Here is a 56,958-nt window from a genome sequence, read left to right as displayed (position 1 = left end):
GTCCAGATTGATGCGCATGCGGACCTGCGCGACACGTATCAGGGTGAAAAGCACAGCCATGCCTCGGTCATGCACCTGCTGGCCCAAGAAGGCGTCCGACTGGCCCAATTCGGCGTCCGGGCCTTTTCGACCGAAGAGGCGCAGAGCCGGGTGAAGAACAACGTGTTCCACATTGATGCCGAGGAGCTGGTCACCGGTAACATCCACGCGGTCGATCTGCCCAAGGATTTCCCCGAACTGGTCTATGTCAGCTTTGATGTCGACGGGCTGGACCCTTCGCAAATGCCAGCCACAGGAACACCCGTGCCCGGCGGCTTGGGCTATTATCAGGCGCTGCAACTGGTCGAGCATGCCCTTCGTGGGCGCAAATGCGTGGGGTTCGACGTGGTCGAGCTGGCCCCGGACGGCAATGCCGCCTGGGACTTTACCGCCGCACAGATCGTCTACCGTCTGATGGCCGCCTGCTAACCTTCGGCGGTTTCGTTCAACTCCATATGCCCCTCGCCGCGGCTTAGGACACGGCGCAGCATCGGCTCGAAGAACTCCAACGGTTTGGTCGGGTAATCCGGATCGAACGCCTTTTGGTCGTATTCATGGCAGAAATAGCGGCATTCCTCCCAATAAGGACTGTCGCGGTACTTGTCTCGGGCGTTGCGGTCTCCGCCCAGGTGGTGATTGTAGTAATAGCCCTGGAACACGCAGTGATGTTTGAGGATCCAATGGGTTTTCTGGCTGACATAGGGCTTCATCATCGCCGCTGACAGCTCTCCATGGTTATAGGGAGACAGGATATCGCCGGTGTCGTGGATCAGCGCTGCGACGACCAGCTCTTCTTCCGCCCCATCCTCATAGGCGCGCGTCGCGGCCTGCAGGCTGTGCTGATAGCGGTTCACGGGATAGGGCGTCCAATCCTCGTCCAGCGAACGGATCGCATCCAGTATCCTGTCCGGCAACGCGGCGTTATAGGCCTCTTCGTATTCCATGACGGCGTCCCAATCGGCCTTGGTCGCCTCTTCAAAGCTGGTCCAGGTGGGTTTGTGGGTTTTGTCCAGCATGGTCCGGTCCTTTTGACTGATCATCCAACCGCAGCCTAACGCAGAAAACCTGAGCGAAAAAACGAATTAGCTTGGCCGAAGAACATTGCGCCGAAATGCGCCGTAGCTTCAGGCTTGGGACAATGCCCGCGAGTGTTTTCTTGCGCGCACGCGCAGAAGCGGACGACCTGCAATCAAAAGAAACAGGCACGAGATCAATATGCCCATGACAGCAGGCAAATAGAGCAATAGCCACAATTTCGGGTCTTCGATCACCAACGGAGACACAAAGCCGCGCATACCTTCCAAAAGGACCAGAATTATGAATGCTCCAAAAATCTGTGGCCACAGGCCAAATCTGGAAAAGCTGCCCAACATAAGGGTTGCATAGCCCGCCATCGCGACCGCGATACAAATGGTGATCCACGAAAATCGCTGATGCAGCTCGTCGATCAACGCGCCCTCAGTGAACCCTTCTGCAGCCGCGATCGCAGCCCGGTCGCGCAACAGCTCTGCGGTGGGAATGGCCTCGAGGCTTCGCTCGGCCGCGTTGTCGGTACTCGTCAATTCTGAGATGTCATAGGACGCGTCCTGAAACAGTGTAGACGACAGGGTACGTCCCTGCCTGTCCTGACGCAGGGCAACTCCGTCAACCATCACCAGATGAATGCCCGAGCCGTTATTGACCAGATAAGCTGTTTGGCTGGAATAGCTGACCGGGCTGGTTTTATCCCGCCGGTCCGAAACAAAAACTTCGCGCAAAGTCCCGTCCAGATCAATCCCCCCAATATAGACGGTCACGTCACTTGCAGGATGCAGGAATTCGCCTTCATTCAATAACTGCGCTGTGACGTCACCCGCCACTTCGGCCTGCCGTTTTTCCAGTAAATCGACCGAGGCCGGGCGCAGGAAAACACTGATCGAGGCCATCATCAGACCAGCAACAAGACCGAACAGAACCACAGCGCGAGCCAGCCGCCACGGGCTGGAACCTGTGGCCAGCATCACCGTAAGCTCGCTTTCACGGCTCAGGCGGTTGGTGGCATAGACGGCCGCTGCGAACACGGCCATGGGCATCACCGTACGGATCAGCGTCGGCAAAGTAAGAGCGGTAAATTCAAGAAACACCATGGCCGATTGACCACCGCTGATGACACGGTCAAACAGGCTTACCGAGCGGGTGATCCAGAAAACCCCCACCAGAATCAGAGTGAAAAAGCCGAACAGAATCAGCAGTTGCCGCAGGAAGTATCCATCGAAGCGCGACATGTATCCTCATCCGGCTACCTGAAATTCGTTTGAACAATATGCCAATCCCCTGACCGAGGAAACCGCATAGCCCAAGAATTATAGAAATTGAGCCGTGCGCACTAAAACGGCTATGCCATATCGGAATTGGCACCCCGATCCAGAATGCTTACCTGCCTGGATCAGTCCAGCGTTTCAGACAACGATCTGAGCAGGTGATTGAGTTGATCGCGCTGTTGCAGGGACAAACCCTGAACCAGGCGCTGCTGAGTCTCTATATGATCCGAAACGGCGGCCTCAATCGCTTTGAATCCGTTTTGGGTAAGACGGATCAGGAAGCCCCGGCCATCCTCAGGGTTTTGCACTCTTTCGACCATCCCCGCCTTAACCAGTTGATCGACGCGATTCGTCATTGTGCCGGACGTCACCATTGTAAGCTCCAAAAGCTCGCCAGGTGAAAGACCCTCTGGCTTGCCAGACCTTCGCAACGTGGCAAGGACATCAAAGCTGGCAGCGTTCATGTCATGAAGAGCCCAGGTATGCTCCATCGCCCTTCGCAACTGAACCGCCAACCGCGTCAGTCGACCAACGGTTTCCATCGGCCCCACATCCAGGTCGGGCCGGGCACTGTTCCACTGCGCGATAATTCGCTCCACATGATCCATGAGTTCTGGCTAGCCCAGATTTATCTTGACGTCAAGATTTTACAATATATCTTGACGTCAAGATAAAGGGATTCGCCATGAGATACCAAACCGACATCGCCCTAACTGCTGTTGCCCCTTTGATCTGGGGTAGCACCTATTATGTTACGACCGAATTTTTGCCCGTCGGATATCCGATCACGATGGCCGCGCTGCGTGCGCTGCCTGCCGGACTGCTGCTGCTAGTTTTGTCCCGTCAACTTCCAAGGGGTCATTGGTGGGGCCGCATATTCATTCTGGGCGCGCTCAATTTCACCGTGTTCTGGACCCTGCTTTTCGTCGCGGCTTACAGGCTCCCCGGTGGGGTCGCAGCCACTGTCGGCGCGGTACAACCTCTTATTGTAGTCTTCCTGTCGGCATTTCTGCTGAACACCCCGGTTGGGCTGAGATCGGTCGGCGCAGCGCTGCTGGGGGTGATCGGCGTCGGGTGCCTTGTCCTCGGAACAGCTATCAATCTTGATACGGTTGGCCTGATCGCTGGACTGGGTGGCGCCCTTTCGATGGGGGCAGGAACTGTCCTGACGCGCAAATGGCAACCGCCGGTGCCGCTGCTGACATTTACCGCTTGGCAACTAACCGCCGGCGGGATGTTGCTGGTGCCGCTTGCACTGATATTTGAGCCCGCCTTACCAGCGCTTGAAACAAACAGCCTTCTCGGAATTGGATATCTGAGCGTCATCGGGGCTGCCCTGACCTATATCCTGTGGTTCCGAGGCCTCGCCCGGATCGAACCCTCTGCGGTCTCGGCACTTGGCTTTCTCAGCCCGTTATCCGCCGTAATGATTGGTTGGGTCATACTTGGGCAAAACCTGACCTTTGTGCAGATCACCGGTGTCTGTATCGTACTTCTGGCGGTCTGGCTGGGGCAAATGGGCAAGCGTACCGGCCGTTCGAATGTCACCATCAGAAAGCCCGCCTGAAACTCCTGGCATCGATGTACGAGTTTTGTGCTAAACTGTGTGCTGTGCAACGCCCGGGCAAGAAAGGTATCACGTGTCAAAAAGCCGAGTAAAACCGCGCTATTTTGCCATCGCCCTGCTGCCGGTATGTGTTTTCGCAATCCATAAACTGATCCAGAACCAAATGATCGCCAATGAACTGGACGTTCCAGTGAACTTTGTGTTGAGCGGTAGCTCTTGGCAGGAAGCCGTTGGTCGGTTTCGGTTTCTTGCCGCGTCCTGGTTCTTTTTATCGCTGGCCTTGTTGCCCGTGGCAGTCTTGTTCCGGACCCTGTCACGCCCGATCGAAAAAAACACCCGGATCGCGGCAATCGCGATTGTAGTCGCCATCGTGTTTCTGGCTCTCGTGCCGACCATTCAAAAGCATATGACCGACCAAAGCCCGCAGATTTACCACCAGATCGGCAAAGCCGTTTTTGAAACAGCATTGTCGCAAGGCACCTTACCGGCATGTTCCGGTTCGGAAGATAGCTGGATGTTTGGGAAATGCGGGCAAGCCCCTGTTCTTTCACTGTTCAACCGTATTCTGGACCTGGTGAATGCAATGGCCGGCCTTGCGATCGGGTCGCTGATTGTCGGAATGATATTGTGTCTTGGACGGCATGAATCTCAGGACATCGAAGCAACAGCAGTTGAGCTGGCGCAAAACCTGCGGCATATGCGGCAGCAACTCTACCTGTCCAGTCTGGTGCTGACCTTCGGCATGTTCTTTGCCGCAAGCTGGATGTACTGGCCCTTGCCCATGATCGCTGAATCAGAAAGGGCCGCCTATAGCGCATTGCTCAACGCATCGGCCTTGTTCACCGGCACATATTTTTGCTTGCTAATGCTCAGCTACTTTCTTCCCGTGGCAGTCCTTCTGGACGGAAGAATTTCTAACCTCGCTTTGGCTGCCCGAAATCAGGGCGGCACAGACCAGACATTCGACATTGATGACTGGAGATCGTCGCATAAGCTGACAGAAGGAACAGGTGACATCATCCGCGCCGGCTTCGCCCTGACGGCCCCAATCTTGGCCGCTTTTGCCGGTGGCATATCACCGATTTTGGGTTAGACCGTGATTTGTTGAGCAACCAGAACGCGGTTTATCGCATCGGTCGAATGCTCTGCTGGTCCAAGTTGCAACAGCTAGGCTGCGGAATGGGTCACGCGTGTCCCATTCCGCCCAAGCTGGCACAAACTTCTGGCAATGGAGAGAATGGCAGGGGCAGCAGGGTTCGAACCCGCGACCTACGGTTTTGGAGACCGTCGCTCTACCAACTGAGCTATACCCCTAAGGTGCGCCTCAAATATGCCAGCCGCGCGGCGGACTCAAGAGGCTTTTTCAGATTCCTCCTCAGTTATGCGCACGACAAACAAGTTGCGTATGGCGTTGAGTTCTATAAGACACGGTTTGATCAATATGAGGGTCACCATTCGTGAGTATCCGCAAGAAAATCGCCGATAGCGAGGCCGTCCTGAATTGGACCGCCCGCCGCATCGCGAGCTATATTCGGATGGTTAACCGCAACACCCAATGGCAACGCATCGGCTATGAAGAGCTGGACCAACTGGCCGATCAGGGCGAGCCGGTCATCGTTGTCCTTTGGCATCAGCGACTGGCACAATCGCCCTATTTCTTTCCGTTGGATAAGGGGCGTATCTGCTCGATCACATCTTCGGCACGCGCTGGCAGCATGGTTGGTCGGGTGCAGAAACTCTTCGGCATGGACACCATCGCCATGACCAGCAAAAACGCCAACAACATCGCGGTGTCACGCGAAGTGATCGGCAAGATCAAGCGGGGCATTTCCATCGGTATCGCCGCTGACGGCCCGCGCGGTCCGGAACGGGTGCTGTCGACAGTGCCTCTGGTTTGGGCACGCACCTCGGGCAAGCGGGTCTTCGGTATCACCTTTTCTGCCCGCCACGGCAGCGAGGCCGGTACCTGGGATCGCCTGCTGATGCCGCGCCCTTGGCGCAATCAGGGCGTCTTTTTGTGCCGGGAATGGACCGAAAACGTTCCCCGCAAGGCCAGTGAAGAAGAACTCGAGACCCTGCGGTTAAGCCTTGAGGCGCATATGAACGACATCACTGCCGAAGCAGACAGGATGGTCGGGCGCGAACCCTGGTCACCCAAGGGCTAACCGCCGCGCAGCCTTTGCATCAGATACACTTCGCTGCCTTCGGGGATCGGTTCGGTCAACCCGCTGGCGATCACGCGACCGTTTATTGAGATGGATACCCCAGCATCAATCGGTGCCTGAAGCTGCGGATGTACCCGCGCAAGTTCCCGCAGCAGCTCACCAGTGGTTTTGGCCTCAACCTCGACCACCTGTTGACCCCCGGTCAAAGACCGAAGGCCGGACCACAGGTGGACCTCAACCATTGTCCTTGAGCGCCGCCAAAATGCGTGGCGGTGACATTGGCAGTTGTTTCATCCGCACACCCGCTGCATTCGAAACCGCGTTGGCGATGGCTGCCAGCGGTGGCACGATGCCAGTCTCGCCCACGCCGCGCACACCAAACGGGTGGCCGGGATTGGGCACTTCGACGATCACCGTATCGATCATCGGCAAGTCGCTGGCGACCGGGATACGATAATCGAGGAAGATCGAGTTCTGCAGACGACCATCCTCGCCATAGACATATTCCTCGTTCAGCGCCCAACCGATGCCCTGCGCCGCGCCACCCTGATACTGGCCTTCCACATAGGTCGGGTGGATCGCCTTTCCGGCGTCTTGAATGACCGTATAGCGGGTTATGCTGGTCTTGCCGGTCTCCGGGTCGACCTCGGCATCGACGATATGGGTGCCAAACGACACGCCTGCGCCTTCCGGGGTTGCTTCGAAATGGCCCGAGATCGGACCGCCGGTCGCACCCATATCAGCGGTGATATCGGCCAGCGGCATCGGGTCGAAATCGCCCGCATTGGGGCCCGAGGGCACCGCGCAGCCGTTTTCCCATTTCACCGCATCCACCGGGATGCCCCACTTGGCCGCCGCGCGTTCGCTCAGCTTTTCAACCGCATGCCGGGCCGCCTTGATCGTGGCCAGCCCTGAGGCATAAGTCACGCGCGAGCCGTGCGAAACGTCGTTATAGCCGAGTGTTGCCGTGTCCGCGATGGTGACGCGGATATTCTCGTAGGGAATGCCCAACACCTCGGCTGCCATCAGAGCCATCGACGCGCGCGAACCGCCGATATCGGGCGTGCCGACCATCAGCTGGGCCGAACCATCCTCGGACAGGGCCAGCGACACGGATGTCTCGCCCCCGTGATTGAACCAGAATCCACAGGATATCCCACGCCCCTGCCCTGGTTTCAGTGGCGCAGAATAGTGCGGATGCGCCTTGGCGGCCTCAAGCGTTTCGACCAGACCGATGCGTTCGTAGCGCGGGCCATAGCTGGCCTTCGTACCTTCGTAGGCGGCGTTTTTCAGACGCACATCCACGGGGTCCAGACCCAATTTCTTGCACAGCTCGTCAATCACCGACTCAACAGCAAAGGCTCCCATCGGTGCACCGGGCGCCCGGTAGGCCGCCTGTTTCGGGCGGTTGGCCATGACGTCATAGCCCACCTGCTTGACGTTAGTCAGGTTATAAGGAGCAAAGGCACACATGGCCGTCATATCACCCGGCGCGCCGGGGAAGGCCCCACCCTGCAGGCGGAACACGCCTTGCGCTGCGGTGATCGTGCCGTCTTTCTTCATCCCGATCTTGATATCCATCGACGCGGAGGCAGTCGGACCGGTGGCCCGGAATACCTCGGATCGGGTCATCACCAGCTTGACCGGGCGGTTGGCCTTGCGGCTCAGCGCCAGCGCGACCGGCTCGATGAATACGGTTGTCTTGCCACCAAAGCCGCCGCCAATCTCGGACGCCGTCACCCGCAGTTGCGATGTTTCGATCCCCAGCAAAGCCGCACAGGTTTTCTGCGCGATCCAGTGACCTTGGGTGGTGCACCACAGCTCACCCTTGCCGTCATTTCCCAGCGTCGCCAAACAGGCATGAGGTTCGATATAACCCTGATGGGTTGCCTCGGTGACAAAGCTGTCTTCAACAACCAGATCCGCTTCGGCAAAACCGACCTCGACATCGCCATGCCCGCTTTCGTGATAGCGCACGACGTTCGGGTGCATCCCTTCGGGCACGGAATAATCCGCCGCCCCCTCGCGTATAACCGGAGCGTCCGGGGCCATCGCTTTGTCGACATCGGTCACATGGGGCAGCACCTCATATTCGACCTCAATCAGTTTGAGTGCGTCACGTGCCGACAGCGCCGAAGTTGCCGCAATAGCTGCCACCGCGTGGCCGTCATACAGGGCCTTCTCGCCTGCCATAACGTTTTCCAGCACGTTCCAGAACTCACCTTCAAGACCGGGCTTAAACGGCACCTCAGCGAAATCGTCACGGGTCACAACGGCTTTGACGTCTTTATGCGCTTGGGCCTTGGAGGTGTCGATCTTTACGATCCGCGCATGGGCATGGGGCGAGCGCAGAATAGCCCCGTGCAACATGCCCGGTGCGGTGGCGTCAGCGCCAAATTTCGCGCGCCCCGTGACCTTGTCCAGCCCGTCAGGGCGGTTCGGTCGGGTGCCAACGAAAGTGAATTCAGATTTGCGATCGTCGAGTGCCATTACGAAGCCTCCCGCAGTTCAGCCGCTGTATCCATCACGGCGCGAATGATCTTGTCATACCCGGTGCAGCGGCAGAGATTACCAGCCAACCAATACCGTGTCTCTTCCTCGGTCGGGTTCGGGTTCTTTTCCAGCAACGATTTGGCCGCGACCAGAATACCGGGGGTGCAGATACCGCATTGAAGAGCAGCATATTCAATCATCTTCTTCTGCAGCGGATGCAGAACGTCCCCGTCTGCAATACCTTCGACCGTCTCGATCTGTTTACCCTCTGCTTCGATCCCAAGCATCAGGCAGGAACAAACCAAACGGCCATCGACAGTTACCGAGCAGGCACCGCAATCGCCGGTGCCGCAGCCTTCTTTCGCACCGGTAAGGTTCAGCTTGTCGCGCAGACAGTCCAGCAGGGTCTCGCGTGGGTCACATAGGTATTCGACCGTGTCACCATTGACGGTGGTGGATACGTGGAACTTGCTCATGCTTGCTCTCCCTTGGCGCGGGCATAGGCGATTTTCGCGGCGCGTTTGGCCAGAACCCCGGCCACTTCTGTACGGAATGCGATCGTGCCGCGCTTGTCGTCGATCGGGTTACAGGCAGTAGATGCGGCAGCGGCAAGCGCGTCCAATGCAGCATCGTCAAGGGTGCTGCCCATGATCGCCTTGGCGCAGTCTTCGACAAGTAGAACAGTCGGAGCCACAGCGCCCAGCGACACGCGGACCTCGGTGATGGTATCCCCGTCCAGACGGAGATTCACACCTACGCCAACCACCGCAATATCCATCTCGGTCCTTGGGATGAACCGCAGATAGGCATCACCTCCGTTTTCGCCGCGTGCAGGAATATTGACCGCCGAGATCAGTTCACCCTTGGCCAAGGACGTTCTGCCCGGGCCGGTCGGAATATCTTCGACGGCAACCTCACGTGTGCCACTTGGTCCGGTGACTGTCACGGTCACGCCCGCTGCCACCATGGCTGGCACCGAATCCGCCGCAGGCGAGCCATTGCACAGGTTGCCAGTCAGCGTCGCCCGCCCCTGCACCTGAGTCGATCCGATCAAATCCATCGCTTCGACCACGCCGGGCCAGTCGAGGCCCAACCCAGGATGTTCGCTCATTTCCGCACCCGTCGCCGCCACACCCAGCGTCCAGCTGCCGTCAGCATTGCGGGTGATATCGCTTACGCCATTGATTTTCTTGATGTCTATCAATGTATCAGGCGTCACCAATTCCGAGCGCAACTGCACCAAAACATCGGTGCCACCGGCAAGAAACCGTGTAACGCCTTTTGCATTTTCTGCCAGAGCCGACGCCTCGGCAAAGCTGGCAGGGCTGTGATAATCCATGATTTTACCTCGCGCCTGTTGGTCAGGATCCACTGGGGTTCGCAGGGACGTTAATGCAGCAACACACTGGCGTCCATGGCAAGAACGACCTATTTTTCGATCCCGAAATGACGTTTCCAGACCTCGGATCAGAGGTCGATCTCGACCACCCCGTCCGGGTCCGCAGCACGGCTTTGGCACAGGATGATTGCGCCTTCGCGCTGCTTGTTCGACAGCACGAAATCCCTATGCTCGATTTCACCCGAAATCACACCGCATTTACAGACGCCGCAAATTCCGTCCGAACATTTCACATCGACCTGAATTCCGGCTTCGTTCAGCACCTGCGCCGCGTGTTTGTCGGCGGGAACCTGCAGCTCTCGCCCCGATTTGGCCAGTTTCAGCGTGAAAGAATGGTTCTCATATTCGGGCTGCTCGGGAACGGAGAAATACTCCAGATGCCGCGCCTCGTCTGGGAACCCCTGACGTTCCGCTGCCTGTATCACGCCTTCCATGTACCGATCCGGGCCGCAGGTATAGACGTGCCAACCTGCCTGATATCCCGACAGGATTGACTGTAAATCAGCGCGCGTACCTTCGTCCGAGAAATGATAGTGCACGTGATCGGCCCAGGGCATTGCGGCCAGATCGTCCAGATACCCCGCCCCGGCGCGGGTACTGGCCGAGTAATGCAGGTCAAAGGGTTTGCCCAGACTGTGCAGGCGGTGGGCAAAGGCGATCATCGGCGTGATGCCGATCCCGCCGCCCATCAGGAATGTCCTGGTGGCGGTCTCATCCAGTTCGAAATGGTTGATGGGTTTCGAGATGAAAACCTTGCGCCCTTCGGTAAAAATCCGGTGCAACAGGGCCGAGCCGCCCCGCCCCTCATCCTCGCGCAAGACACCGATCTGATAGGTCGCTGGGTTCGCCGGATTGCCGGACATTGAATATTGCCGCAGGAACTCTGGCGCGACCAGCACGTCCAGATGGGCGCCTGCGGTCCACTGAGGCAGCGGCGCGCCATCCAGCGTCGCGAACTCATATTTGGTCACATCATCCGTCATCCGGTCGACCATGCTCAGCTCGACCCGCATGACAGGGGCATCACCTGCGATGGAATAGTTGTGAACAACAGACATGTCCCCGGCGGCCTTGCGTGCCTTGTACTCCTCTGCCGTGACCATCGCTTCATAAGCTGCAATCCCGGCTTCGCGGTCCATGGCAAAAGGATAGGGCCAGGGATGCGGGGCCAGATAGGCGGGATAGACCGCCAGCGTCTGATCCTCATATTTCAGGGCAAGGTCCGTCTGCAGGTTGCGCCGGTTCAGCGGATGCTGGGTCGGGCGATACGCGCCGTCGGGCTGCAATTCGATATCCCACCACCATTTCTTGGTGTCGTTCAAGCCACCATTGCCCACCGCATCGTCCAGTTTCGCCAGCGCTGGCGCAGCTTGGGGGAAGTTCATCGCGGCCCAGCGGAAGGGACGTTCCTTGAAGATGCCTTCCAGATTCCATGGGCAGGTCTTCATGCACCGCCCGCACATCGCACCACCCGATGTTGTCACCCGGTAAGTGGCGCATTTCTGGCTGTCGGACTTCCAGATTTCATAGCCGTTGAACATCAGTTTTGGCCCGGCGGTGATCGCCCCCGAGGGGCATTCTCGCGCGCATTTATTGCAGCTTTCACAAAAACTCTGCAGTCCGAAATCTATCGGCTTGTCATGAGCCAGAGGCATATCTGTTGTGACCGCACCGGATTTCAGACGCGGGCCCAGATAGGGGTTCAGGATGACCTCGCCAATCCGGCTGACCTCTCCCAGCCCCGACAACAGCAACAGCGGAGGTTGCAGCACCTCACCATCCATCACCGTATGAGCCTTGGCCTTATACCCAAGGTTGCGGATTTGCTGTGCCATTACCCCGCCCAAAAGCGAGAACCGCAGATAGGCGCGCATGGATTGAGCGACCGCAATCCAGTCGTCACCGCTGGATCCCTCCATCGTCTCATAACCTTGGTCGATGATCATGCTGATGGCTTGATCATGTGGCGGTGTAATCTCTTCTCCGGCGGCATCATGTGAATACCACGCCCATTCGGGGCAGCGGCTGAGGCCCACCGCATCCGCACCAAGGAAATAGCTCGCCGCTTTGATATTGGCGGCGTTCCGGACGGCATCTGTCGGCGGCGCTGTCTGGGCACTGTCCCCATCCTGCAGCAGAACAAAGGCGCCCAGCGCGCGCCGCTGCGCGAAACTGGGGGCCGCCTTGCGCACGTAATGCCCGCCCTTGGCCGCGTCCTGCATGGGTTTTCCCATGTCGCCGAATTGCGCCCGTGCAAACATGTCGGCCCGTTTGGGGACGCGGGCGACGTTTTCTTCATCAATGTAGGTGGTCGGCGTTTCGACGCGCTTGAGCTTTTCGAACGGATGCGCCCCATCCACATAACGGCGCTTAGCATAGGGGTCGCGGTTCAGCGCATTCTTGGCAAAACCCGACCCCAACCACCATGCCGGACCTTGCGTACGAAACCACGGTTGTTGAGCCATCGGACACAGCGGCTTGTCATGCGTGATCTGCAGCTCGGTCGTTACCACGGCCAACCCGAACCGGGTCCCAAGCCACGGGGCAACAAGTTGTCCACCTTCGGCCGAGGCCAATCCCGCGGCGACCGCCAGTTTGCCCAGATCAACATCCGACGACATCGCCGTATGCGCCCGTGCATCAAAGCCAAGCAATCGGATGTAGTTGGCAATCACCACCGCATTCTCGGTTGCCAGCAAACAAGCGCGATGATCCTGCGCATCCACGATCCAATCGGTTCCGGGCTCGGACAGGTCCGGGTCTCGGTTGTGTTCGTACAGAAACACGATTGCATGGCGGTGGCTGTCGATTGGCTTTGGCGCAGCCTCGATACTGTCCTTCAAATCCGCCATGATGACATCAATGCCCGAGGCCAGCGTCTTGGTTTGCCGTGTCCTCAGGGCATCAGCCAGCCGGTCTATATCAGGGTTGCGGAGCGGCTCGGGCAACAGTGCTTCGGGCGGCAGTGGTCCGCACCCAATCATCGACGCATCGTTGAAATAACCAAAGGCTTTCAGATGGTTGGCGCGCGCATTCGGATCTGACGGGATATCGCCCATTGCCGGGTTCACCAACCCGTCGCGGATCGCATCCATCATCGCCTGAAACTCACCCATCGCATTGACGATGCTGTGGGGCTGATCGGGGCGGCGAAAACTAAGATCGCCCATAGGCGGCACCTGTGACAGGTCCGGCATTGTGTCTTGCCGCGCCAACCGCTCTAGCGGGTAGCCGCCCATATGAACTGGCCTGTTCCGGTCTGAAAAGAAACGGATTCCCATAGCGTGCCTCCCCTAGCCCGTCTGACCCTTAATGCCCGGTAGACAGCAAAACCATTCATACTTAATCATAAATAATATGAATAAAAATGATTTTACTGATTTGGACGGCAAAGTCCTGCGGGTCTTTCTGACAATACTCGAGGAAAGCTCGGTCTCGAAAGCAGCGGATCGGCTGGGGGTCACGCAATCGGCAATCAGCCACACGCTGTCCAAACTGCGGCAGGTGCTGGGCGATCCGTTGTTTGTACGTTCAGGTCAGGGCCTGACCCCGACCGAACGTGCCTTGTCCCTGAAGGACCCTATTCAAACGGTGCTGGACGGGATGCGTGCCTTGACTGACGGTCGCCCCTTTGACCCGTTATCCGAACAGATCGACATTCGCATCGCCACAAATGACATGCCACGCGAAGTGATATTCCCAAGGCTGTTGCGCGACACACGCGCCGAGGGTGCACGGCTACGGTTGGAGTTCATCCCATCGGGCGTTCCCGATCCGGGCCTGTTGCGCAGCGACCGGTGTCAGTTGATGGTCACCCCTCTGCCACCGGATGGGCCGGACATTTACCAGAAACGGCTGCTCGAAAGCCCGCTGATGATGTTTTATGATGCCGGCCATTGCACCCCGCCAAACAGTTGGCAGACCTACTGCGAGAGCGACCATATCGAGGTTCGCTTTTCCGATGGCCGCAACGCCCGTGCCGTCATGCGGGGCGTTGATCAAAGCCAGATCAGGGCACCGGTTGTGACCCTGCCCCATTTCAACGCGATACCGGCCTTTGTGCGGGGCAGCTCGTTGATCTCGACCGATACCGCCTTGATGAGACAAGGTCCTCTGGCCGGGTTGGACTGTGCGCATTTGCCCTTCGAATGCACCCCGGTTCCGCTTTACATGGTCTGGCACCAAAGGTCGGCCAATGACCCGGCGCATCGTTGGCTGCGCAGAAGGATCGAAGCCATAGCAGCTGACATCAGCGCGCCTTGATCAAATGGGTCAGTGCAGCACCGGTTTCAAAGTAGGCGTGACGCAGGCGGGTCCAGCGTTCAGTATGTTCCGCCACAGCGGGAACTGGCAGCAACGCCGGATCCCCTGCCAAAAGGCTCTCAGCCGCCATACGGCCAAACACCGTGCCCGGCCCGATACCCCGGCCTGAATAGCCATGGATCGAAACCGCATCCGGTCCGATCCGGGTGATCTTGGGAATGTGGTCCGAGGTCATCGCAATGCGGCCATGCCATCCCTGCTGCAAGGGTTGATCCGCAAGCTGAGGATAAAGCTCTGACAGTTTGCGCTTGATCCATCCGGTGTGCGCGGCGCTGCCCGCATGTTCTAGATTGCCCATTGCGCCGAGGATAAAGCGCCCGTCGTGATCCATTCGGAAAGAGGTCATGATCAGGCCGGTATCCCAACATCCTTCGGTTCCGGGAAGAATACTCGCGCGCAGATTGTCGGACAACGGCGCAGTAGTGAATTGAAAATACGAGACAGGAACATAGGCCGGTGCCGTATCGGGCAGGTTCCGATGATACGCGTTGGTGGCCTGGATCACTGATTTGGCGCGCACCGTGGCCTGCGGGGTTTCCAACAGCCACTGGCCATCGACATGGCGCATCGTCATCACTGGGCTGTGCGTGTGAACGCGTGCCCCGGTTGCGGCAGCCGCGCGGGCCAGACCACGCACATATGCCATCGGCTGGATCGTTCCGGCGCGCGGGTCGAACAGAGCTCCACGAAAGGTGGCGCTGCCCGTGCGCTGGTACGTCTTGTCCGACGACAGCAACTCGACCGGAGCGCCTGCCTGACGCAACTGTGCATGGCGTATTTTCAAATCAGCAAGACCAGAGCCAGAATGCGCACAATGCAACGTGCCCTTGCGCATCGGCTCGCACTCGATCCCATGTGTCTGGATCACGCTGAATACTTCACTTGGGGCCGCCGCAAGGATTTCGATCAGACGCGTTCCGTCCGCATCCCCCAGATGGGCGCAAATGTCAGCAGGGCGCACCCAGAGTCCGGCATTGACCAGCCCCACATTGCGCCCGGATCCCCCATGCCCGATCTCCTGTGCCTCCAAGACACAGACCGTGGCTCCGGCCCGTGCGGCCGTCAAAGCCGCGGAACAGCCAGTATAACCGCCGCCGATCACCGCAAGGTCCACAGACAAATCGCTGGTCAGCGGGGCGCTCTCCACATGCTCGCGGCAGGTGTTTAGCCAAAGGGATTGATCGTAGTCGCTCAATGCGGGCTCCTTGCGGTGTCAAAAACCATTAGGACGCGGGATCAGGTCGTCGCAAGAGCCCTTTGATCCTCACGCCCCATCGCGATCAGGAAAGGCCGCGCCTTTTGCTGCGACTGAAACGCTGCCCGATCGCACATCCCCTGCCACCCGGCCAGAACCAGCGATTGCGCAACGGCACCGCCCAAAGTCGCTCCGGGGCCTGTCACGATGAACAGGTCAGGCGCGAATTCGCGCGCGGCGGTCTGGATTGCGCGGGTGAAGTCATAGGCCGCGGTCACCTGATGTCCCAGGGTGTAATCCCACAGTGCCTGCGTGTCCGTCGCACCCGGCCACCAGATTTTGCCACGCCCGTCGATCAGAGGCCGGTCAGGCTGTTTGAACAGCTCCGCACCAAGTTGCGTGCGCCCTTCCGCAGCCACCGGAGCTTGAAGGTGGGTGTGAAATGCGGCGTGATTTGCCAACCTCATGGGGAACCTGTCTTGCACACTCGGCCACGATGCCTCGAACGCGCGCAAGCCCTCTTCGTTACCCGCTAGAACCAGCATTCCGCCCAAATCAATCGACAATGCCAGCACCTGACCGTCCTGCGCGTTGATCTGCGCCACATCCGCCAGCAATTCAGCCTTACGCTGAGGATCAGCCACCCAGCTATCGTCTGAAAACGGGTATACGAGCTGCCCACCAATTAGGTGGTCTTGCATCAGCGTCCCCATTGTGTTCACCACACGAAAGCCATTCTCGGGCGACACCGCGCCTCCGACGGCGAGGGCGATGTACCAGCCCATCGAGTTGCCGGTGACAGCCACCACTTCAATGTCATCGGCCAGCACCTGAGCATCAGCCAGAGATGCCGCGTAGATCAGAGGTGAGGCCACATCTCCACGCGAATACTTGCTGACCGTGAACCGATCGGCACCGTCCAGCGCCGTGACTGCCGCTTGCCCCGCATTGGCGCGGATGGCGTCAAACCCGCCAATCATCTGCATCCGGTTTGCGTGATGACGGTGCAAATACCCCAGCTCGGCCTTGTTATAGGTGCCCCGACCCGGGCAGATCACGACGGCAGTGCGGGTCATGAGCGGTTTCCAGTCAGATTGAGCGCAGCGGCGACAATATTATCCTTTGACGGCAATGGCGCAGCATATGCAGGCCCGGTCGCGATAAAGCTGTCTTCTGCCACTACCCGGGCGATTGGGGTGCCGGGGCTTTCTTCGACGAAGAAAGTTGTCAGCGCCTCTGACTGGCTTCCAGTCCGGCGGCATTCGTCAACGACCAGAATATGCGCACAGGTTTTGGTGGCCTCGCGCAACGCTTCTGCAGGTAATGGAGCCAACCATCGCATGTCGATAATCCGGGTTCGGATTCCTGCGGCCTCAAGTTCGGGCAAGGCTTGCTGCGACAGGTAGTGGCCGTTGCCATAGGTCACAATCGCCAGATCGGTGCCGTCCCCCTGTACCCCGACCTCGCCCAGGCGGATGCTGCGATCCGGTGAAGGATAGGTCGTCATCCATCCGGCATCTTGTGCCTGATGGAGGTCGCGCATCGGATAAAGCGCAATGGGTTCCAGGAATACCACGACGCGCTGCTCTTCGCGGGCCAGCCTTAAGCCTTCTCGAAGCATCTGCACCGCGTCCGAACCGGTCGAGGGGCAGGCAATGATCACACCCGGAATATCGCGCAGAACGGCCAGAGAGTTGTCGTTGTGGAAATGCCCCCCGAAACCCTTCTGATATCCCAGCCCGGCGATCCGCAGGACCATCGGATTGGTAAATTGCCCGTTCGAGAAAAAGGGCAAGGTCGCGGCCTCGCCCCTGATCTGGTCCTCGGCATTGTGGAGATAGGCCAGAAACTGAATTTCAGGGATCGGGACAAAGCCGTTATGCCCCATACCGATGGCCAGCCCCAGGATGGACTGTTCGTCCAACAGCGTGTCGATCACCCGATCCGGGCCGAACCGCTGTTGCAGCTTTTGGGTCACGCCATAGACGCCACCCTTGCGTCCCACATCTTCGCCCATGCACACGATCTCGGCGTGTTCCAGCATTAGATCGGTCAGTGCCCAGTTGATCAGACGGCTCATCGGCTGGGGATCGTCCATCGCGCGCATGTCGCCGCCAAAGGCGGCTGCACGGGCCTCGGCCCCCGGACCATTGGTGGGTTTGCAGGTGCGTTTCGGCGGGATCAGGCTGGCCATGACCTCGGACGCGGTGGTCAGATGTGGGCGGGTCACGGCCTCTGCCGCGATCCTGTCGGTGCGGGCGCAGGTATCCTGATATATCTTCAGCGCCTGATCCGACGATAGCGCCCCGGCCTGTTCCAACAGCCGCACCGAATGCAGCAGCGGATCATTTGCCTCATCAGCTTCGACTTCGGATTTCGCCATATAGGTCGTCGGGACGTCCGCCCCCGCATGGCCATAAAGCCGAACGGTTCTTAGATGCAGGAAAGCCGGTTTGCGCCGAGTGCGCACGTATTCCGCTGCCTCTTTCGCAACCGCATAGGTTTCGAAAATATCCAAACCGTTGGCCTGAAAATATTTGATCCCCGGCCGGTGCTGCATCGACGCTTGAACCCATCCCTTTGGCGTTCTGACCGAGATACCGATCCCATTATCCTCACAGACGAACAACAGGGGCAAAGGGGTCGACTGTACGCTGGTCCACCCCGCCGTATTGATCGCCCCCTGCGCAGTCGAGTGGTTGGCCGATGCGTCCCCGAAGGAACACATGGCGATCCCGTCCGCAGGCAGCTCACGATGCTCGGGCGGGTGCCGCCGCGCCGCGCCAATCGAATAGGCCGCACCCACGGCTTTGGGCAGATGACTGGCGATGGTCGAGGTCTGCGGCGGGATCATCAGCGCCTTTGAGCCCAGCACCTTATGTCGACCACCCGAGATCGGGTCCTCTTTCGAGCAGGCGAAACTCAGCAACATATCCCAGGCGATTTGCTGGCCCGGCACTTGTTCGGAACGTGCGATCTGAAAGGCGGCATCCCGGTAGTGCAGAAACGCGATATCCGTGGGCCGCAGCGCGTGGGCGACAGCCGCCATGCCTTCGTGGCCGGACGAGCCGATCGTGTAGAACCCCTGCCCCGCCTTCTGCATCGCGCGGCTGGTCCGGTCCAACGCCCGGCTGAGAACCTGCGACCGGTACAGCGACACCGCCTCGGTATTGCTAAGTCCGGGGCGCGGGGCTGCGCCGTCAGGCAGGTGGCCTTGCGCCACACGTGTCAGGAAATTCTCATGAACGATCTGAGCGCGATCCATGGCGGCCCCTCTACTTCAATCTGGCGGTCGCAACAGAAATGCGCCGCAACCCTTCTTGCAGGCTTTCGGTGGCGTAAGCAAAAGAAAGCCGCAGATGGCCCGGCAAACCAAAGGCACGCCCCGGCACCAGTGCCACCCCGACTTCGTCCAGCAGATACCGGCAGAATTCGTGATCGACCGGCATTTCAGCCGGTGTTTTGGGAAAGACATAGAAAGCGCCATCCGGAACGGCACACTCCAGACCCGCGGCATTCAACCCAGCAACCACAAGATCACGGCGCGCCCGCATCGCCTGCAGGCGTTCGCCCAAAAGCGTTTGCGGCCCGGTGATTGCAGCCAGCGCTGCGGCCTGCGCGATGGAACATGCGCCAGATGTAATCTGCCCCTGAACAGCGATCATCGCCTTGATCAGGGGGGACGGCCCGATACCCCAACCGATCCGCCACCCGGTCATCGAATAGGCCTTGGAAACTCCATTTACGGTCAGCACTCTATCCGCCAGATGCGGCACGGCCTGAACAAATGGCGTGAAGGGAACATAGGTCAGGTGTTGGTAAATCTCATCCGAGATCACCCAAACATTGGGATGCCTGTCCAAAACACGACCCAGGGCCTGAATTTCCGATTCAGTATAGACCGCGCCGGTCGGGTTTGCGGGCGTGTTCAGCAAAAGCCAGCGAGTGCGCGGCGTAATTGCGGCCTCAAGCTGTGCTGGGGTCAGCTTGAACCCCTGAGAAACCGGACAGTCCAAGACAACCGGAATACCGCCGGACAGCCTGACCATATCCGCATAGCTGGTCCAGAACGGCGCGGCGGTGATCACCTCATCCCCGGGGTCCAGCGTTGCCATCAGCGCGCCCGACAAAACCTGTTTGGCCCCGGTTGAGACGATCACGTTTTGCGACTGCACACCGGCGTCCTCGGCTATGGCCGCCCGCAAATCTGGCACCCCTGCCGTCGCCGGGTACCGTGTTTGCCCGGCCAGCGCCGCTTGATGGGCCGCTTTGATCACATGTTCAGGGGTCGGAAAATCAGGCTCGCCAGTACTGAGCGCGACCACATCGACACCCTGCGCCTTTAGGCGTGCAGCCTGCTCAGAGATCTGAACAATCTCTGACAACTCAATCCCGCGCAGCCTGTCTGCACGCCTAAAACTATCTGCTGCGATTTCCCTGAACACTGCCAACGTCTCTCTTGACCAAAATATTCATTTGGTATCGGGCTGGCGGGCCCTAAAAGCCAGTGATATTCCATCCGAAAGGTATGAGGAATTATCATATGATCGCTCCCCGTCGTTTTCTGCCGTCTATCCCCTCTCTGCTGGCACTCGAGGCCGTTGACCGCCTTGGCAGTGCTTCGGCGGCAGCGGAAGAGCTTTCGCTGACCCAAAGCGCCATCAGCCGACAGCTCAAGTCGATGGAGGAACAGCTGGGCATCGAACTGATCCAGCGAACCCAGATGCGGCTGCAGCTTACCCCGGCGGCAAAAGAATACGTTCAGGTCGCGCGCAAAAGCTTGCACCAACTGGCGCAGGCCTCCCTAAAACTCAGAGCCAATCCGACCGGAGGATCGCTGAACCTGTCGATCCTGCCGGCGTTTGGGATGCATTGGCTGGCGCCGCGTCTTCAGGACTTTGCTCGCCGACATCCCGAGGTGACCGTCAATCTGAACACCCGGCTTCGCCCCTTCGATTTCGAAACGGAACATTTCGACGCCGCGATTCATTTCGGACGTCGAGATTGGCACGGCGTCAACTACCTGCCGATCATGCGTGAAAACGTTGTACCGGTTTGCGCCCCGGAAATTCTGCCAAAAAACCCGGAACAGATTGACTGGCTAATGAATGCCCCACTGCTGCACCTGGAAACGCGCCCTGACGCCTGGGAGCAATGGTTTGCCGCACAAGGGCTTGTGGCATCAGGGCTTGGCGGCATGTTGTTCGACCAATTCTCGACTATGGGACAAGCCACAATTCATGGGCTTGGGGTGGCGCTGCTGCCCAGCTATCTGGTCGAAGACGACTTGAAAACCGGGCGGCTTGTTCCCGCCTGGAAAGGCCCAGGCGTCAGTCTGGGCGATTTCTTTCTGGTCTGGCCGCAATCCCGGGTGGCATCCGAGCCGCTGAAGTCGTTCTGTTCTTGGCTGCAAGGCCAAGTCGACCAAATCTCGTGACCGGGCCATTCCGACCACCCTAGAAAACTGCGGGGCGGGAGCGTCCCGAACAGGATTATGTGTCCAACGACCGAGCAATGAGTTCCTTCATGATCTCATTTGTCCCGCCATAGATCATCTGAACCCGCGCATCCGCGTAAAGCCGAGCAATCGGATATTCCATCATGAACCCATAGCCACCAAACAGCTGCAGACATTCGTGCATGATCTCATTCTGCACCTCAGACCCCCAGTATTTGGCCATCGACGCGGTCGATGCATCCAAAGTTCCAGCCTCAAGCCGGGCAATACAGTCGTTGACAAAACTGCGCAGCACTTCGGCCTTGGTTTTACACTCGGCAAGCTTGAAGCGGGTATTCTGGAAATCCATTACGCGCTGACCGAAGGCTTTGCGCTCCTGCGTGTATTTCACTGTTTCGGCAATCGCGAAATCAATCGCACCCAGGGCACCGATTGCAATCGTCAGGCGTTCCCAGGGAAGTTGCCGCATCATCTGGTAAAAACCCTGCCCCTCTTCCGCACCAATCAGGTTTGTCATCGGGACCTTGACGTCCTCAAAGAACAGCTCGGCCGTGTCATTGGACTTCATGCCCAGTTTCTTGAGGTTCCGCCCCTTGCGGAACCCATCTGCGCCCTGCGTTTCGACCGCGACCAACGATACCCCTTTCGACCCTTGGGTCTTGTCGGTCTTTGCGGCCACAAGGATCAAGTCCGCAGATTGCCCATTGGTGATAAAGATCTTGGATCCGTTCAGACAGTAGGAGTTACCGTTCTTTTCCGCAGTTGTGCGGATCGACTGCACATCCGAACCGGTTCCGGGCTCTGTCATGGCCAGCGCGCCAACCATCTCGCCCGAGGCGAGTTTCGGCAGCCATTTCAACTTTTGATCTTCGCTGCCATAAGCGGTGATATAGTGGATGACAATCGACTGGATCGCATAGCCCCAACCGGAATCTCCGTGCGAGGTCTGGGCGTACATGGTCAGAGCATCAAATCCCATGCCGCCACCGACACCGCCGTGTTCTTCGGTGATCGCGCCAGCCATCAGTCCCATGTCACCGGCCTTGCGCCAGAACGCACGATCAACAACCCCGTTTTCGGTCCAGCGCTCGATATTGGGCACCAGTTCGTCCTGCATGAAACGGTTCGCCATTTCGGCAAACATCTGGTGCTCTTCGGACACCCAGCTGGATGTAGGGGTAATAAGAGACATTGCGCATCCTCCAAGATCAACTTGCCGCCAGCGTAAGTTGGACCGCCAAGTAATCCAATGCGTTGGATGAAACGCTACGCAACGTCTTTTGGAAGATTTCGCCGGGTCACTGGATCGGTGCGGCCAACGCGTTTTCCAGCAAGACCCGCGCTGCAGCTTTGGCATCTTGCGCGGGATCACAGCTTTTCAACAGAACCGCCGTCACGATTGCCCCTTCTTTCAGCAGAAGAATCTGACATCCCAGGCTTTCAGGGTCGAAGGCACCGGCTTTGCGGGCCAGATCCGTGAAATATTCCAACAACAACCGCTTGTGTTCCGCCGCCTGCACGTGGATCGGGTGCTCTTTCTCCTGGAACTCGGCGCCAGCCTTGATGAACATGCAGCCGCGAAACCCGTCTTCGGCGAACCACTCGCCCAGTGCATCAAAGCTTGAAATCAACTGGTCCGCAGGGGTGTCGGCCAATTCCTCGACACGACGCATGAACCAGTTGCGGAAATTCTCGTCCCGCAAGCGCAAAGCCGCCAGTATCAGATCTTCCTTGGTGCGGAAATGTTTGTACATCGAAGTCTTCGACACACCCGTCTCAGCCACCAGCTTGTCCATGCCGGTCGCATGAAAACCGTCACGATAAAAGACCTTTAGGGCCTTGCGGACCAGCTCATCCCTTTTGTTTGGGCGCATGATTCGCCTCCTATACGTACCGATCTGTACATAATTGTACCCTCCATAATCCGCAAGGGCCACCAATGTTCAGGAAATTCTCTTTATTTTCCACCTGGATAGAGAAAAATTTTAGATATTTTACAGGCGCCCCTTGCAAATAGGTACCGATCAGTACACCTTAACAACATGATGTACCGATCAGTTAACTATGGAGCCGTCATGAAACGCCGTACCAGCCCCTTCAACCGCCAGTACATCCCAATTCTGTTGACCCTTGCGCTGCTCGCTGCATCGCTGACCTGAAGGATCATGACATGAGCCGCCCCCCTCTGCCGCCATTCACTGCTGAGACCGCTACACAAAAGGTCCGCATGGCTGAAAATGCTTGGAACAGCCGCGATCCGGATATCGTGACGCCCGCCTATACCGAGGACAGCCAATGGCGGAATCGGGCCGAGTTTGTCGCGGGCCATGCTGAAATTCACGCGCTTTTGACCCGCAAGTGGAGAAATGAGCAGGAGTACCGGCTGATCAAAGAACTCTGGGCCTATTCGGAAAACCGTATTGCCGTGCGCTATGCCTATGAATGGCGGAACGACAGCGGCCAGTGGTTCCGCTCATATGGTAACGAGAACTGGGAATTCGATAGGGATGGTCGGATGGCCAAACGTCATGCCTCGCTGAACGACCTTCCGATCAGGCAACAGGATCGGGTTTTCCTTTGGCCTCTTGGTCCGCGCCCTGACGACCATCCCGGCCTGTCTGATCTGGGCCTGTAGAAAGGACCTATTATGCCACGTGCTTTTTCCAAACTAACCTTCACGCCTGCCGTTCTCACCCATCAAGAAAGGATGGGATCGGCAAAAACCTATGCGAAATTCCTGGAAAGCGGCCCTGTGCAGGGTCACGAAATCAGAGCCGCCGAAAAAGAGTTCATCGAGGCCCGCGACGGGTTCTACCAATCAACCGTGTCCGAGACCGGCTGGCCATATGTGCAGTATCGTGGCGGACCCGCGGGGTTTTTACGAGTACTTGATGCGCAGACCATCGGGTATGCTGATCTTTCGGGCAACAAACAGTATATCTCGCGCGGGAATTTGGATGGCAATGACCGGGTTGCGCTGATCCTGATGGATTATGCCAACCAGCGACGCCTGAAAATACTTGGGCGTGTCGAAATTGCCGAAGGCGCTGCGGCGGCTGCCAGCCTCTCCCCTGAAGGCACCCAGACCCCGGCCGAACGCGCCGTCATTATCAAGGTCGAAGGTCTGGACTGGAATTGCCCAAGTCACATTACCCCACGATTCACCGAGGCCGAGCTGCGCCCCCACCTGAACGAATTGGGCCAGCAGCTGGCCCAACTTCAGGCAGAAAATGACCGGCTGAAACGGGAACTGGAAAATAAGAAATAAGCCCCAGTGCCAAGCATTCCCCAACTTGTGATTCAAGGACTGACACCATGATAACGTTAACGCTTCACCGAGCCTTCATAGTCCTGTTTGGTTTCGCTCTGTCGATTGCCTTTCTTATGCTGGGGTTTTTCGCATCTCCCGAAGCTGTTCGGACATCCCCGCCCGCGCTTTATAATTCGCTGCTGCTGGAAAAACTGGCCCAAGACTAAGAACCGTACGGCCCTCGAAACAAGAGATTGTGCCTGAATCATGATCTCTGCCCTTGACCTTCCTGTGACTGGAACCCCCATCTAGGGTTGGAAACAGGACAGGATGAGTCGATTGGCCAACTCACATACTATCAGACTGAAGGTCACCGGAATGAGCTGCGCATCCTGCGTAGGCCGCGTGGAATCTGCGTTGCGCAATGTTCCCGGGGTTACCGAGGCTTCGGTCAACTTCCCAACCGAGACTGCACAGGTCACTTATGACGGGCCGATCAGCGACCTGACCGGCGCGCTGGACAAAGCTGGTTATCCGGTGTCAGTGGCAGAAGCCGTTCTGCAGATTGACGGAATGAGTTGTGCTTCTTGCGTCGCAAGGATTGAACGAGCACTCTGCGCAGATCCGGCCGTCATAAGTGCTCGGGTCAACCTGGCCACTGAAACCGCGACCATTCGTTTTGCCGACGGGGCAACTGATCCTGTGAAGCTGGCGCAGCTAAGCACTAAAGCGGGCTATCCGGCGCACCCTTCCAGGATGGCCGAAAGCAACGATGAGAAACCGGGCGAAGCCTCTGCGCTGATCCGCACCACCCTGATCGCTGCGGCGCTGGCTTTGCCCGTGTTTATACTCGAGATGGGCGGGCACATGATCCCAGCCTTTCATCACTGGGTTCAGGCAACAATCGGGATTCAGACCAGCCATATCATCCAGTTTGTCCTGACGTCGGTTCTGCTGATCGGCCCCGGAAGGGTGTTCTATGCCAAGGGTATCCCGGCCTTGCTGCGCGGGACACCTGATATGAATGCGCTGGTCGCGATGGGAACCGGTGCCGCCTATCTGTATTCCGTCCTGGCCACCTTTGCGCCTCAGGTTCTGCCACATGGCAGTGCAAATGTGTATTACGAGGCCGCCTCGGTCATCGTGGTCCTTATCCTGCTGGGTCGCGCGATGGAGGCGCGGGCAAAAGGCCGGACCGGGGCCGCCATTCGCAAACTGGTCGGGCTTCAACCGAAAACAGCCCGGCTAGAACAGGACGGGGGCACGGTCGATCGACCCATATCCGAAATACTGGTTAGCGATGTGCTGCAGATCCGACCCGGAGAGCGCGTCCCAGTCGATGCTCAGGTGTTGGACGGCACCTCATACGTGGATGAGAGCATGATTACCGGCGAACCCGTTCCTATAGGGAAATCGGCCGAAGATCAGGTGATAGGGGGCACGGTCAACGGCACGGGCGCGCTGCGCGTGCGCGCCACGCGTGTTGGGTCCGAAACGGTGCTGGCGCAGGTCATCCAGATGGTTCAGCAAGCTCAGGGTGCCAAGTTGCCGATACAGGGGCTAGTCGACCGGATCACGGCGTGGTTTGTTCCCGTTGTGATTGGCGTTGCCCTACTGACCATTGCGATCTGGCTGATCTTTGGCCCTGCGCCTGCCTTGCCGATGGCGCTGGTCGCAGGGGTTTCGGTTTTGATCATTGCCTGCCCCTGCGCCATGGGGCTGGCGACTCCGACGTCGATCATGGTGGGCACGGGGCGCGCGGCTGAACTGGGCGTGCTGTTCCGCAAAGGCGATGCTTTGCAGCAGTTGCAACAGGCCAAGATCATCGCTTTGGACAAGACCGGGACTCTGACACTGGGGCGCCCTGAACTGGCGAATGTCACGACCATAAATGGGTTTGACCGCGATACCGTTTTACGGCTGGCCGCTGCGGTCGAGGCGCGATCCGAGCATCCGATTGCCACGGCCATCACGCGGGCCGGACCTGCGGACCTGCCCCCTATCGCCGGCTTTGAATCGTTGACTGGGCTGGGCGCCCGCGCGTCTGTCGATGGGCACGATCTGCTGATCGGCTCACCCAGATTAATGGCGCAGAACGGCATTGATCTATCCGCGCTGAGCCAACAGGCCGACCAGCATGCCGCCGAAGGGGCAACCCCCGTATTCGTCGCGATCAACGGTCAGGCTGCGGCACTTCTTACGGTCTCGGATCCGGTCAAACCGGGCACGATCGAAGCTTTGCACAGGCTGCACACTATGGGCCTAACGCTGGCGATGGTCACCGGGGACAACGCCCTGACTGCGCAGGCTTTGGCAGACAAGCTGGGCATCGATCATGTCACAGCCGAGGTCCTGCCGGACGGAAAGCTCGCTACAATCAACGCCCTGCGCGACCAGTTCGGAGAGCTGGCCTTTGTCGGTGACGGGATTAACGACGCCCCGGCATTGGCTGCGGCGGATGTCGGCATCGCTATCGGCACGGGTACAGATGTGGCGATTGAAACGGCGGATGTGGTGCTGATGTCGGGCGATCTGCGCGCGGTTGCCAATGCAGTCGAAATCAGTCGCCGGACCATGAGCAATATCCAACAGAATCTGGGCTGGGCGTTTGGATATAATGTTTTGCTGATCCCTGTCGCCGCCGGGATTCTGTATCCTTTTGGCGGCCCGCTTCTTTCCCCGGTTCTGGCGGCTGGAGCCATGGCTTTGTCCAGCGTCTTTGTCGTCACCAACGCGTTGCGACTTCGCAGGGTTCGCGCCAGCCTGCCCGAGGGATCACATCCGGCGGCTCCACAAATGGTGACGTCATGAATATCGGCGACGTTTCCAACCAAACCGGTCTCCCGGCCAAGACCATCCGCTATTACGAAGATATCGGACTGATCAAACCGCTGCGCGATGATAATGGCTATCGCCGGTTCCGCAGTCAGGATGTGCACAAACTGAACTTTTTGGGCCGGGCCCGCGCATTGGGATTTACGATCGAAGATTGCCGGACCCTGATGGCCTTGTATGAGGATGAAACCCGCGCAAGTGCAGATGTGAAGAAGGTTGCCCGCGCGCATATGGTCCAGATCGAAGCGAAGATCGCCGACCTTAATGCGATGCGCGATACGTTGGGTCATTTAATTGACGCCTGCGCCGGCGACGACAGGCCTGATTGTCCGATCCTGAAGGATTTGGGCGGACAACCCTGACACGGGGTTGCCCTTTGTCTTCAGCTTTGCTTTGTCTCTGCCAAACAATCCGGCTTGCGGCGTCTGACCGGGCCTGGACAGCAGAGAGGTTCACCAAATGGCAAAAGTTGCGTTCCTTGGTTTGGGTGTCATGGGATATCCAATGGCCGGCCACCTGCAGGCTGCAGGTCATGAGGTCACGGTTTTCAACCGAACCACCGCTAAGGCCGAGGCTTGGGTCGCCCAATATGGCGGCTCAATGGCCGCTACCCCGCGCGAGGCGGCTGAGCGAGCCGAGTTTGTCATGGCTTGTGTGGGCAATGATGATGACCTTCGCATGGTCTGCGCCGGCGACGATGGTGCCTTCGGCGCAATGTCAAGCGGCGCGGTTTTCGTCGACCATACGACCGTCTCGGCAAAGGTAACCCGAGAGCTTTATGGCGCGGGCAAAGCCGCAGGGATTGCCTTTGTGGACGCGCCGATTTCGGGCGGTCAGGCCGGGGCTGAAAACGGCGTTCTGTCGATCATGTGCGGGGGGGATCAGGCTGCCTATGACGCGGCCGAGCCCATTATGCAGGTCTATTCCAAAATCTGTCGCCGCATTGGGGACAGTGGCGCCGGTCAGATGACCAAGATGTGCAACCAGATCGCCATTGCCGGACTGGTTCAGGGCCTCAGCGAGGCACTGCATTTTGCCGAAAAAGCCGGGCTGGATGGCCGGGCGGTTGTGGAAGTGATCAGTCAGGGGGCCGCAGGCAGTTGGCAGATGGCGAACCGCTATGAAACCATGTTGGACGATCATTTTGAGCACGGTTTCGCGGTGGACTGGATGCGCAAGGATCTGGGAATTTGCTTGGATACCGCAGATGAAACAGGGGCATCCCTGCCGGTGACGGCTTTGGTTGATCAGTTCTATAAGGATGTACAGAAAATGGGCGGGAATCGGTGGGATACGTCCTCGCTTATTAAACGGTTGCGCGCATTGGGGTAACGGGAAAAGGGGGCTGTCTGCCCCCTCTTGGCCCGCAGGGCCAATTCACTCCCGAAGATATTTTTAGCCAGATGAAAAGGACCCCGGTTTACTGGGACAGGGTTTCAAATGAACGACATCATCGCATTTTGGGCTAATGCTTTGCGGCAAAACTGGGGGCTGGACGCGCGGCTGACCCGATTGGACGGCGAATACGATCTTAATTTTCTGGTCCGGGCAACCAACGGACAGGATTATGTGCTGAAAGTCATGCGCCCCGGATGCGAAGCAGAGCTTGTGGACCTGCAGGTCAAAGCCTTAGAACATATCGCCTCAGAAGCACCGGGGCTGCCATTTCCTACAGTGTTTCCCGATTTGCAGAGGGGCTATCTGCCCCGAATCGAAGATCACGAGGGGGTACCGCGCCTTGTTTGGTTGCTGGAATGCCTGCCTGGGCAATGCTATGCGAAATCGGCACCCAAATCCGAAGAGTTGATCCTAAAGCTGGGTCGCGTTCTGGGTGCTACAGACCGCGCATTAGAGCGGTTCACGCATGAGGGTTTGGCCCGGGGCGATTTCAAATGGAATCTGACGCAGGCAGGGTGGATCGAACAGCATCTGGACACCGTTAGTAGCCCAGCGCGGCAGGCAGTGCTGGCCGAGATATGTTCCGAATTCAATGCGATATCAGACAAGTTGGCAGGCTTGCCCAGTCAGGCGATTCATAATGACGCCAATGACTATAACGTTCTGGTAGAAGCAGAGCCTGGCCAGCGCCCGGGGGTGTCGGGCTTGATTGACCTTGGCGATATGTGTGCCGCGCCACGCGTTTGCGATCTGGCGATTGCCGGGGCCTATATCGTATTGGATCATCCGCAACCCGAACGCGCATTGGCGGCACTGGTGCGCGGCTATCAGGCGGCAAACCCCCTGCGCGCGGACGAAGTCGAACTGATCTGGCCTCTCTTGCGTATGCGACTGGCTGTGTCGGTTGTGAACTCGACCCTGATGGCCCTTGAAAACCCGGATGATCCTTATGTCACCATCAGTCAGGCGCCGGCCTGGCGGTTTCTTGAGGACCAAAGCGTCAATGGCGGATTGATGCCAGCGCGCCTGCGCGTCGCCTGTAGTCTACCGGTCACCGATGGGGCCGAGCGCATCCACGCCTATCTGTCCGCGCATCGCGGTCAATTCGCCGAGATGTTTGGGCAGGGACTAAAAGATGTGCCCATTGGCTCGCTATCGGTCGAAAACTCGGTGTGGCCGCAAAATCCTTTCCACATGCCCCTGGCCGAGGCGGCACGTGTTGGCGAGGAATATGGCACAGACTTCTGGTTGGGATATTACAATGAACCCCGCCTGATTTACGCAGAGCCGGGGTTCCGCAAAGGGCCATGGAAAGCTTCGGACCGACGCACCGTGCATCTGGCGGTGGATGTGTTCGCGCCTGCCGGCACTGTCCTGAATGCCCCGATCAGTGGCCGGGTCGAGGCGGTCGAGAATCGCGACAGTCACCTTGACTATGGCGGGGTGGTGATCCTGCATCACGAAACACCCCAAGGCGATCCGTTCTATACACTCTACGGACATTTGGACCCCGAGGTCTGCGACAGGCTGAACCCGGGCGATCCAGTCGCACAGGGAGCGGCGTTTGCACGGCTTGGGGATGTCACACAGAACGGGGGCTGGGCCCCACATGTACATTTCCAGCTGGCCCTGACTACGAACGGGATGCGGGCCAACTGGCCGGGTGTTGGCGACCCTGACGAGCTTGAACTGTGGCACGCCGTCTGCCCGAATCCGGCGGCTCTGCTGAACCTTCCCGATGACAAGGTGTTCTATCGGCCGACCGATAAACAGGCGATCCTGCAGGGACGGCAGGACCACTTCGGAGGCAACCTGTCCCTGACCTATGACGATCCAGTCATGCTGGTACGCGGTTGGAAGCATCACCTGTTTGACGAATGGGGTCGCCCTTATCTGGATGCGTATAACAATGTACCCCATGTGGGCCACGCCCACCCGCGCATTCAGGCTGTCGCAGCAGATCAGCTCAAGCGGATGAATTCCAACACCCGGTATCTGCATCCGGCCCAGACGGCTTTTGCCGATAAGGTTCTGTCCAAGCTGCCCGATCACCTCGAGGTCTGCTTCTTTGTGAATTCCGGCACCGAAGCCAATGAGCTCGCCCTGCGGCTGGCCCGCGCCCATACCGGCGCCAAAGGGATCGTGACGCCCGATCATGGGTATCACGGCAATACCAACGCCGCCGTGGCAATTTCGGCCTATAAGTTCAACAAACCGGGCGGAGTTGGTCAGGCGGATTGGGTGGAACTGGTTGAGGTCGCGGATGACTACCGAGGGTCTTTCCGGCGCGACGACCCCGATCGCGCCCAGAAGTTTGCAGATCTAGTGGACCCAGCGATTGCAGCCCTACAGGACAAAGGTCAGGGCGTTGCCGGTTTCATTGCCGAGACCTTCCCTTCAGTTGGCGGGCAGATCATACCACCCAAAGGCTATCTGCCCGCGGTTTATGATAAAATCCGCGCCGCTGGTGGTGTCTGCATCGCCGACGAGGTGCAGACAGGTCTGGGGCGTCTGGGCGAATATTATTTCGGCTTTGAGCATCAAGGCGCGCTGCCGGATATCGTGGTCATGGGCAAACCCATTGGCAACGGTCATCCATTGGGCCTTCTGGTTACTACCAAAGAGATCGCCCGCAGCTTTGATAACGGGATCGAGTTCTTTTCGACCTTTGGCGGATCGACCCTGTCCTGCCGCATCGGCAAAGAAGTTCTGGATATCGTCGATGATGAAGGCTTGCAGGACAATGCCCGCCTGATGGGCGACAGGTTGATGACAGGCCTGCGTCAGATCGAGACCGATTTCGGATCTGTCGGTGATGTGCGCGGCATGGGCCTGTTCGTTGGAGTCGAACTGATCAACCCCGATGGCTCTGAAGGCCGTGAGATCTGCCAATATGTCAAAAACCGGATGCGCGACCACCGGATTCTTATTGGCAGCGAAGGCCCAAAGGACAGCATCCTGAAAATTCGCCCGCCGCTGACGATCGAGGCGGAAGATGTGGACATGATCCTGTGGGCATTACGGGATGTGCTGGCAGAAGTTGGTGATTACAGCCCGCCACCCTCATGCGATCATGACCATCACCACGCAGGGTGCGGCTGCTGCTGAGGGCACGGAACCCCGGCGCGCATTCGCCGGGGTTCTGCACCTGCCCTGCTGCTTAGTGCAGCGTGGCAGTGGGGTTCTGATGTCTTGGGGTTGGCATCGGGATCGAGACCGTCATGCGTCGCAAAGCCAGCCCTAATTCCTCAGACAAAGCGGCCAATGCGGGGGCAAAATCGGGACGGACGATCAGGGACGCCATCATCATAGCGTCTTCGCGCGCGCCTTCTGATGCCGCCGCAATCATCTGGGCGAAACAGTTTTCATCCGCGCCAAGGCAGACACAGCCCAACCCATGCCGGATCAGCGGGCGCCGCCCGTGATGGGCACAAAGCGAGCACAGCCGGTCCAGCGTCAACATCGCTGCCCGGCCCTGATCCGTACCCAGGGCGATTTGAAAGTCCTGCGCCGCATCCATACGCGTTTGCATTCCGTCCCCCCAGAGGCGCAGATACATGACCGCACCGGCCTCGACAGGGCTTAGGTCGGACAGACGGCCAACGGTCGCGCCACCCCGGGCTGCAGGCGCGCTCATTTCGTCAAGATCAGTTTGCCCGCGCGCGTGATGCGCAAGGTGTACAGCTGATCGCCCAGCTCGATATGGGCCAGATTGCCCCCTTTGGTCAGATCTTCAGCCTTATGTGCAGGCAGCATTGATACGGCAAAAGACTGGCTGGGATTTGGGTTCTGAACATTCATCAGGATCACTCCGGAAGGTTTCGGGCAATGCGCCTTATCGGTTTACTTTTCAGGTATCTGGCTGGCCCGTTTCTGGGGTTGCTGATGGCTTGAAATATAATCTGATTATTTTAGTCAGGTATGTCAAGCCTCAATATCCCACTCTCGCAACCGGGTTGAATTGCACTGCCTGAACACACCAGTTAGGACTTGCGGTGCAGCTTCAGAGGCAAGGATTTCAATGAGCGCTACAATTATGTTCGATTTGGACGGAACACTGGTCGACAGCCTTCCGGACATCACCGCCGCTGCGAATGCAATGCTGCGGGACACTGGTGTCTCGCCCCTGCCCCAGGACACGATCAAACAATTCGTCGGCAATGGCCTCCCGAAATTGGTAGAACGCATGATGTTTCATTGCGACCTGCCTATGGATCGCCATGCCGAGCTATCGGAACTGACGCTGACCCACTACAACGCAGCCTCCAGCGACAAAACCGTCGTCTACCCCGGCGTGGCCGAAGCGCTTGAACAGCTGCGCCAGATGGGATGTGTTCTGGGTGTTTGTACAAACAAACCCAAAGCACCGGCTGACCATGTTCTGAAGTCGATGGGCCTGACCCATCATTTCGATGCCACCCTGGGTGGTGACAGCCTGGCCACGCGCAAACCAGACCCAGCCCATCTTGAGGCAAGTTTTAGAGCAGTGGCCGCTATAGGTCCGCGCCTGTTCGTGGGTGACAGTGAGGTCGATGCAGAAACCGCTGAACGGGCCCAGGTGCCATTTTTGCTATTCACGGAAGGTTATCGGAAAAGCCCGGTTTCTGAACTGTATCATACCCGTAACTTCGCCGACTGGCACGAAGTGCCTGCGCTTGTAAGTGAGCTTTTGGGGGAATTGGGTTGATGTCCCCCAACTAGTGAGGGGCCGGCCGAGGGGGTAAGTAGCCAGCCCCTCAAGGGGGAAAAGTGGTAGGTCCTTGGAAACTCCTTGGATGATTTGAAGTTAACGAATCGCTCCAATCAAAGATATAGGGGGTTTCCCGTAGCCCTAGATAGGGTATTGAAATTACATAATAAACTATCCGTAAATTCCAGAAATTCGTTGAATATTGTCATTTTCCGTTGGTGACCCGGCCCCAGGACACCGCCAATCGAAAGCTGAACAACGAAAAAGGGCGGGGATGAACACCCCGCCCGACGGTTCAGAACAATTGCTGAATCCGCATGTTCAGATTGCCAGATATTCCTCGCGCAGCTGTGGATTCTCTAACACCTCGCTGGCGGCTCCATCAAACACGATGCTGCCCGTATCCAGAATGATCGCACGGTCCGCCAATTCCAGGGCGCGCACCGCGTTCTGCTCGACAATGATCGTGGTCATACCCTGCTGTTTGACGTGAAGCAGAGTCTTTTCGATCTCATCCACAATCACCGGGGCAAGCCCCTCATAGGGTTCATCCAGAAGCAACACCTTGATGTCCCGTGCCAAAGCCCGCGCAATCGACAGCATCTGCTGCTCTCCGCCAGACAGGGTAATTCCTTCTTGCTTGCGGCGCTCACCCAGCCTTGGGAACAGCTCATAAAGCCGTTCCAGCGACCAGCCGACAGGTGGAGCGATCTGGGCGAGTTGCAGGTTCTCTTCGACCGTCAGACCGGGGATGATACGGCGATCCTCTGGCACAAGGCCAAGGCCTGCGGCGGCGGCCTCATAGCTGGTCATTTTGTGCAGCGGCTTGTGATCCAGCCAGATTTCACCATGACGCACCTCGGGGTCACTGACCCGCGCGATGGATCTGAGCGTCGAGGTCTTGCCAGCACCATTCCGGCCCAGCAGGGCCAGAATTTCACCTTCGTGCACGTTAAAGCTGACGCCCTGCACGATATAGCTTTCGCCATAGTATGAATGCATGTCCCACACCGACAAAAACGCAGGGGCGGTGCTGGCCATATTGGCGTTTTTCGAAAAGTCAGGTTTCTCGTTCATTGCTTTTCCTTACGCGGCCTCACCCAGATAAGCTTCGCGAACCTTGGGATGCCCGCGGATGTTTTCTGGCGTATCTTCGACCAGAGGTGTTCCCTGCGCCAGAACGGTGATGCGCTCGGCCAGGCTGAACACCACATGCATGTCATGTTCAATGATGGCGATGGTAATGTCACGCTCGTCCTTGATCTGTTTGAGCAGGTCGATCGTGTTGTTGGTATCTGCCCGGGCCATCCCGGCGGTGGGTTCGTCCAGCAAAAGCAGGCGCGGGTTCTGGCTGAGGCACATGCCGATCTCAAGTCGTCGCTTGTCCCCGCGTGACAGCGATGCCGCGTGCATCTCGCGTTTGTCAGCCATGTTCATCTCTAACAGCATCGCCTCGGCCTGCTCGACAATCGCCTTTTCACTGGAGATGGTTTCATAGGCGTGCATCCGAAACGCGCCGTCCCGCATCGCAAAGATCGGGATCAACATGTTCTCCATCACAGTCAAATCGCCGAAAATCTCGGGCGTCTGGAACACACGGCTGATACCCATCTGGTTGATCTGATAGGGTTCCAACCCCAGAACAGAATTGTTGTCGAACAAAACAGAACCGGTATCCGGCATCAGCTTTCCCACCAAACAGTTCAGCAAGGTTGACTTGCCCGCACCGTTCGGGCCGATGATCGCGTGGACCGAGTTTTCTTCGACGTTGAGGTTCACATCCGACAGCGCCTTGAGGCCACCGAAGCGTTTGCTGACGTCTTTGACTCGTAGAATTGCCATGGTGCCCCCTTATTCCGCTGGCTCGGTTTTGCCCTTCGGGGCATCATCGGCGCCCGGTTTCTTACGCTTGAACCAACCCATCAGCCGCTGACCACCTTCAACCAGCCCACCCGGCAGATAGATCACCACCAGCATGAACAGGATACCCAGCGTCAAATGCCAACCCTTGCCGATGAACGGATGGATCAGGAACACAACCGCGTCCTCAAGCCCATCGGGCAGGAAAGCGAACCAGCTGTGCAGAACATTGTCGTTGATCTTCGAGAAGATGTTTTCGAAATACTTGATAAAGCCTGCTCCCAGTACCGGCCCGATCAGGGTCCCTGTACCGCCCAGAATTGTCATCAGCACCACCTCGCCCGAGGCAGTCCACTGCATCCGTTCGGCCCCGGCCAGCGGGTCCATGGCGGCCATCAGCCCCCCCGCCAGACCGGCATACATGCCCGAAATCACAAAGGCTGCCAGTGTGTAGGGTTTCGAATTTAGACCGGTATAATTCATCCGCTGCTGGTTGGATTTCACCGCCCGCAGCATCATGCCAAAGGGCGAGCGGAATATGCGGATAGAGAGATAGAACACCGCCATCATGATCACCGCACACAGGTAATAGCCCGCGTTAAAGTCAAAGCTCCAGGCACCCACATCCAACGTATAGGTCGCGCGCATGGGAATGCCGAACAGATGCGGTAGGTTCGGCGCGCTGGCCGATTGCAGGATCTGCGGATCGTCCGCATAGACCTGCAAGCCGGTCTCACCATTTGTCAGGTTGAATTTTGGGTTCGAAAGCACCGAATAGGCCAGAGCAAAGCTCATCTGTGCAAAAGCCAGCGTCAGGATCGAGAAATAGATGCCCGACCGACGCAGGCTGACAAATCCGATCAGCAGCGAAAACACCCCGGCGACAAGAACGCTGAGCGCGATGGCCGGAACGACGTTATAGCTGAGCAGTTTGAACATCCACACTGCGGAATACGACCCCACCCCAAGAAAGGCCGCATGGCCAAAGGACAGGTATCCGGTCAATCCAAACAGAATGTTGAAGCCGATCGCAAAGATCCCAAAGATCACGAACCGCTGCATCAAATCGGGATAGCCCGCGTTGAACTGCGCCATGGCGCTGCCTTCGGGGAACGGGTTCAGGATAAAGGGCGCCAACAGGGTCAGTATGGCGACGATGATCAGCAGGCTGGTATCTCTCTTGTTCAGTCCCAACATGGCTTATTCCTCCATCACGCCTTTGCGCCCCATCAACCCGCGTGGACGGGTCAAAAGCACGATGATGGCGACAAGGTAGATGATGATCTGGTTGATGCCAGGGATCGTGGTCGTGGCCCAGGTGGTCGACGCAAAGCTTTCGAGCACGCCCAGCAGGAACCCGGCCAGAACCGCGCCCGGCAATGAGCCCATCCCCCCCACAACCACAACCACAAAGCTGAGAACCAGAAAGTCCATGCCCATGTGATAATTTGGGGGGTTGAGCGGCCCGTACATCACCCCGGCAAGACCCGCGACCGCGGCCGCAATCCCGAACATGATGGTAAACCGCCTGTCGATATTTATCCCCAGCAGGCCCACCGTTTCACGATCTGCCATGCCAGCCCGCACGACCATGCCAAAGGTTGTGAATTGCAGGAACGAGAACACCGCTCCGATAATGCCAACGGCAAACCCGAAATAGACCAGCCGCCAGATCGGATAGATGATGGCGTTGGGATCGAATCCAACCATGATGCCAAGATCAACAGACCCACTCAGCATATCGGGGGGCGGGGTCTGGATCGGATTGGCACCGAAGAAATATTTGATGATCTCCTGCAGCACGATCGCCAGGCCAAAAGTCACAAGGATCTGATCCGCATGAGGGCGCTTGTAAAAATGTTTGATCAGCCCGCGCTCCATCACGTAGCCGACAAACAACATGATCGGGATCGCGAACAGGACAGCCAGAGGAACGGACCAATCTATGATTGACGCGCCAATCTCGGGGCCGAACCAGGCCTCTATATACGGGGTTTCAACCTTCAGCGGGTTGCCCAGAAAATCTTTCTGACTTTCATCAAGGGTCACGTAGCTCAAGTTAAAGAGTTTTTGCAAAGACACCGCGCAGAACGCACCAATCATGAACAGCGCCCCATGGGCAAAGTTCACAACTCCAAGCGTTCCGAAAATCAGCGTCAGGCCAAGCGCGATCAGCGCATAAGCCGACCCCTTGTCCAACCCGTTCAGAATTTGCAGAAGAATGGCGTCCATAGTCCCCACCTTTGGCCTGTCCAGTGGACTCCCCCATAGGCGGGAGAGCCCGTTTTCTAGGTCAGAGAATTTTCGTCGAAAATTCTCGCGCTTGTGTTACGCGCCCGGATTGCATTTACCCAGTTCGCCACCGGCAAACATCGGGTGCTCGGGATCGTATTCGACCTGCGCGCGTGGGGTGATCTCGACGATCTCCAGCGTGTCATAGGCGTTGGTCGGGTTCTCGTTGCCCCGCACCACCAGCACATCCTTAAAGCACTGATGATCTGCACCACGATACCAGGTCGGCCCGTTGCCCAGACCGTCGAACTCGAAATCTTCCAGCGCTTCGGCGACACCACAGGGGTTGAAGGTACCCGCTCGTTCGCACGCATCTGCATAGAGCAGAACCTGTGCATAGCAGGTCTGAGCCGAATTGGACGGCGGCTTGCCGTATTTCTCACCAAAGGACTTCACAAAGGCCTTGGTGCCTTCGTCTTGCAGCTGCCAGTTCCAGTTCATCGAACCCAGCACGCCCTTGATGTTCTCGCCAGCACCAGCAGCCATCAATTCGGAATACAGCGGCACGACAATCTTAAAGTCTTTGCCGTTGGCCACCTTGTCGAGCAGGCCGAACTGAATCGCATTGGTCAACGAGTTCACCATGTTACCGCCATAGTGGTTCAGAACCAGCACATCCGCGCCCGAGTTCAGAACCGGCGCGATATAGGACGAGAAGTCCGTCGACGCGAGCGGTGTTTTGACCGTGTTGACCGTTTCCCATCCCAGGGCTTCGGTCGAGGCCACAATCGACTCTTCCTGAGTCCAGCCCCAGTTGTAGTCAGCGGTCAGATGATAGGCCCGGCGTTCACTGCCCATTTCGGCAGCAAGAACCGGCGCCAGAGCAGCGCCCGACATGTAAGCATTGAAGAAATGGCGGAAACCGTTCGCCTTCTTGTCCTTACCGGTCGTGTCGTTGGCATGGGTCAGGCCAGCCATGAAGATCACGCCCGCTTCCTGACACAGACCCTGAACTGCGACAGCCACGCCCGAGGACGAGCCGCCGTTGATCATGATCGCACCGTCTTTTTCGATCATCGACTTGGCCGATGCGCGTGCGGCGTCCGATTTGGTCTGGGTGTCGCCGGTTACGAACCCGACCTTTTTACCAAGAATCCCGTTCCCTTTCAGGGCCTTGGACGTAAAGGTGTTCAGGCAACCGCCATCGCCCTCACCATTCAGATGCTCGACTGCAAGCTGCTGTGCCAGCAGTTCATCATTACCCTCTTCTGCATAAGGCCCGGTCTGCGGAACATTGAAACCCAATGTGACAGACGACCCAGAAGGTTCGTTAGTATATGCAGCAGCCGACGATGCGGTAAAAATCGTAGGTAGGGCCAGACCGGTACCGGCAACAGCACCAGACTTCAGCACGCCGCGGCGTGTGACAGATTTATTAGTCATTCATTCCTCCCAGTTCCCTGTTTTACGTCTGTTGGCTCCTCTTCCAGCAAACGATTGCGCAGGTTTACGCACCGCGAGTATGGCGGGGGTTCTGAAAATTTCTCAATAACCTATTCAAAAAGCAGCTATGTTATGTAAACAAATGAACACCTAGGTGCGGATTCTTGTAAATTCTTAAACATCTTATGCTTCTTAAGAATTGAAATTAAAAGGTATTATTTGAAAACATGCCGGTGATCGCCATGCAGGCAGTGCCGCTCTGCTCGGCAAGCAAGAAGTTGTTGCTAAATCTACAAGAAGTTGTTGCTAAATCTAAAGGAGAGCCCGGGCCGTATGATACAGCTCAGATGGTCACCGGGACGAGCTGACTTCCCCTGGAGATCAAGCCGTTTGAACCTGGGTTCTCAAACCCGAAGCATCGTGCAAATCAAGAATTGTGACAAATTGAAAAACGGTTAATCCCTCCACGGCTGCATCGGTGAATACAGGCAACCGCCCGACCAACCGACGACCAAACAAGCGCAATAACCTTACAAAAAAGGCATAAACCACTACGCTTCACCCCGCATTCCGCGAATAGGTCAAAGAAATAGTCCGCGGATTTTGTGCAGTTTGTTTACTGAAACGCGACGAATTGATCGTACATAATTAGGTTAATGATTTTTTAGATGAGTTTTAGACGATTATATAGAACTATAGGAATGTAAAGAATCGGTAGGAGGTTGCGCACTCTTATATTGCAAATGCGCGTTTATGTTTGTTCGAGTACAGGTTGTTATCTATGGTCCGGGGGAATGCTCAGAGCGCTGCGTGGTTGCCAAACGCGCTTCATGCCAGAGCCATCATTAATTTCATTCATTGGAGCCAGGCAGGCGTCGTTCTTGATGCCGCGCTTGAAGGTATCGTCAAAGCATTTGGCGCCGATTGTGCTGTCATCAGCCGTGTGTGGCTGAACAAAGGGGCCCATCGTGTTGCCGCACGGGCTGACACACGGGATCCAAAATTCCAAAGACCATTGTTTCATTCTTTCGCCAACGACGCCCTCGGCCCGTTTCGGAACAAACCAAAACGCGCCTCGGTGTTTAGTCTGCGAGATGACGGGGCAGACCCCAGTGATATCTCCGCAGTTTTGTTAGATTGGATGTCGCACCGCAAGCTGGATGACATTCTGTTCATATGCCTGGACCATAACGGCGGCGAAATCGACTTTCTGGAACTTCATTTCGGGCAGAGTTCCGAACCCGGTTACCGCGAAGCGATTGAACAGGTGGCTCCGCAACTATCCGAGACCTATCAGGCCCGCCGAGCCGGACTGATCACTGAATCATTGTCTCGGCAATCAGTCACCGCACTCAGAAAATCATACAGTGAAGCACCTATTCTCAGCACCGAGAACCCTACGGGCCTGACCCGTGCCGAATGGCGTGTTTGCGTTCTTGTTTCACGCGGGCTGTCGCCTCAGTCCATTGGTGCCGAACTTGAGATCGGACCAGCGACAGTTCGCACGCATCTCAAGCATATCTATTCAAAAACGGCGCTGGACACCTTCCACATGCTGGCCCGGCGCTTGGTATCGGTAGAAGAGCGCGAGGCCCTTTTTGGGAAACCTGGCCAGGCACGTGCCTGATGCCAGAACTGGACTGGCAGTCCTGGCTGACATTGTGGGTATTCACACCGCTGTTCGTAATGATCGCCTGGACGGATTTCACCCAAATGCGCATCCCTAACCTGTACTGCCTGCTGGGCGGTGCAGTCGTGCTTGTGACCGCGCCGTTTCCGGATTGGAACCAACTGCTGCTGCGCCTTCTTGTGGCCGCAGCGTGTTTTGCGATTTGTTTCGGTCTGTTTGCAGCGGGTTGGCTGGGCGGTGGCGACGCCAAGATATTGCCAATCGTATTTGCCGCAATTCCGGTCCCGGTCGTATCGACCTATCTGCTAATACTGGCAGGCTGCATGGCAGCGGGGCTGATCGGAATGTCGCTGTTTCGGCGTCTCGCCCGACAAACTTCCCCGCATATCAAGTCGACCGCCCAGTCGCGCGAATTTCCTCTTGGAATCGCTATCGGATCATCCGGGGTGATCCTTGCAATCTGGTCGGCTACAGCGCTTTGGTTCTGACCATGTCAGCGCCTTAGGGGCCAAACGCATCCATATAGCGGATCACGATCGGGGCCAGGATCAGCCCGGCGATTGCAGGCAGCATAAAACTGGCCATAACCGCCGACATTTGGACAGGCAACTTGTTGGCCTTTTCCTGTGCCCGCACCTCGCGCAGTTCACGCATTTCTTCGGCATAGGTGTTCAAAGCCGCAGCCAGGGGAACGCCAAACCGGGTCGATTGCAGCACAACGCTTACGAATGAGCTCATTTCCTCGATACCTGTTCGACGCGCCATACGCATCAGCGCGGTATCTCGGTCACGCCCTGCCTGAATCTCGGAAAGCGCAATCAGCATCTCTTCGGACATTTCCGGCGCGACAAGCTGCATTTCGACCGCCACTTTCAGTAAGGCCTGATCAAAACCGAGGCCAGCCTCGATACCGATCTGAAGCAGATCCAGCATGTTCGGAAACGCATTTTCCATCAGACGCTTGCGCTCTTTGATCCGGGCGCCCATCCATAACTGCGGTATGAGATACCCGATCCCGCACAATACGCCGACATTCCGGATAATCTCGAACGCGTTCAGGCTGGACGTATATTCCGCGATCCGCGCACCCAAGTTGTTTGCCGGTTGCCAGGACATCAGGAAGAGGAAGGCCAGCGGCAGGAACGTCGCCAGCCCCAAACGGATAAGATAGAAATTCACGATTGCGTTTTTGCTGCGAAATCCGGAACGCGCCAACACCTGCCCAACTTCGAAACGTACACTGGCATCGCTGGGTATCAGGGCCGCACTCAACCCTGTCGGCGCTTCGCCCTCGACTTTTTCAGGAACTGCCCGTGACAAAGCCTGACGTGGTCGGCTTGACACCATGCGCTCTGCGGCTGTGGACCGTTCGCTAAGCGAGGACGAGATACCAAGAAACGCTACGACCGCACCTATCAGCACACAACCCAGAACCAGGATCTGCGTTGATAATTCGCTATCAAAAATCGAACTCAAATACTCCATCGAATACGCCTCTTCAAATCCGGAAATTCACAAGCTTGAACATCACAATCGCGTTCAGGACGATGGTCACTGCGATAACGCTCATGACTGGCACAAAGGCCGGAGAGTCCGCGACATCGCCATAATATGTCGGCGTCATGATGGTCATGAACACGGCAATGCCAACGGGAATGGATGACAGGATATAAGCCGTCATGCGGCCTTCGGCCGAGATGGCCTTGACCTTGCGACGCAATGACATTCGCGCTCGGATCACGCGGGCCAGCGTGCGCAAGATGCCGGCCAGGTCACCACCTGTGCCGTGCTGCATCATCAGCGCAACAGCTAGATACTGGATATCTTCTTCATCGATGCGGTCAGCCATGCTTTTGATCGCAGTCGTCAGTTCTTCGCCATAAGAGACCTGATCAACGACCAGCCCAAACTCAGTTCCAATTGGGTCAGGCATTTCTTCGGCGACACTTTGTAAGGTTGTGTTCAGTGGGTGCCCCACCTTCAATCCACGGGACATCAGGTCCAGCGCATCGGGCAACTGCTTGATCAACGCCGCCTTGCGCTTGCGCAACGTCACCCCCAACGCAACCAGTGGCGCAATCAAGAAAACAAGGGCGCAGGTGGGGACCACTTTCAATGGATCAGCCACCATAGACCCACCAATGGCCGAGATCAGAAAGGCTGCGCCACAACCGGCCAGAAACATTTCGGGAACCATGTTCAGGCCCGAAACCTTCAACGCCAGAGGCAAATCCCCCACCAGCGGGAAACTCCGCAACAGTGGCTTGGCTTCCTGCGGTTTCAACAGGCTGAGGACATCCTCACCCGACTTCCCCTCGGACAGCATCTGAATTCGGCGGTTGATCGCCTCTTCGCGGTTTTCGCCACGCCGCATAAACTGACGCAGCCCTTCAAAAGCAATCAGCGCACCCAGGAAAACCGCAAGCGCCAGAACAAACCTGACATCGAACCCGGCAACTTCCATTTCCGGGCCGATCAGGTTGTTGATGTTCAGATTGGCCAGATATGACCTGATTTTCTCGAACATCCCGGACCTCCTTAGTTGAACTTGACGGTGGACAGGTCGACCCCGGCAGCCGCCAGTGCATCACTGGATTTTGGCCGAATTCCCGTGGGCATGAACCGGCCCAGAACCTTGCCGTCTTCATCCTTGCCTTCGCGCTTGAAAACAAAGATGTCCTGCATGGTGATGATGTCGCCTTCCATTCCAGTCACTTCCGAGATCGAAGTAACCCGGCGCGTCCCGTCTGACAGTCGGTTCAACTGAAGCACAAAGTGGATGGCCGAAGCGATGGTGGCCCGGATCGCCGAATGCGGCAGCTCCATCCCGCCCATCTGTACCATCTGTTCGACCCGAGACAGCGCATCGCGTGGACTGTTGGCATGAACGGTCGTCATCGAACCGTCATGGCCGGTATTCATCGCCTGCAGCATGTCGAAGGCCTCTGATCCGCGCACCTCGCCGACCACAATACGGTCAGGGCGCATCCGCAGCGCGTTGCGGACAAGATCACGCTGGGCCACAGCGCCGGTCCCGTCCAAACCGGCTGGGCGGGTCTCCATGCGGAGAACATGTTCCTGCTGCAGTTGCAGTTCAGCAGCGTCTTCGATGGTCACGACCCGTTCGTTGCCGCCGATATAGGAAGACAGGGCATTCAGCATTGTCGTTTTACCTGATCCGGTTCCTCCGGAAATCAGGACATTCATCTTTGCCTCGACCAGACCGCGCAACAACGCCGCAGCACTGTCATTCAATGCATCGTTCTTAACCAACCGCTCCATCGTCAGCGGTACGCGCGCGAATTTACGGATCGACAAGGCCGGCCCGTCCAGCGCGCAGGGCCGAATGATCGCGTTTACACGGCTGCCATCCTCAAGCCGCGCATCCACCCAGGGTTGGCGTTCATCAATACGACGGCCGACACGACTGACAATCTTGTCGATGATCCGAAGCAAATGACGTTCATCCCGAAAACGCGCCGAGGTTTTTTCCAGAATACCTGAACGTTCGACGAAAATCTGCTTGTGACCGTTCACCAGAATATCGTTGATCGAAGGGTCGGCCAGCAAAGGCTCCAGTGGCCCAAGCCCAAGCACCTCGTGCATCAGTTCTTCGACCAAAAGCTTGATTTCCTCAGACCGCATGGCCCGGCCCTCGGACCGCAACAGATCAGTTGCGTGTTTGCCGATTTCGCCCCGCAATGTGTCTTCTTCGACCTTGTCGATCACAGCCAGATTCAGCTTATCAAGCAACGAGTTGTGCATCCGGGCCTTGAGGTCGATACGGTCCATCTCGCGCTCGCGCTCCATGGCACGGCGTTCGGCGTTCTTGACCTCGATATCAGCAACATTTCCGTTCGGCTGTTTCGTGTCCAACGGCACAACTTTTGGGGATTGGGATGTTGTGCGACCCGTTCTGTCAAATTCACGAAACATTCTGCTTTACCTTTTACTTAACTGATCTTCACATCTTCGGACTTCGATTTACTGTTTGCCCACGCGTGGCGGCAGAGAAACTGTGGTTTCCTGCGCGATGCGGCGGATGGCCCGTGTCAGAGGCGCCCGGTTTGAGACCTCTTGCAGAGGTACGCCCCGATCCACGCATTCACGAACGGTTCGCTCATCCTTGGGGATCCAGTGGGCGAAATCCTGTTCCAACAGCTTTGCCGCTGCGCGGTGGTGCGCGGCCGGGATCAGGGGTTTCTTTTCCAGGCTCGCAACCAGCTGGATTTCCAAGGCCGGGTTTTCGGCGTGATAGAAATCCATCAATTTCCGCGCTGACCGGATCGAAGGCACTGCGACATCCGTTACCAAAAGCAGCCGGTCGGCTTGCGACAACACCGGCGTGATCCACTCGACCAGAGCTCGCGGCAGATCAATAATCACATAATCATGGCTGCGCTTAAGGCTGTCCAAAATGGCCGAGATCTGTTCTTCATTAATGGCACTGAGAGGACCAAAGCGCGACGGTGCAGCCAGAACATCAACCCCACAGGGGGATTTGGTCATGGCCTGTTCCAGAAAGGCGCCATCGGGAATGCTCTCATCCATCGCCATCCGCCACATGGCGTCACTTTCCTCAACATCCATCAGGGCGGCAATAGATCCGAACTGAAAATCCAAATCGACAACCGCGACTTCGTTGGCGGCTTTCTTCTTGAAGAACCCTTCCTTGGCCTGTAGCTCGTTGGCCAGATTGGCAGCGACGATAGACGATCCAACCCCACCACGGGATTTCGCCACGGCGATTACTTTGCCCAGGGTTGCCTGACCGCCCCACACGGCCGGCAACTGCGCCTGACGGCGGGCCCGGATTGCGTCCACCTGCGGCACAATTTCCTCGTCGATCCACTTTCTCGGAAGAACGTCGTCGACACCAAGCTTTTTCAGCTGGCGCGCCTTTTCCAAGGGCAGATCCTCGTGGGCCAACGCAATGATGATCGCATTTGGCATACGGGCATCACAGATTTTCCGTGCGGTTTGCAGTAGGTCCCCGGAATTCTCATCCACATCGAACAGAACAACATCATGCTCTGCAGTCAGCGAGATCGCAGAGCCGTTTACCCCCGCAACGGTGTCCTGACGACCGGTGAACCGGCAGTTCGCCTGCCCCCGCAAAGAGCCTTCGATGGCCGAGTAAATCTGCTCGTCCGGTGAAATCAACAATACTGAAATCTGCTTGGCACTCATTATGTTTCTCCTTACTCACTCGCCCCGGCCGCCAGATCTTCGGCGGGAACCGATGTGCTCATCGCGGGAAGAGAAATACTGTTGGGGGTATTTGACGCAGGTGTTGTGCCGTTCGACGCAAGAGCGGCCAGACCGGCGATTGGCATCATGAAGTTAAAGTTTACGTTAACAAGTTCGGCGGTAACGACCGGCGTATATGGCCCCCCTAAAAATCCAAGGCGCGCGTCATGCGAATATCCGATCTGTACGTTGGCGGCAGTCGTTCCCGGTGGCAGCAACATGCGGATATCATTCCAGACACGTGCGCCGTAATCCGTCGCGGTATTCAAAGGGCAGGGCGCAGGCAGGGCAGGCACGGCACAGACATTGCCACTGCGGCAGAGCACCCCAAATTTCGTACTTGTAGGAGCGCCGCTTGCCAGCGTGTGCTCGGTCGGCAACGCACCGCAAAGCGGAGGCCCAAGAGTTGCCAGCCTGGATGCTTTTTGCATCGCCTTCTGCGCCATGGTTGTCGACCAGAACAACCGGCCATAATCCACAATGCCGAACATCAGCAACAGGAACAGTGGAATGACCATCCCCAATTCGACCAGGGCGGCGCCACGCTCCTGACGCCGGAAGGTCCGCAGGATATGCGACACCCGGGTCATACGCCGAACACCCGGCTCTGATCCGAAATCACCGTGTCAAGCGTGCTAACAGCCCCGCCGAACAGGCCCAGAACATTGCCTAGGATAAAATCAATCTGGATTTTCGCGGTCACTTCGACCACTGAGGTCGGGTCAATACGATAGCTGCCAGACCGCGAGATGCAGGTCGGGGTTACATCCACCAGCGTTGTTCCGACCGGCAAATGCGCCCCACCGCCCAGTCGGTTGGCGACAATATCTGTGGCCATTGCATCATAGCTTGCGACGCCTCCCGCGCTGCATAGATCCAGCGGTGCGATGCGAGCGATCATGCGCGACGCATCCCGTACGCCGGCAGATGTCGCCTGATGTATCCAGGTGATCCGGCTGCCCTCGATGATCACAACAAAGAACAGCAAGATAACCGGCAGAACCATGGCGAACTCGACCATCGGCGCGCCAGACTCGCAGCGCCGAAAGCGTGAGAGGAAGCGACCCAGCGGCTTCATCGGTACAGCCTCACAACATCGCGGAAAATGCCATCAACGGCACTGCCGCCAACTCCGCCGCCAACCTGTTTGACCACCTCGACGAAGATGTCGAAATCCGAGCCTGTGGATTCTTCAAGCGGCTGAAACAGAAAGACTTTTACGAACTCCTTCACCGGCACATCGGTGGCCCGCCCGGAAACCGGGTTCGCGGTGCAGTCAATCGCTGCGGCGATAAATGTCCGGCGGTCGGGGTCGGTGCTGGGCTGGCTTGAACATTGGGCGCGGCCGGTCTCGTCCCGTCCGGTGACGATATCGCCTGACCCGGCCCGGCTGACCTCGTCCAGATATACCTGATACCGGGTGTTTCCTGTCGGTGCACCCTGCGCATGCGGTGTCAGCGTACCGTCCGGTCCAACGCCATAATTCATAAGGTTGTAAGCTGCTTGCCCTGACGTCCAGTTGCCATCGCCAAAACGGCTGCCATTGCAAAGACCACTCACCGGGTCAAAGCAATCATCCGGCGGCATTGGAATAGTATTGGTCGACAGGGTCGGATTGTTGTTCAAACATCCCCCACCAGTATGGTCCCAGCCCGAGATCACATTTGGGCCCGGTGCATAGTCTGGATCGTTCTTCAGTTGGTTCATGGTCGCCTGGAACATATCGAACCGCGAATTGTAGATCGCGCTGCCAATCCCGTTCCGCTGACCGGGTTCGGTGTCGACACCGCGCTGAGACACGCATTTGGTCAGGTTCCCATTCGCAGCAATGAGGCAGATATACAGCTTTGAACCAGTCAGACCGGCGCATGGCCCGTTTGGATTGATCCCGATATCCGTTGGATCCAGAAATCCGAAATTCCCCGGCCCCCAGGCCGAGTTGTTGCCGCCAGTACGCAATTTGATGGAAGCGCCGATATTGGCGCTGGAGGTCCAGCCCGACGGGATGCAGAACATCAACGGCGTTACGTCACAGGCATATGCTGAATACCCAGCGATCGAGACTGAATTCACCTCTCCGGACGGGCTGGCGACGCCCAGCAAGCTGGCCAGCGATCGGCCAAAAGGCAGGAAAACAGTCCGTGGTGTCGCGGTCACCTCGACCAAGACAGCACGCGCCGGGTCTGTCGTCACAAAGGGCGTAACCGAGTCGTTATCGTCTGGGTCTGCCCCCGGAGTAGGCAATCCGGTCAGAAAACGAAGCGAAAAATCCGCAGAAGTTCCAAGGCTTTGGCTGCCATCAGCGAAAAACTGTTCGTCGTCGATCATGCCGGATGCCGCAGCTGTTGCACGTGTAATGGCGTCAGCATTGCCATCCAGCTCTCCTGCGGCGGCAAGCGCCACGTGGTCGGTATAGGCTTGCATGTCAGTTTGGGTAGAGGCGATACGCCCCAGATCAAAAGTCAGTGCAGCCATTCCGATCATGACGACCATGAACATGCCGACAAAAACCAGAATTGTGCCGTCTTCTTTGTCCCTGATTTTGCGTAGCGAAGTCATATCAACCTCCCTCGAAAGACCAACCTGACCTCAGTTCACCGGCTCAGTTGTTGCACTGGTGTTCCCAAAGACCTGAATTTCCTGAACGTCGGTTGCCCCACGGCGAACTTTCACAATCGGCCTGGGCGTGCCCTCTTCTAGCGGTGATTTTTCAAGGAGGATGTCGCTGAGGCGAACCGCTTCCAGCGGCTTATCCTCTTCTGTTTGCAGAGACCGCAGAGACAGGCTGAGCTGCCCAGCCTTCTGCGCCAGAGCCAACTTCTGACCTTCATCCGGGGTGACCTCGATCGTAACCGTGCGGGCAATGCCGGGTTGGTCAAGCTCTTCATCCGCGGTTTGGTCCACGCCGATGACCCGGATATTCTGCAGGATCGTCACTGCACGCAGTGTATCATTGGTGCCGCGGGTCAGAACAATGTCGACAAAGTCGCCAGGCGTAACAAATCCGCCTACCCCTGTCTGCGCGTCGACATTGATCGCCATCGCGCGGTTATTCTCGCCAATCGTCTGAACGATTGTCACTTTTTCACCAAAATCGGAAACTTTCGAGGTCAAAAGAATTTCACCCTGCGCCAAAGCGCGCTTGGCCCGGCGAGGTTCTATGCCGGCGGCAGGCAGGACATCATCAAAACTTGTAAAAACACCTGCAGGCACAGATGCAGTAGGCCAATCAATGGTCGTCAGCTTGTGCCCTTCGATCGGCGTTCCGAACGCGATATCTTCGGCCACGGCCACAACACGAACTATGGTTGGTTCACCCGCTGACTGATTCCGTCGGATCTGATCCTGTGCCAGAATGACTGCGCCACCCGCCAAACCTATTCCCAGGAAAGTCATCAAAAATGATTTAATACGCATGGTATCCTCCAATTCCCGGGAAAACTCAGGATAATTACTTAATTGGGCCTGAATGGCCAAACAGACCGCTTATGCAAATCAAAGGTGGTCTGGTAGGAAACTGACGCCCCACGCTTGCGAATGGGAAGTCAGGTTTTTTTCACTTAGGAAATTGGCGCGCAGCTTAAGGCGTTGTCCGCTTGGCTGACGAGTTTGCATCACTAAAGTTGCTGCTGGTCGTGCCAGCCAAATTGGTCAGAATTGTCCCGCCGACGACAATCGCAACAAACAGCGCGATGCCATATTCAACAAGGGTTGCGCCGCGCTCGTCTTTGCGTAGCTTCAGAAATACTTTGCGAATTCCATTCAACATTACTTGAACTCCAGACTGTTTTACCAAAGTGCGAAATCCCGCACTGACACGAGGAACACACCCCCGTTAACTAAATCGTTACCGATGAGGCGGTGCCGAAACCTCCCCACAAACGAAAAGAAATTCCCGCTTAGGGCGAATTTTCGATCATTTTGGGCTGAAATGTGTCAAATCGCGGACCGATTTACGGTGCGCGGCGGCAGATTTACCTGATCTCCCGTCAGAAAGAATCGATTGGTGAAAAGCTGCTCGGGGTCAAAAAACCGGGCCCCGCGTCAAACGAGCAATCATTTGCAACCGATTGCAGCCACTAGACTAACTGGCTTAGTATCACGACATGAAAATGTCTGTCATCCCACCTTTCTTCTGCAGGTACGAAACATGAGCGTCACCCTAAAAGACGTCGCAGCTCTGGCCGGGGTGTCGCGCTCTGCCGTGTCGCGCACCTTTACCGAGGGTGCCTCGGTTTCGGCAAAAACCCGAAGCAAGGTGGAAAAGGCCGCGGCGGAACTGGGTTACAGCCCAAACGCCCTGGCCTCGTCCCTGACCACGGGGCGGACAAAACTGATTGGGTTGATCTCGAACAACTTTCACAACCCGATTTTCCTTGAAGTCTTCGATCAATTCACGCGCGCCTTGCAGGAACGCGGTCTGCGCCCGTTGATCGTGAACCTGACCGATGAGACCGAGCCTGCCAATTCCGTTCGGATGCTGCGCCAGTATTCTGTTGACGCTGCCATCGTGGCCTCTTCGACCCTGCCGCCAAGTTTCGCCAAGGCCTTTCACGACGCTGGCGTCCCGGTTGTGCATACGTTCGGGCGCTCGGCGACCTCACCAGAGGTACATGTCGTCGGGATCGACAATGTCGAATGTGGTCGCATGGCAGCCCGCGAGCTGCAGGCGCGGGGTTATCGGCGCGTTGGATATTTGGGCGGGCCAAAAGATGCGACCTCGGCCATGGATCGATATCAGGGCTTTATGGAAGAGGCGGAAAAGCACTCCGATCTTGAGGTGACATACTCTTTCGCCGGGGCCTATTCATTTGAGGCGGGGCGCGCGGAAATGCTGGATCTGCTAAAGGGTCAACCAGCCGAAAGCTATTTCTGCGGCGATGACATTCTGTCCGTCGGTGCGCTGTCCGCCCTGTCGGATCACGGGCTGAAACCGGGCAAGGATATCGGGATTATCGGCCTGAATGACATGGAGATGTCGCGTTGGGAAAGCGTAAATCTGACAACCATCCACCAACCGATCAAGCAAATCATCACCTCGTCTGTGGATCTGGTGGAAGAGATGCTGAAAGACCCCGAGCGTTATCCCGAGGCCCGCATTTTCCCCTGCCGCGTAGTCGAAAGAGGCACGCTGCGCCCCCGCGCCTAGTCAGCGGAACATAGGGGGGCGCGCATCCTTCCAGGCTCCGTCTTCATTGCCCGACGCAACGGCAGCATGGACCGCTGCGATAGACCGCACCCCATCCGCTGCGCCTGGCAACCCGTCGCGGGTTTCGCCACGAATGGCATCGGCCAGATCGCAATAGATGTTAGCCACAGCCAAGGGAAACCCTTCAGGATGTGCGATGGCCACCCGCGACAGGCGCTGGGCGTCCTCGTACAAGCCACCTTCGCCCTTTTCAATGATCTGTGTGCGGCCGCCGACCGGTGTATAGAGCAACTGGTTGGGCTGTTCCGAGGTCCAGCGCAGACCGCCGGTTTCACCAAAGACCTGAATGTCGAACCCATGTTGGCGCCCGATCGCAACGGACGAGGTCCACAAGCGCCCGACGGTGCCACGCTCTGTCCGGAAGTTGACCATGGCATCATCCTCCAGCACGCGGCTTGAGATGGTCGAGGCCATGTCGGCGGACAGCGACGTGACCTCATCATCGCAAATGAAGCTGGCCATATGCAGCGCGTGTATACCGCAATCCGCGAACTGCCCCGAGACACCGGCCATCGCCGGATCATACCGCCAGCGCACGCGTGGATTGTCGGCGTCAGTGGCATCCCCGTGGTGGCCGTGGCTGAAATTCGTCACGACCAGACGCACCTTGCCGATATCCCCGACCCTCACCATTGCACGTGCCTGGCGCACCATCGGATAAGCCGAATAGCAATAATTCACGGCGCATAGCTTGCCCGATGCTTCGGCGATGCGCACGATCTCTTCGCCTTCTTCCACGGTCATCGTCATCGGCTTTTCGCACAGAACGTTAAAACCCGCCTCGAGATAGGCCTTGGCAATTTCAAAATGGGTCGAGTTCGGTGTCGCGATTGTAACCAGATCGATGCGGTCGCTACGGTCTTTTTCACCGGCTAGCATCTCTTGCCAGTCGCCATAGGCGCGATCAGTTGCAACGCCCAGACGCTGTGCATATTCACGTCCCACGCCGGGGCGGTGGTCCAACGCTCCGGCAGCGAACTCAAACAGCCCATCGGCCTGTGCGCCAAGGCGGTGCGCGGGGCCAATCTGGCTGCCTTCACCGCCACCGATCATGCCCCATTTCAGCTTTGTCATGGTCTTAGTCTCTCTTTGGAAATTGGGTGGTGAGCTTTCAGAAATCGCTGATATCTGTCCATTGCCGCCCGTCTGACGATGCCAATGCAGCCGCCAGAACGCGGTTCACCTCGTGCCCATCGCGGAAGGTGGGCCAGGTATTCTGTCCGGAATGGATGGCCTGCAGGAAATCCTTGGCCTCGATAATGATCTGATCCTGATAACCTGTGCCGTGCCCCGGACCCTGGCAAAAAGGTTCGTAATCCGGATGCGCGGGGCCGGTCAGGATCTTGGTGAACCCGCGCGTGGCCTCGGGGCCTTCGCGGCGATACAGCCACAGAGCGTTCTGATCCTCTTGATCGAACCGGATCGCACCTTTGGTACCCGAGACTTCATAGGCGTAGCCCATCTTGCGACCCGTTGCGACACGGCTGAAATAGAGGTTTCCCATGACCCCGCTTTCAAAACGGCACATCATCTGCGCGTGATCATCATTGGTAACTTCGCCGCCGGGGCGATGTCGGTGCACCGTCTCCACATCGGCCATAACCTGAGTGATCGGCCCGATCAGCGCCAACGCACCATTCACCATATGCGGAGCAAGATCGCCGATGGTTCCATTGGCCATTCCCGTTGTGCGCCAGGTTGCCGGGGCCTCGGGGTCGGCATAGAAATCCTCGGTATGTTCGCCACGGAACCATGTGACCTGACCGATTTCCCCTTCAACAATAAGCTGACGCGCATATTGGCTGGCGGGGGTGCGGATATAGTTGAACCCAACCATGTTGATTGCACCTGTGGCCTCGGCTGCCGCCACCATCGCGCGGCTGTCGTCCAAGGACGCCCCCAAGGGTTTTTCGCACAGCACCGGTTTACCAAGGGCAAACGCCGCCTCAGCGATTTGACGGTGTGTCGACTGAGGTGAGGCGATCACAATGGCCTCGACCTTTGGATCCTCGACCAACATGCGCCAGTCATCGGCGGCGCGCTGGAACCCGTAGGCGGCGCGATAGACTTCCGCGCTTGCAGATGTCGAGGCACAGATCACCTCAAGTCGCGGCCGCAGCGCGGTGTCGAACACCGCACCTACCGCTGACATCGCGACGGAGTGGGCCTTGCCCATATAGCCGCCGCCAACAATTCCAATTCCAATTTCAGGCATCTGCCGCGGCCTCGCACATATCATTTGCAACCGGTTGCAAAATCAGTATCGTGTGAATCGATTCAACGCAAGGATCAACACACCTTGCCGACCCTTTTCGCCGGAGGAAATGACTTGACCGCTTTGATGGACGGTATCAAAGGAAACCGCTTTGGCGTCTTGGGTCGTGCGGGCATGGACCTGTTTGCCGATCCCATCGGCGAGAAAAGTGAGGATGCCGACGCGTTCCGGGCCGATCTGGGCGGTTCATCGGCAAATATATGCGTGGGTCTGGTCAAGCTGGGCAGTCGAGCGTCGCTGATCACCTCGGTATCTGACGACGCGGTCGCGCGGTTCTGCCTGAATCGGCTGGCGCATTACGGCGTCGATACGTCCAACATACGGGTTGTAAGGGGCGAATACCGCATGTCGCTGGCAATCTACGAAAGCCGGACAGAAGATTTCCAGAATGTCATCTACCGCAATGGCGCAGTCGATTTCCAAGTCACCGAAGAGGATATGGACCAGGTCGATTTCAACTCCTTCTCGGCTGTGATCTCGGCCGGAACCGTCTTTGCGGCCGAGCCTTCGCGCAGCGCCACATTCCGGGCCATCGACACGGCCCGTAAGGCCGGTGTGCCCGTAATATTTGACATAGACTATCGCCCTTACAGTTGGCCCTCAACCGAAGTCGCGTCCGAGGTCCTGTCCCGCGCCGGTGACGCCAGTGATCTGATCGTAGGCAATGACGAAGAATTCGGTTTCATGGCGGGCGGGATAAACAAAGGGTTTGCCAAGGCGCAGGAACTGGCGGCCAAACCAGGCCGCGTGGTGATCTATAAAATGGGTGAAAAAGGCGCCATCACGCTGATGGACGGGCAGGAATTTCAGACAGGCATCTATCCGGTGACTGCCGTCAAGCCGAATGGCGCAGGTGACAGTTTCATGGCCGGGTTACTGGCCTCGGTTGCAGCGGGGTACTCGCTGAAGGACGCGGTGATGCGCGGTTCGGCCTGCGCCTCGATCGTCGTGTCTCAACCCGGCTGCGCGCCTGCAATGCCGACCACCGAACAGCTGGACACGTTTCTGGCCACCCATCCCGGCCCCACGGCATAGGAGATCCCAATGCATATCGCCCCCTATGAGAACCAGAACAAACCCATCGTGGATGCCGATGACCCAATGGTGCCCCTGAACTATTTCAACATCGTCAAACTGAAACAGGGCGAGGCGTTCGAATATCAAGTGCCGGGGTATGAGACCTGCATCGTCCCGGCCACAGGTACGGTCGATGTGGATGTCGAAGGCGTGCAATTTGCCATGCTGGGCAACCGAGGAGAGGATGTCTGGGATGGAGAGCCAGAGGGCGTTTATGCACCCGTTGGCGCCAAGGTACAGATCGTCTGCGCCTCGGACCACACCGAAGTCTTCATCGCGGGCGCCAGATACGACAAGGTGCTGGACCCGTTCGATGTCCGCCAGCACGATCTGGTGCAATACGGCAGCGACGACACCAAAACCCACCGCAAGATCAAGCACATCCTGGGCCAGAAACAGCATGACAAGGTGGGCCGTCTGCTGGTGAGTGAGCTGTTCACCGTGGGTCAGGGCGGCTGGTCGGGATTTCCCAGCCACAAACACGATACCAACCGCCTGCCGGATGAGACCCGCCATGACGAGACCTATAATTTCCGTTTCAAACCCAACTGGGGCTCTGGCCTGCAGATGCTGCAGCGCGAGGATAACGAACCGGGCGACGCCTATCATATCATGGACGGATCGACCGTCTGTATCGACAAGGGTTATCACCCCTGCTGCGTCCTGCCGGGGTATGAGATGTATTATTTCACGATCCTCGGCGGCCTGACCCAACGCTCGCTAGTCCAGTATTTCCAACCCACCCATGCCTATCAGATCGAAACCATACCGGGCATCAAAGACATGATTGCAAAATTCAAATGACCCTCGCCACACTGAAAGACGTTCTGCAACCTGCCTATGATCAGGGCTATGCCGTCGGTGGTCTGGTGACCCTGGGCTGGGAAGACATGCGCGCCTATGTGGCCGCAGCCGAAGCCGAAAACGCGCCTCTGATCCTGCAGGCCGGTCCCAGTTGTCGCGAGCACACACCCCTGCCCATTCTGGGAAAGATGTTCCGCTATCTGGCCGAAAACGCCTCTGTCCCCGTCGTCGCCCACCTGGACCATGGGTACACGTTCGAGGACTGCAAAATCGCGTTGGACAGCGGCTTTACCTCGCTGATGTTCGACGGGTCGCGCAAGCCACTGCAGCAAAACATCGATGAGACCGCGGCCATTGCCGAAATGGCCCATGCGGCAGGGATTTCATGCGAGGGGGAGATCGGCTTTGTGGGGTATTCCGGTGGCGAAGGCTCAAATGGCACCGACCCCGAGGAAGCCGCGAAGTTTGCACGCGAAAGCGGCGTCGACGCGATGGCGATTTCGGTTGGCAATGTTCACTTGCAGCAAAACAAAGAAGGTGGCCTGGATGAGGCGCGTATCGCCGAAATCGATGCCGTGACCGAAGTGCCTTTGGTCATTCATGGCGGGTCCGGTGTGCCGGTAGAGCAGCGTATGAAGCTGGCGCGCGAGACCTCGATCTGCAAGTTCAACATAGGAACCGAGCTGCGTATGGCATTCGGAAATGCCATGCGTGAAGCCGTCAATCGTGATCCTGAACGGTTTGACCGCGTCACGATCCTGAAGGAAACGCACGACCCGGTTGAGGCTGCTGCCCGCACCGTGATCCGTGCCTTTGGCGCCCCGCCGCAGCGCTAGGTCGTCATGCTACCAGTCGACCGGGAGCGCATCGCCAAGCGGCATCACCTCAGATCGAGCCGCCTTCGACCATGAAGTTCCCTGCGCTGCACATGGCCGCGTCGTCCGAGGCCAGAAACAGGACCATGCGCGCCACATAGACCGGCTCAATCGGGTCCGGCAGACATTGACGATCCACCTGCTTGGCCAGCGCCTCGGGTGTCACCCATAACTCTTTTTGCCTCTCCGTCATGATCCAGCCCGGAACTACCGTGTTCACCCTGATGCGATGGTCGCCCAGCTCGCGCGCCATGGTGCGGGTCAGGCCATGAACGGCAGATTTGGCGGTGGCATAGGCCGGGAACCCCGCCCCGCATTCCCACCAGGAATTCGAGCCTAGGTTGACGATGGCCCCCTTGCCCTTAGCGATCATGCCCGGGGCCACCGACTGGATGGCAAAGAACATATGGCGGATATTGGTTGCCATTCGGTCATCCCAATACTCCGGCGTTACCTCGCGCCAGTCGTGGCGTTCGTCATGGGCAGCGTTGTTGACCAGAACATCCGCCTCGCCCAGCGCGGCGACCAGCCGCTCGAAGGCGGCCTGCAATGCCTCAATGTCGCGCAAATCGCATTGGGCAAAGGCATGCTGCCCATCCAGTTCTGCCAGCAGCGCTTGGCCCGCATCTGCGTTCAGATCAACAAACCCGACCCTGGCCCCCTGGGCGGCGAAGGCGCGAACCGTTTCGGCGCCGATCCCCCCGGCCCCGCCGGTGATAAAAACTGTTTTTCCCGCAAGACCGGGGTAATTCGCAAAATTCGCGCTCATGCGTCACGCTCCATGATCCATTCAACTTCCGGGGCGGCAACAAAGCGCCATTTCCGCAATGGGCCGGCCATGACGTTCAGATAGTACATCTCAAACCCATAGGGCGCACCGCAGGGATGATGCCCGCGCGGGACGATCACGACATCGCCATCAGATACAGCCATAGCCTCGTCCAGATCGCCACCATCGGTATAGACCCGCTGAATGCCGAACCCGTTCGAGGGGTTCAGACGGTGGTAATAGGTCTCTTCCAGGTAGGTTATGCGAGGAAAGTCATCCTCATCATGGCGATGGCTGGGGTAGGAGGACCAGTGGCCATTGGGCGTGAAGACCTCGGTCACCAGCAGGCTGTCAGCGACGTCTTCGGCCTCCATCGCGATATTGTTGATATAGCGGGTATTCACACCCTTCCCGCGTTCGGT

54 protein-coding genes and 1 tRNA gene (2 of these 55 cut by a window edge) are annotated in these 56,958 nt (G+C 57.7%); 20 read left to right on the top strand and 35 right to left on the bottom strand.

Annotated elements, in window-relative coordinates:
• Positions 1 to 468, top strand: the 3' portion of a protein-coding gene (speB, locus tag FN806_RS07915; protein ID WP_142635810.1) for an agmatinase. Its footprint begins 375 nt before the window's first position; 468 of the gene's 843 nt are visible here — the last part of the coding sequence; its start codon lies beyond the left edge, outside the window; its stop codon occupies positions 466 to 468.
• Here the strand turns inward: speB and FN806_RS07910 are convergent.
• The 3 genes from FN806_RS07910 to FN806_RS07900 form a co-directional block, all read right to left on the bottom strand.
• Positions 465 to 1,055 carry an HD domain-containing protein gene (locus tag FN806_RS07910; protein ID WP_142635974.1) on the bottom strand — a complete coding sequence of 197 codons (591 nt, stop codon included), beginning with the start codon at positions 1,053 to 1,055 and terminating at the stop codon, positions 465 to 467. The genes speB and FN806_RS07910 overlap by 4 nt on opposite strands.
• Before the next feature lie 108 nt (positions 1,056 to 1,163).
• Positions 1,164 to 2,303, bottom strand: coding sequence for an LPS export ABC transporter permease LptF (lptF, locus tag FN806_RS07905; RefSeq protein WP_142635808.1), 1,140 nt, complete (start codon positions 2,301 to 2,303; stop codon positions 1,164 to 1,166).
• A gap of 161 nt (positions 2,304 to 2,464) precedes the next feature.
• On the bottom strand, positions 2,465 to 2,947 hold the full coding sequence (locus FN806_RS07900; RefSeq protein ID WP_142635806.1) for a MarR family winged helix-turn-helix transcriptional regulator: 483 nt from the start codon (positions 2,945 to 2,947) through the stop codon (positions 2,465 to 2,467).
• 77 nt (positions 2,948 to 3,024) lie between these two features.
• Between FN806_RS07900 and FN806_RS07895 the strand changes: the two genes are divergently transcribed.
• A complete protein-coding gene (locus FN806_RS07895) occupies positions 3,025 to 3,906 on the top strand; it encodes an EamA family transporter (RefSeq protein ID WP_142635804.1) in 882 nt (293 codons plus the stop codon).
• Positions 3,907 to 3,979: 73 nt separating this feature from the next.
• Positions 3,980 to 4,999, top strand: a complete 1,020-nt coding sequence (locus FN806_RS07890; RefSeq protein ID WP_142635802.1) for a hypothetical protein — start codon at positions 3,980 to 3,982, stop codon at positions 4,997 to 4,999.
• 145 nt (positions 5,000 to 5,144) lie between these two features.
• Here FN806_RS07890 and FN806_RS07885 read toward each other — a convergent pair.
• Positions 5,145 to 5,220 (bottom strand) — tRNA-Trp (locus FN806_RS07885).
• 143 nt (positions 5,221 to 5,363) lie between these two features.
• On the opposite strand from FN806_RS07885, the gene FN806_RS07880 reads away from it, so the two are divergent.
• Positions 5,364 to 6,071 (top strand): lysophospholipid acyltransferase family protein, encoded by a 708-nt coding sequence (locus FN806_RS07880; protein ID WP_142635800.1) that lies wholly within the window; start codon positions 5,364 to 5,366, stop codon positions 6,069 to 6,071.
• On the opposite strand, the gene FN806_RS07875 is transcribed toward FN806_RS07880, so the two are convergent.
• From FN806_RS07875 to FN806_RS07855, 5 genes are all read right to left on the bottom strand, one after another.
• Positions 6,068 to 6,313 (bottom strand): MoaD/ThiS family protein, encoded by a 246-nt coding sequence (locus FN806_RS07875; RefSeq protein ID WP_142635798.1) that lies wholly within the window; start codon positions 6,311 to 6,313, stop codon positions 6,068 to 6,070. The two genes, FN806_RS07880 and FN806_RS07875, sit on opposite strands and share 4 nt — an antisense overlap.
• Complete coding sequence (locus FN806_RS07870; protein WP_142635796.1) at positions 6,306 to 8,561, bottom strand: xanthine dehydrogenase family protein molybdopterin-binding subunit; 2,256 nt, start codon at positions 8,559 to 8,561, stop codon at positions 6,306 to 6,308. Before FN806_RS07870 ends, FN806_RS07875 begins: the two co-directional genes overlap by 8 nt.
• Positions 8,561 to 9,040 (bottom strand): (2Fe-2S)-binding protein, encoded by a 480-nt coding sequence (locus FN806_RS07865; protein ID WP_142635794.1) that lies wholly within the window; start codon positions 9,038 to 9,040, stop codon positions 8,561 to 8,563. The genes FN806_RS07870 and FN806_RS07865 overlap by 1 nt, the downstream gene beginning before the upstream one ends.
• Positions 9,037 to 9,903 carry an FAD binding domain-containing protein gene (locus tag FN806_RS07860; protein ID WP_142635792.1) on the bottom strand — a complete coding sequence of 289 codons (867 nt, stop codon included), beginning with the start codon at positions 9,901 to 9,903 and terminating at the stop codon, positions 9,037 to 9,039. Before FN806_RS07860 ends, FN806_RS07865 begins: the two co-directional genes overlap by 4 nt.
• Positions 9,904 to 10,031: 128 nt before the next feature.
• Positions 10,032 to 13,244 carry a reductive dehalogenase gene (locus tag FN806_RS07855; RefSeq protein ID WP_142635790.1) on the bottom strand — a complete coding sequence of 1,071 codons (3,213 nt, stop codon included), beginning with the start codon at positions 13,242 to 13,244 and terminating at the stop codon, positions 10,032 to 10,034.
• Positions 13,245 to 13,320: 76 nt separating this feature from the next.
• On the opposite strand from FN806_RS07855, the gene FN806_RS07850 reads away from it, so the two are divergent.
• Entirely contained in the window at positions 13,321 to 14,226 is a 906-nt protein-coding gene (locus FN806_RS07850) for a LysR family transcriptional regulator (RefSeq protein ID WP_142635788.1), read from the top strand.
• Here FN806_RS07850 and FN806_RS07845 read toward each other — a convergent pair.
• From FN806_RS07845 to FN806_RS07830, 4 genes are read right to left on the bottom strand one after another with little or no spacing between them, the layout of a single operon-like run.
• Entirely contained in the window at positions 14,213 to 15,481 is a 1,269-nt protein-coding gene (locus FN806_RS07845) for an NAD(P)/FAD-dependent oxidoreductase (protein WP_142635786.1), read from the bottom strand. The two genes, FN806_RS07850 and FN806_RS07845, sit on opposite strands and share 14 nt — an antisense overlap.
• 41 nt (positions 15,482 to 15,522) lie before the next feature.
• Positions 15,523 to 16,557, bottom strand: a complete 1,035-nt coding sequence (locus FN806_RS07840) for an ACP S-malonyltransferase (protein WP_142635784.1) — start codon at positions 16,555 to 16,557, stop codon at positions 15,523 to 15,525.
• Entirely contained in the window at positions 16,554 to 18,746 is a 2,193-nt protein-coding gene (locus FN806_RS07835; RefSeq protein WP_142635782.1) for a dehydrogenase E1 component subunit alpha/beta, read from the bottom strand. Before FN806_RS07835 ends, FN806_RS07840 begins: the two co-directional genes overlap by 4 nt.
• Before the next feature lie 10 nt (positions 18,747 to 18,756).
• Positions 18,757 to 19,926 carry a pyridoxal phosphate-dependent aminotransferase gene (locus FN806_RS07830; protein WP_246097201.1) on the bottom strand — a complete coding sequence of 390 codons (1,170 nt, stop codon included), beginning with the start codon at positions 19,924 to 19,926 and terminating at the stop codon, positions 18,757 to 18,759.
• A gap of 98 nt (positions 19,927 to 20,024) precedes the next feature.
• On the opposite strand from FN806_RS07830, the gene FN806_RS07825 reads away from it, so the two are divergent.
• Entirely contained in the window at positions 20,025 to 20,918 is an 894-nt protein-coding gene (locus FN806_RS07825; RefSeq protein ID WP_142635780.1) for a LysR substrate-binding domain-containing protein, read from the top strand.
• A gap of 55 nt (positions 20,919 to 20,973) precedes the next feature.
• Here the strand turns inward: FN806_RS07825 and FN806_RS07820 are convergent, their stop codons facing one another.
• Positions 20,974 to 22,131, bottom strand: a complete 1,158-nt coding sequence (locus FN806_RS07820) for an acyl-CoA dehydrogenase family protein (RefSeq protein WP_142635778.1) — start codon at positions 22,129 to 22,131, stop codon at positions 20,974 to 20,976.
• Between the two features lie 106 nt (positions 22,132 to 22,237).
• Positions 22,238 to 22,813 carry a TetR/AcrR family transcriptional regulator gene (locus FN806_RS07815; RefSeq protein WP_142635776.1) on the bottom strand — a complete coding sequence of 192 codons (576 nt, stop codon included), beginning with the start codon at positions 22,811 to 22,813 and terminating at the stop codon, positions 22,238 to 22,240.
• A gap of 296 nt (positions 22,814 to 23,109) precedes the next feature.
• Between FN806_RS07815 and FN806_RS07810 the strand changes: the two genes are divergently transcribed.
• The 7 genes from FN806_RS07810 to FN806_RS07785 all read left to right on the top strand — a co-directional run bounded on the left by FN806_RS07810 (position 23,110) and on the right by FN806_RS07785 (position 31,530).
• Positions 23,110 to 23,574, top strand: a complete 465-nt coding sequence (locus FN806_RS07810; RefSeq protein WP_142635774.1) for a nuclear transport factor 2 family protein — start codon at positions 23,110 to 23,112, stop codon at positions 23,572 to 23,574.
• 12 nt (positions 23,575 to 23,586) lie between these two features.
• Positions 23,587 to 24,207, top strand: coding sequence for a pyridoxamine 5'-phosphate oxidase family protein (locus FN806_RS07805; protein ID WP_142635772.1), 621 nt, complete (start codon positions 23,587 to 23,589; stop codon positions 24,205 to 24,207).
• Between the two features lie 47 nt (positions 24,208 to 24,254).
• On the top strand, positions 24,255 to 24,416 hold the full coding sequence (locus tag FN806_RS20430; protein WP_185956647.1) for a hypothetical protein: 162 nt from the start codon (positions 24,255 to 24,257) through the stop codon (positions 24,414 to 24,416).
• Positions 24,417 to 24,519: 103 nt separating this feature from the next.
• Complete coding sequence (locus FN806_RS07800) at positions 24,520 to 27,000, top strand: heavy metal translocating P-type ATPase (RefSeq protein ID WP_142635770.1); 2,481 nt, start codon at positions 24,520 to 24,522, stop codon at positions 26,998 to 27,000.
• The gene (cueR, locus tag FN806_RS07795) at positions 26,997 to 27,386 is read left to right on the top strand and encodes a Cu(I)-responsive transcriptional regulator (protein ID WP_142635768.1); all 390 of its coding nucleotides are present in this window, start codon (positions 26,997 to 26,999) and stop codon (positions 27,384 to 27,386) included. Before FN806_RS07800 ends, cueR begins: the two co-directional genes overlap by 4 nt.
• Positions 27,387 to 27,483: 97 nt before the next feature.
• Positions 27,484 to 28,356 carry an NAD(P)-dependent oxidoreductase gene (locus FN806_RS07790; protein ID WP_142635766.1) on the top strand — a complete coding sequence of 291 codons (873 nt, stop codon included), beginning with the start codon at positions 27,484 to 27,486 and terminating at the stop codon, positions 28,354 to 28,356.
• A 108-nt stretch (positions 28,357 to 28,464) separates the two neighbouring features.
• Positions 28,465 to 31,530 carry an aminotransferase class III-fold pyridoxal phosphate-dependent enzyme gene (locus tag FN806_RS07785; protein ID WP_185956646.1) on the top strand — a complete coding sequence of 1,022 codons (3,066 nt, stop codon included), beginning with the start codon at positions 28,465 to 28,467 and terminating at the stop codon, positions 31,528 to 31,530.
• 52 nt (positions 31,531 to 31,582) lie between these two features.
• Here the strand turns inward: FN806_RS07785 and FN806_RS07780 are convergent, their stop codons facing one another.
• On the bottom strand, positions 31,583 to 32,059 hold the full coding sequence (locus FN806_RS07780) for a hypothetical protein (protein ID WP_142635764.1): 477 nt from the start codon (positions 32,057 to 32,059) through the stop codon (positions 31,583 to 31,585).
• Positions 32,056 to 32,223: a hemin uptake protein HemP gene (gene hemP / locus FN806_RS07775; RefSeq protein ID WP_142635762.1), complete on the bottom strand. Its 168-nt coding sequence runs from the start codon at positions 32,221 to 32,223 to the stop codon at positions 32,056 to 32,058. The genes FN806_RS07780 and hemP overlap by 4 nt, the downstream gene beginning before the upstream one ends.
• Positions 32,224 to 32,443: 220 nt before the next feature.
• Between hemP and gph the strand changes: the two genes are divergently transcribed.
• Positions 32,444 to 33,109, top strand: coding sequence for a phosphoglycolate phosphatase (gene gph, locus FN806_RS07770; RefSeq protein WP_142635760.1), 666 nt, complete (start codon positions 32,444 to 32,446; stop codon positions 33,107 to 33,109).
• 324 nt (positions 33,110 to 33,433) lie between these two features.
• Here gph and FN806_RS07765 read toward each other — a convergent pair whose 3' ends face one another.
• From FN806_RS07765 to FN806_RS07745, 5 genes are all read right to left on the bottom strand, one after another.
• On the bottom strand, positions 33,434 to 34,189 hold the full coding sequence (locus FN806_RS07765) for an ABC transporter ATP-binding protein (protein ID WP_142635758.1): 756 nt from the start codon (positions 34,187 to 34,189) through the stop codon (positions 33,434 to 33,436).
• 9 nt (positions 34,190 to 34,198) lie between these two features.
• On the bottom strand, positions 34,199 to 34,954 hold the full coding sequence (locus FN806_RS07760) for an ABC transporter ATP-binding protein (RefSeq protein ID WP_142635756.1): 756 nt from the start codon (positions 34,952 to 34,954) through the stop codon (positions 34,199 to 34,201).
• A gap of 9 nt (positions 34,955 to 34,963) precedes the next feature.
• Complete coding sequence (locus FN806_RS07755; RefSeq protein WP_142635754.1) at positions 34,964 to 36,169, bottom strand: branched-chain amino acid ABC transporter permease; 1,206 nt, start codon at positions 36,167 to 36,169, stop codon at positions 34,964 to 34,966.
• A 3-nt stretch (positions 36,170 to 36,172) separates the two neighbouring features.
• Positions 36,173 to 37,204 (bottom strand): branched-chain amino acid ABC transporter permease, encoded by a 1,032-nt coding sequence (locus tag FN806_RS07750; protein ID WP_142635752.1) that lies wholly within the window; start codon positions 37,202 to 37,204, stop codon positions 36,173 to 36,175.
• Between the two features lie 96 nt (positions 37,205 to 37,300).
• Positions 37,301 to 38,647, bottom strand: a complete 1,347-nt coding sequence (locus FN806_RS07745) for a substrate-binding protein (RefSeq protein WP_142635750.1) — start codon at positions 38,645 to 38,647, stop codon at positions 37,301 to 37,303.
• Positions 38,648 to 39,428: 781 nt separating this feature from the next.
• Here FN806_RS07745 and FN806_RS07740 point away from each other — a divergent pair.
• Entirely contained in the window at positions 39,429 to 40,274 is an 846-nt protein-coding gene (locus FN806_RS07740) for a helix-turn-helix transcriptional regulator (protein ID WP_246097200.1), read from the top strand.
• Positions 40,274 to 40,765 carry an A24 family peptidase gene (locus tag FN806_RS07735; RefSeq protein WP_142635747.1) on the top strand — a complete coding sequence of 164 codons (492 nt, stop codon included), beginning with the start codon at positions 40,274 to 40,276 and terminating at the stop codon, positions 40,763 to 40,765. Before FN806_RS07740 ends, FN806_RS07735 begins: the two co-directional genes overlap by 1 nt.
• A 13-nt stretch (positions 40,766 to 40,778) precedes the next feature.
• Here FN806_RS07735 and FN806_RS07730 read toward each other — a convergent pair whose 3' ends face one another.
• From FN806_RS07730 to FN806_RS07690, 9 genes are all read right to left on the bottom strand, one after another.
• Entirely contained in the window at positions 40,779 to 41,762 is a 984-nt protein-coding gene (locus FN806_RS07730; RefSeq protein ID WP_142635745.1) for a type II secretion system F family protein, read from the bottom strand.
• 13 nt (positions 41,763 to 41,775) lie between these two features.
• Complete coding sequence (locus tag FN806_RS07725) at positions 41,776 to 42,804, bottom strand: type II secretion system F family protein (protein WP_142635743.1); 1,029 nt, start codon at positions 42,802 to 42,804, stop codon at positions 41,776 to 41,778.
• Positions 42,805 to 42,815: 11 nt separating this feature from the next.
• Positions 42,816 to 44,213 carry a TadA family conjugal transfer-associated ATPase gene (locus tag FN806_RS07720; RefSeq protein ID WP_142635741.1) on the bottom strand — a complete coding sequence of 466 codons (1,398 nt, stop codon included), beginning with the start codon at positions 44,211 to 44,213 and terminating at the stop codon, positions 42,816 to 42,818.
• Between the two features lie 48 nt (positions 44,214 to 44,261).
• On the bottom strand, positions 44,262 to 45,467 hold the full coding sequence (locus FN806_RS07715) for a CpaE/TadZ family protein (RefSeq protein ID WP_142635739.1): 1,206 nt from the start codon (positions 45,465 to 45,467) through the stop codon (positions 44,262 to 44,264).
• Between the two features lie 11 nt (positions 45,468 to 45,478).
• A complete protein-coding gene (locus FN806_RS07710) occupies positions 45,479 to 46,117 on the bottom strand; it encodes a TadE/TadG family type IV pilus assembly protein (RefSeq protein ID WP_142635737.1) in 639 nt (212 codons plus the stop codon).
• Positions 46,114 to 46,605, bottom strand: coding sequence for a TadE/TadG family type IV pilus assembly protein (locus FN806_RS07705; RefSeq protein WP_142635735.1), 492 nt, complete (start codon positions 46,603 to 46,605; stop codon positions 46,114 to 46,116). Before FN806_RS07705 ends, FN806_RS07710 begins: the two co-directional genes overlap by 4 nt.
• Positions 46,602 to 48,086: a pilus assembly protein TadG-related protein gene (locus FN806_RS07700; protein ID WP_142635733.1), complete on the bottom strand. Its 1,485-nt coding sequence runs from the start codon at positions 48,084 to 48,086 to the stop codon at positions 46,602 to 46,604. The genes FN806_RS07705 and FN806_RS07700 overlap by 4 nt, the downstream gene beginning before the upstream one ends.
• Before the next feature lie 30 nt (positions 48,087 to 48,116).
• Entirely contained in the window at positions 48,117 to 48,944 is an 828-nt protein-coding gene (gene cpaB, locus FN806_RS07695) for a Flp pilus assembly protein CpaB (RefSeq protein WP_142635731.1), read from the bottom strand.
• Between the two features lie 163 nt (positions 48,945 to 49,107).
• Positions 49,108 to 49,296: a Flp family type IVb pilin gene (locus FN806_RS07690; protein WP_142635729.1), complete on the bottom strand. Its 189-nt coding sequence runs from the start codon at positions 49,294 to 49,296 to the stop codon at positions 49,108 to 49,110.
• A gap of 381 nt (positions 49,297 to 49,677) precedes the next feature.
• On the opposite strand from FN806_RS07690, the gene FN806_RS07685 reads away from it, so the two are divergent.
• The gene (locus FN806_RS07685) at positions 49,678 to 50,676 is read left to right on the top strand and encodes a LacI family DNA-binding transcriptional regulator (RefSeq protein ID WP_142635728.1); all 999 of its coding nucleotides are present in this window, start codon (positions 49,678 to 49,680) and stop codon (positions 50,674 to 50,676) included.
• Here the strand turns inward: FN806_RS07685 and FN806_RS07680 are convergent, their stop codons facing one another.
• Together FN806_RS07680 and FN806_RS07675 are read right to left on the bottom strand one after the other, a co-directional pair.
• Positions 50,677 to 51,810 carry a Gfo/Idh/MocA family protein gene (locus tag FN806_RS07680; RefSeq protein WP_142635726.1) on the bottom strand — a complete coding sequence of 378 codons (1,134 nt, stop codon included), beginning with the start codon at positions 51,808 to 51,810 and terminating at the stop codon, positions 50,677 to 50,679.
• A gap of 37 nt (positions 51,811 to 51,847) precedes the next feature.
• Complete coding sequence (locus FN806_RS07675) at positions 51,848 to 52,951, bottom strand: Gfo/Idh/MocA family protein (RefSeq protein WP_142635724.1); 1,104 nt, start codon at positions 52,949 to 52,951, stop codon at positions 51,848 to 51,850.
• A 126-nt stretch (positions 52,952 to 53,077) separates the two neighbouring features.
• On the opposite strand from FN806_RS07675, the gene iolC reads away from it, so the two are divergent.
• The 3 genes from iolC to FN806_RS07660 are packed head-to-tail and all read left to right on the top strand — an operon-like array spanning position 53,078 to position 55,728.
• Complete coding sequence (gene iolC, locus FN806_RS07670) at positions 53,078 to 54,046, top strand: 5-dehydro-2-deoxygluconokinase (protein WP_142635968.1); 969 nt, start codon at positions 53,078 to 53,080, stop codon at positions 54,044 to 54,046.
• Between the two features lie 9 nt (positions 54,047 to 54,055).
• Positions 54,056 to 54,892, top strand: coding sequence for a 5-deoxy-glucuronate isomerase (locus FN806_RS07665; protein ID WP_142635722.1), 837 nt, complete (start codon positions 54,056 to 54,058; stop codon positions 54,890 to 54,892).
• A complete protein-coding gene (locus FN806_RS07660; RefSeq protein WP_142635720.1) occupies positions 54,889 to 55,728 on the top strand; it encodes a class II fructose-bisphosphate aldolase in 840 nt (279 codons plus the stop codon). Before FN806_RS07665 ends, FN806_RS07660 begins: the two co-directional genes overlap by 4 nt.
• Before the next feature lie 49 nt (positions 55,729 to 55,777).
• On the opposite strand, the gene FN806_RS07655 is transcribed toward FN806_RS07660, so the two are convergent.
• Both FN806_RS07655 and iolB read right to left on the bottom strand, forming a co-directional pair.
• Complete coding sequence (locus FN806_RS07655; protein ID WP_142635718.1) at positions 55,778 to 56,536, bottom strand: SDR family NAD(P)-dependent oxidoreductase; 759 nt, start codon at positions 56,534 to 56,536, stop codon at positions 55,778 to 55,780.
• Positions 56,533 to 56,958, bottom strand: partial view of a 5-deoxy-glucuronate isomerase gene (iolB, locus tag FN806_RS07650; RefSeq protein WP_142635716.1) — the 3' portion only. It continues 381 nt past the right edge of the window; 426 of the gene's 807 nt are visible here — the last part of the coding sequence; the start codon falls outside the window, past its right edge — the gene reads right to left on this strand; it ends in the stop codon at positions 56,533 to 56,535. Before iolB ends, FN806_RS07655 begins: the two co-directional genes overlap by 4 nt.

This window comes from Ruegeria faecimaris (assembly GCF_900182615.1).
GTDB classification, from domain to species: Bacteria; Pseudomonadota; Alphaproteobacteria; order Rhodobacterales; family Rhodobacteraceae; genus Ruegeria; species Ruegeria faecimaris.
Note: the sequence above shows the minus strand (reverse complement) of the source record. Positions and strands in the feature narration are given on the sequence as shown.

Bases quoted from the DNA above. Each gene is read 5' to 3' on its own strand.
- FN806_RS07910 (WP_142635974.1), bottom strand. From the start codon at position 1,055: ATGCTGGACAAAACCCACAAACCCACCTGGACCAGCTTTGAAGAGGCG.
- lptF (WP_142635808.1), bottom strand. From the start codon at position 2,303: ATGTCGCGCTTCGATGGATACTTCCTGCGGCAACTGCTGATTCTGTTC.
- FN806_RS07900 (WP_142635806.1), bottom strand. From the start codon at position 2,947: ATGGATCATGTGGAGCGAATTATCGCGCAGTGGAACAGTGCCCGGCCC.
- FN806_RS07895 (WP_142635804.1), top strand. From the start codon at position 3,025: ATGAGATACCAAACCGACATCGCCCTAACTGCTGTTGCCCCTTTGATC.
- FN806_RS07875 (WP_142635798.1), bottom strand. From the start codon at position 6,313: ATGGTTGAGGTCCACCTGTGGTCCGGCCTTCGGTCTTTGACCGGGGGT.
- FN806_RS07870 (WP_142635796.1), bottom strand. From the start codon at position 8,561: ATGGCACTCGACGATCGCAAATCTGAATTCACTTTCGTTGGCACCCGA.
- FN806_RS07865 (WP_142635794.1), bottom strand. From the start codon at position 9,040: ATGAGCAAGTTCCACGTATCCACCACCGTCAATGGTGACACGGTCGAA.
- FN806_RS07860 (WP_142635792.1), bottom strand. From the start codon at position 9,903: ATGGATTATCACAGCCCTGCCAGCTTTGCCGAGGCGTCGGCTCTGGCA.
- FN806_RS07855 (WP_142635790.1), bottom strand. From the start codon at position 13,244: ATGGGAATCCGTTTCTTTTCAGACCGGAACAGGCCAGTTCATATGGGC.
- FN806_RS07850 (WP_142635788.1), top strand. From the start codon at position 13,321: ATGAATAAAAATGATTTTACTGATTTGGACGGCAAAGTCCTGCGGGTC.
- FN806_RS07840 (WP_142635784.1), bottom strand. From the start codon at position 16,557: ATGACCCGCACTGCCGTCGTGATCTGCCCGGGTCGGGGCACCTATAAC.
- FN806_RS07835 (WP_142635782.1), bottom strand. From the start codon at position 18,746: ATGGATCGCGCTCAGATCGTTCATGAGAATTTCCTGACACGTGTGGCG.
- FN806_RS07825 (WP_142635780.1), top strand. From the start codon at position 20,025: ATGATCGCTCCCCGTCGTTTTCTGCCGTCTATCCCCTCTCTGCTGGCA.
- FN806_RS07820 (WP_142635778.1), bottom strand. From the start codon at position 22,131: ATGTCTCTTATTACCCCTACATCCAGCTGGGTGTCCGAAGAGCACCAG.
- FN806_RS07815 (WP_142635776.1), bottom strand. From the start codon at position 22,813: ATGCGCCCAAACAAAAGGGATGAGCTGGTCCGCAAGGCCCTAAAGGTC.
- FN806_RS07810 (WP_142635774.1), top strand. From the start codon at position 23,110: ATGAGCCGCCCCCCTCTGCCGCCATTCACTGCTGAGACCGCTACACAA.
- FN806_RS07805 (WP_142635772.1), top strand. From the start codon at position 23,587: ATGCCACGTGCTTTTTCCAAACTAACCTTCACGCCTGCCGTTCTCACC.
- FN806_RS20430 (WP_185956647.1), top strand. From the start codon at position 24,255: ATGATAACGTTAACGCTTCACCGAGCCTTCATAGTCCTGTTTGGTTTC.
- FN806_RS07800 (WP_142635770.1), top strand. From the start codon at position 24,520: ATGAGTCGATTGGCCAACTCACATACTATCAGACTGAAGGTCACCGGA.
- cueR (WP_142635768.1), top strand. From the start codon at position 26,997: ATGAATATCGGCGACGTTTCCAACCAAACCGGTCTCCCGGCCAAGACC.
- FN806_RS07790 (WP_142635766.1), top strand. From the start codon at position 27,484: ATGGCAAAAGTTGCGTTCCTTGGTTTGGGTGTCATGGGATATCCAATG.
- FN806_RS07785 (WP_185956646.1), top strand. From the start codon at position 28,465: ATGAACGACATCATCGCATTTTGGGCTAATGCTTTGCGGCAAAACTGG.
- FN806_RS07780 (WP_142635764.1), bottom strand. From the start codon at position 32,059: ATGAGCGCGCCTGCAGCCCGGGGTGGCGCGACCGTTGGCCGTCTGTCC.
- hemP (WP_142635762.1), bottom strand. From the start codon at position 32,223: ATGAATGTTCAGAACCCAAATCCCAGCCAGTCTTTTGCCGTATCAATG.
- gph (WP_142635760.1), top strand. From the start codon at position 32,444: ATGAGCGCTACAATTATGTTCGATTTGGACGGAACACTGGTCGACAGC.
- FN806_RS07765 (WP_142635758.1), bottom strand. From the start codon at position 34,189: ATGAACGAGAAACCTGACTTTTCGAAAAACGCCAATATGGCCAGCACC.
- FN806_RS07760 (WP_142635756.1), bottom strand. From the start codon at position 34,954: ATGGCAATTCTACGAGTCAAAGACGTCAGCAAACGCTTCGGTGGCCTC.
- FN806_RS07755 (WP_142635754.1), bottom strand. From the start codon at position 36,169: ATGTTGGGACTGAACAAGAGAGATACCAGCCTGCTGATCATCGTCGCC.
- FN806_RS07750 (WP_142635752.1), bottom strand. From the start codon at position 37,204: ATGGACGCCATTCTTCTGCAAATTCTGAACGGGTTGGACAAGGGGTCG.
- FN806_RS07745 (WP_142635750.1), bottom strand. From the start codon at position 38,647: ATGACTAATAAATCTGTCACACGCCGCGGCGTGCTGAAGTCTGGTGCT.
- FN806_RS07740 (WP_246097200.1), top strand. From the start codon at position 39,429: ATGGTCCGGGGGAATGCTCAGAGCGCTGCGTGGTTGCCAAACGCGCTT.
- FN806_RS07735 (WP_142635747.1), top strand. From the start codon at position 40,274: ATGCCAGAACTGGACTGGCAGTCCTGGCTGACATTGTGGGTATTCACA.
- FN806_RS07730 (WP_142635745.1), bottom strand. From the start codon at position 41,762: ATGGAGTATTTGAGTTCGATTTTTGATAGCGAATTATCAACGCAGATC.
- FN806_RS07725 (WP_142635743.1), bottom strand. From the start codon at position 42,804: ATGTTCGAGAAAATCAGGTCATATCTGGCCAATCTGAACATCAACAAC.
- FN806_RS07720 (WP_142635741.1), bottom strand. From the start codon at position 44,213: ATGTTTCGTGAATTTGACAGAACGGGTCGCACAACATCCCAATCCCCA.
- FN806_RS07715 (WP_142635739.1), bottom strand. From the start codon at position 45,467: ATGAGTGCCAAGCAGATTTCAGTATTGTTGATTTCACCGGACGAGCAG.
- FN806_RS07710 (WP_142635737.1), bottom strand. From the start codon at position 46,117: ATGACCCGGGTGTCGCATATCCTGCGGACCTTCCGGCGTCAGGAGCGT.
- FN806_RS07705 (WP_142635735.1), bottom strand. From the start codon at position 46,605: ATGAAGCCGCTGGGTCGCTTCCTCTCACGCTTTCGGCGCTGCGAGTCT.
- FN806_RS07700 (WP_142635733.1), bottom strand. From the start codon at position 48,086: ATGACTTCGCTACGCAAAATCAGGGACAAAGAAGACGGCACAATTCTG.
- cpaB (WP_142635731.1), bottom strand. From the start codon at position 48,944: ATGCGTATTAAATCATTTTTGATGACTTTCCTGGGAATAGGTTTGGCG.
- FN806_RS07690 (WP_142635729.1), bottom strand. From the start codon at position 49,296: ATGTTGAATGGAATTCGCAAAGTATTTCTGAAGCTACGCAAAGACGAG.
- FN806_RS07685 (WP_142635728.1), top strand. From the start codon at position 49,678: ATGAGCGTCACCCTAAAAGACGTCGCAGCTCTGGCCGGGGTGTCGCGC.
- FN806_RS07680 (WP_142635726.1), bottom strand. From the start codon at position 51,810: ATGACAAAGCTGAAATGGGGCATGATCGGTGGCGGTGAAGGCAGCCAG.
- FN806_RS07675 (WP_142635724.1), bottom strand. From the start codon at position 52,951: ATGCCTGAAATTGGAATTGGAATTGTTGGCGGCGGCTATATGGGCAAG.
- iolC (WP_142635968.1), top strand. From the start codon at position 53,078: ATGGACGGTATCAAAGGAAACCGCTTTGGCGTCTTGGGTCGTGCGGGC.
- FN806_RS07665 (WP_142635722.1), top strand. From the start codon at position 54,056: ATGCATATCGCCCCCTATGAGAACCAGAACAAACCCATCGTGGATGCC.
- FN806_RS07660 (WP_142635720.1), top strand. From the start codon at position 54,889: ATGACCCTCGCCACACTGAAAGACGTTCTGCAACCTGCCTATGATCAG.
- FN806_RS07655 (WP_142635718.1), bottom strand. From the start codon at position 56,536: ATGAGCGCGAATTTTGCGAATTACCCCGGTCTTGCGGGAAAAACAGTT.